General features: G+C 72.3%; 52 protein-coding genes and 1 tRNA gene (1 of these 53 only partly in view). 19 read left to right on the top strand and 34 right to left on the bottom strand.

What is annotated here, in order from left to right:
• The 5 genes from AB0E85_RS29515 to AB0E85_RS29495 all read right to left on the bottom strand — a co-directional run.
• Positions 1–32, bottom strand: partial view of an ATP-binding cassette domain-containing protein gene (locus tag AB0E85_RS29515; protein WP_361933315.1) — the start only. It extends 919 nt beyond the left edge of the window; 32 of the gene's 951 nt are visible here — the first part of the coding sequence; the start codon lies at positions 30–32; the stop codon falls past the left edge of the window.
• A gap of 73 nt (positions 33–105) precedes the next feature.
• Entirely contained in the window at positions 106–747 is a 642-nt protein-coding gene (locus AB0E85_RS29510) for a PadR family transcriptional regulator (protein ID WP_361933312.1), read from the bottom strand.
• A gap of 10 nt (positions 748–757) precedes the next feature.
• Positions 758–1309 (bottom strand): DinB family protein, encoded by a 552-nt coding sequence (locus AB0E85_RS29505; RefSeq protein WP_361933309.1) that lies wholly within the window; start codon positions 1307–1309, stop codon positions 758–760.
• Positions 1310–1432: 123 nt separating this feature from the next.
• Positions 1433–2896, bottom strand: a complete 1464-nt coding sequence (locus tag AB0E85_RS29500) for an aldehyde dehydrogenase family protein (RefSeq protein WP_361933306.1) — start codon at positions 2894–2896, stop codon at positions 1433–1435.
• Positions 2897–2992: 96 nt separating this feature from the next.
• Positions 2993–3817, bottom strand: coding sequence for a helix-turn-helix transcriptional regulator (locus AB0E85_RS29495; RefSeq protein ID WP_361933331.1), 825 nt, complete (start codon positions 3815–3817; stop codon positions 2993–2995).
• 343 nt (positions 3818–4160) lie between these two features.
• Between AB0E85_RS29495 and AB0E85_RS29490 the strand changes: the two genes are divergently transcribed.
• Positions 4161–4676 (top strand): ATP-binding protein, encoded by a 516-nt coding sequence (locus AB0E85_RS29490; protein WP_361933303.1) that lies wholly within the window; start codon positions 4161–4163, stop codon positions 4674–4676.
• Positions 4677–4766: 90 nt separating this feature from the next.
• Here the strand turns inward: AB0E85_RS29490 and AB0E85_RS29485 are convergent, their stop codons facing one another.
• From AB0E85_RS29485 to rpmG, 5 genes are all read right to left on the bottom strand, one after another.
• Positions 4767–4985, bottom strand: coding sequence for a DUF397 domain-containing protein (locus tag AB0E85_RS29485; protein WP_045296613.1), 219 nt, complete (start codon positions 4983–4985; stop codon positions 4767–4769).
• Positions 4986–6189: 1204 nt separating this feature from the next.
• Positions 6190–6426 (bottom strand): 30S ribosomal protein S18, encoded by a 237-nt coding sequence (gene rpsR, locus AB0E85_RS29480; RefSeq protein WP_359632336.1) that lies wholly within the window; start codon positions 6424–6426, stop codon positions 6190–6192.
• Positions 6427–6432: 6 nt separating this feature from the next.
• Positions 6433–7644, bottom strand: coding sequence for a GTP-binding protein (locus AB0E85_RS29475; protein ID WP_361933300.1), 1212 nt, complete (start codon positions 7642–7644; stop codon positions 6433–6435).
• 3 nt (positions 7645–7647) lie between these two features.
• Positions 7648–7896, bottom strand: a complete 249-nt coding sequence (locus AB0E85_RS29470; protein WP_033310254.1) for a type B 50S ribosomal protein L31 — start codon at positions 7894–7896, stop codon at positions 7648–7650.
• A 2-nt stretch (positions 7897–7898) separates the two neighbouring features.
• Positions 7899–8063 carry a 50S ribosomal protein L33 gene (rpmG, locus tag AB0E85_RS29465; RefSeq protein ID WP_033310252.1) on the bottom strand — a complete coding sequence of 55 codons (165 nt, stop codon included), beginning with the start codon at positions 8061–8063 and terminating at the stop codon, positions 7899–7901.
• 65 nt (positions 8064–8128) lie between these two features.
• Here rpmG and rpmB point away from each other — a divergent pair, with 65 nt between their 5' ends.
• The 4 genes from rpmB (at position 8129) to AB0E85_RS29445 (ending at position 10365) form a co-directional block, all read left to right on the top strand.
• The gene (gene rpmB / locus AB0E85_RS29460) at positions 8129–8365 is read left to right on the top strand and encodes a 50S ribosomal protein L28 (protein WP_361933297.1); all 237 of its coding nucleotides are present in this window, start codon (positions 8129–8131) and stop codon (positions 8363–8365) included.
• Positions 8365–8670, top strand: coding sequence for a 30S ribosomal protein S14 (rpsN, locus tag AB0E85_RS29455; RefSeq protein WP_062928325.1), 306 nt, complete (start codon positions 8365–8367; stop codon positions 8668–8670). Before rpmB ends, rpsN begins: the two co-directional genes overlap by 1 nt.
• Positions 8671–8793: 123 nt before the next feature.
• Positions 8794–9306 (top strand): hypothetical protein, encoded by a 513-nt coding sequence (locus AB0E85_RS29450; RefSeq protein WP_361933294.1) that lies wholly within the window; start codon positions 8794–8796, stop codon positions 9304–9306.
• Between the two features lie 519 nt (positions 9307–9825).
• Positions 9826–10365, top strand: a complete 540-nt coding sequence (locus tag AB0E85_RS29445) for a DUF4232 domain-containing protein (protein WP_361933291.1) — start codon at positions 9826–9828, stop codon at positions 10363–10365.
• Between the two features lie 22 nt (positions 10366–10387).
• On the opposite strand, the gene AB0E85_RS29440 is transcribed toward AB0E85_RS29445, so the two are convergent.
• Positions 10388–11500, bottom strand: coding sequence for a DUF2786 domain-containing protein (locus AB0E85_RS29440; protein WP_361933289.1), 1113 nt, complete (start codon positions 11498–11500; stop codon positions 10388–10390).
• Positions 11501–11585: 85 nt separating this feature from the next.
• On the opposite strand from AB0E85_RS29440, the gene AB0E85_RS29435 reads away from it, so the two are divergent.
• Together AB0E85_RS29435 and AB0E85_RS29430 are read left to right on the top strand one after the other, a co-directional pair.
• Positions 11586–12323, top strand: coding sequence for a Clp protease N-terminal domain-containing protein (locus AB0E85_RS29435; protein WP_361933286.1), 738 nt, complete (start codon positions 11586–11588; stop codon positions 12321–12323).
• A 62-nt stretch (positions 12324–12385) separates the two neighbouring features.
• Entirely contained in the window at positions 12386–14149 is a 1764-nt protein-coding gene (locus AB0E85_RS29430) for a bifunctional 3'-5' exonuclease/DNA polymerase (protein ID WP_361933283.1), read from the top strand.
• Here AB0E85_RS29430 and AB0E85_RS29425 read toward each other — a convergent pair.
• Complete coding sequence (locus tag AB0E85_RS29425) at positions 14109–17216, bottom strand: BTAD domain-containing putative transcriptional regulator (RefSeq protein ID WP_361933281.1); 3108 nt, start codon at positions 17214–17216, stop codon at positions 14109–14111. The two genes, AB0E85_RS29430 and AB0E85_RS29425, sit on opposite strands and share 41 nt — an antisense overlap.
• Before the next feature lie 338 nt (positions 17217–17554).
• Positions 17555–18448 carry a glycosyltransferase gene (locus AB0E85_RS29420; RefSeq protein ID WP_361933278.1) on the bottom strand — a complete coding sequence of 298 codons (894 nt, stop codon included), beginning with the start codon at positions 18446–18448 and terminating at the stop codon, positions 17555–17557.
• Positions 18449–18666: 218 nt separating this feature from the next.
• On the opposite strand from AB0E85_RS29420, the gene AB0E85_RS29415 reads away from it, so the two are divergent.
• On the top strand, positions 18667–19548 hold the full coding sequence (locus AB0E85_RS29415; RefSeq protein WP_361933276.1) for an AraC family transcriptional regulator: 882 nt from the start codon (positions 18667–18669) through the stop codon (positions 19546–19548).
• A gap of 136 nt (positions 19549–19684) precedes the next feature.
• On the opposite strand, the gene AB0E85_RS29410 is transcribed toward AB0E85_RS29415, so the two are convergent.
• Positions 19685–20350, bottom strand: a complete 666-nt coding sequence (locus tag AB0E85_RS29410; RefSeq protein WP_361933329.1) for a response regulator transcription factor — start codon at positions 20348–20350, stop codon at positions 19685–19687.
• 24 nt (positions 20351–20374) lie between these two features.
• A complete protein-coding gene (locus AB0E85_RS29405) occupies positions 20375–21646 on the bottom strand; it encodes a sensor domain-containing protein (RefSeq protein ID WP_361933273.1) in 1272 nt (423 codons plus the stop codon).
• 252 nt (positions 21647–21898) lie between these two features.
• Here AB0E85_RS29405 and AB0E85_RS29400 point away from each other — a divergent pair, with 252 nt between their 5' ends.
• From AB0E85_RS29400 to AB0E85_RS29355, 10 genes are all read left to right on the top strand, one after another.
• Entirely contained in the window at positions 21899–22657 is a 759-nt protein-coding gene (locus AB0E85_RS29400) for an ABC transporter ATP-binding protein (RefSeq protein WP_361933271.1), read from the top strand.
• Positions 22651–25152 (top strand): FtsX-like permease family protein, encoded by a 2502-nt coding sequence (locus AB0E85_RS29395; RefSeq protein WP_361933268.1) that lies wholly within the window; start codon positions 22651–22653, stop codon positions 25150–25152. The genes AB0E85_RS29400 and AB0E85_RS29395 overlap by 7 nt, the downstream gene beginning before the upstream one ends.
• 586 nt (positions 25153–25738) lie before the next feature.
• Positions 25739–26011, top strand: coding sequence for a hypothetical protein (locus AB0E85_RS29390; RefSeq protein WP_361933265.1), 273 nt, complete (start codon positions 25739–25741; stop codon positions 26009–26011).
• The gene (locus AB0E85_RS29385; RefSeq protein ID WP_361933263.1) at positions 26008–26400 is read left to right on the top strand and encodes a PIN domain-containing protein; all 393 of its coding nucleotides are present in this window, start codon (positions 26008–26010) and stop codon (positions 26398–26400) included. Before AB0E85_RS29390 ends, AB0E85_RS29385 begins: the two co-directional genes overlap by 4 nt.
• Positions 26401–27216: 816 nt before the next feature.
• Positions 27217–27639: a WXG100 family type VII secretion target gene (locus AB0E85_RS29380; protein WP_361933260.1), complete on the top strand. Its 423-nt coding sequence runs from the start codon at positions 27217–27219 to the stop codon at positions 27637–27639.
• Between the two features lie 55 nt (positions 27640–27694).
• Entirely contained in the window at positions 27695–28009 is a 315-nt protein-coding gene (locus AB0E85_RS29375; RefSeq protein WP_361933257.1) for a WXG100 family type VII secretion target, read from the top strand.
• On the top strand, positions 28009–29748 hold the full coding sequence (locus tag AB0E85_RS29370; protein WP_361933254.1) for an RNase A-like domain-containing protein: 1740 nt from the start codon (positions 28009–28011) through the stop codon (positions 29746–29748). The genes AB0E85_RS29375 and AB0E85_RS29370 overlap by 1 nt, the downstream gene beginning before the upstream one ends.
• Positions 29749–29782: 34 nt before the next feature.
• The gene (locus AB0E85_RS29365; protein WP_361933251.1) at positions 29783–30343 is read left to right on the top strand and encodes a hypothetical protein; all 561 of its coding nucleotides are present in this window, start codon (positions 29783–29785) and stop codon (positions 30341–30343) included.
• Between the two features lie 47 nt (positions 30344–30390).
• The gene (locus AB0E85_RS29360; RefSeq protein ID WP_361933248.1) at positions 30391–30690 is read left to right on the top strand and encodes an RNase A-like domain-containing protein; all 300 of its coding nucleotides are present in this window, start codon (positions 30391–30393) and stop codon (positions 30688–30690) included.
• 13 nt (positions 30691–30703) lie between these two features.
• Positions 30704–31360, top strand: coding sequence for a contact-dependent growth inhibition system immunity protein (locus AB0E85_RS29355; protein ID WP_361933245.1), 657 nt, complete (start codon positions 30704–30706; stop codon positions 31358–31360).
• Here AB0E85_RS29355 and AB0E85_RS29350 read toward each other — a convergent pair.
• From AB0E85_RS29350 to bldG, 12 genes are all read right to left on the bottom strand, one after another.
• Positions 31327–31614, bottom strand: a complete 288-nt coding sequence (locus AB0E85_RS29350) for a hypothetical protein (protein WP_361933242.1) — start codon at positions 31612–31614, stop codon at positions 31327–31329. The genes AB0E85_RS29355 and AB0E85_RS29350 overlap by 34 nt on opposite strands.
• A 687-nt stretch (positions 31615–32301) precedes the next feature.
• Positions 32302–32375: transfer RNA gene (locus tag AB0E85_RS29345), tRNA-Thr, on the bottom strand.
• A 107-nt stretch (positions 32376–32482) separates the two neighbouring features.
• Positions 32483–34105: an alpha/beta hydrolase gene (locus AB0E85_RS29340; protein ID WP_361933239.1), complete on the bottom strand. Its 1623-nt coding sequence runs from the start codon at positions 34103–34105 to the stop codon at positions 32483–32485.
• A 108-nt stretch (positions 34106–34213) separates the two neighbouring features.
• On the bottom strand, positions 34214–35419 hold the full coding sequence (locus AB0E85_RS29335; protein ID WP_361933236.1) for a DNA polymerase III subunit delta': 1206 nt from the start codon (positions 35417–35419) through the stop codon (positions 34214–34216).
• Positions 35420–35607: 188 nt separating this feature from the next.
• Entirely contained in the window at positions 35608–38931 is a 3324-nt protein-coding gene (tmk, locus tag AB0E85_RS29330) for a dTMP kinase (RefSeq protein WP_361933232.1), read from the bottom strand.
• Between the two features lie 153 nt (positions 38932–39084).
• On the bottom strand, positions 39085–41913 hold the full coding sequence (gene topA / locus AB0E85_RS29325) for a type I DNA topoisomerase (protein WP_361933229.1): 2829 nt from the start codon (positions 41911–41913) through the stop codon (positions 39085–39087).
• A 246-nt stretch (positions 41914–42159) separates the two neighbouring features.
• Positions 42160–42357, bottom strand: a complete 198-nt coding sequence (locus tag AB0E85_RS29320) for a hypothetical protein (RefSeq protein WP_361933227.1) — start codon at positions 42355–42357, stop codon at positions 42160–42162.
• 222 nt (positions 42358–42579) lie between these two features.
• Positions 42580–44118: a methyltransferase gene (locus AB0E85_RS29315; RefSeq protein WP_361933224.1), complete on the bottom strand. Its 1539-nt coding sequence runs from the start codon at positions 44116–44118 to the stop codon at positions 42580–42582.
• A 139-nt stretch (positions 44119–44257) separates the two neighbouring features.
• Positions 44258–44848, bottom strand: coding sequence for a small secreted protein (locus AB0E85_RS29310; RefSeq protein WP_361933221.1), 591 nt, complete (start codon positions 44846–44848; stop codon positions 44258–44260).
• Positions 44849–45040: 192 nt separating this feature from the next.
• Positions 45041–47446: a sodium-translocating pyrophosphatase gene (locus AB0E85_RS29305; RefSeq protein WP_361933219.1), complete on the bottom strand. Its 2406-nt coding sequence runs from the start codon at positions 47444–47446 to the stop codon at positions 45041–45043.
• Between the two features lie 274 nt (positions 47447–47720).
• Positions 47721–48158 (bottom strand): ATP-binding protein, encoded by a 438-nt coding sequence (locus AB0E85_RS29300; RefSeq protein WP_361933216.1) that lies wholly within the window; start codon positions 48156–48158, stop codon positions 47721–47723.
• 122 nt (positions 48159–48280) lie between these two features.
• Entirely contained in the window at positions 48281–48622 is a 342-nt protein-coding gene (gene bldG, locus AB0E85_RS29295) for an anti-sigma factor antagonist BldG (protein ID WP_003991900.1), read from the bottom strand.
• Positions 48623–48700: 78 nt separating this feature from the next.
• Between bldG and AB0E85_RS29290 the strand changes: the two genes are divergently transcribed.
• On the top strand, positions 48701–51229 hold the full coding sequence (locus AB0E85_RS29290) for a DEAD/DEAH box helicase (protein WP_361933214.1): 2529 nt from the start codon (positions 48701–48703) through the stop codon (positions 51227–51229).
• Here the strand turns inward: AB0E85_RS29290 and AB0E85_RS29285 are convergent.
• The 7 genes from AB0E85_RS29285 to ssd form a co-directional block, all read right to left on the bottom strand.
• Positions 51120–51536, bottom strand: a complete 417-nt coding sequence (locus AB0E85_RS29285) for an Rv3654c family TadE-like protein (protein WP_361933326.1) — start codon at positions 51534–51536, stop codon at positions 51120–51122. The two genes, AB0E85_RS29290 and AB0E85_RS29285, sit on opposite strands and share 110 nt — an antisense overlap.
• Positions 51537–51907: 371 nt before the next feature.
• On the bottom strand, positions 51908–52267 hold the full coding sequence (locus AB0E85_RS29280; RefSeq protein ID WP_361933212.1) for a TadE family type IV pilus minor pilin: 360 nt from the start codon (positions 52265–52267) through the stop codon (positions 51908–51910).
• Positions 52254–52463 (bottom strand): DUF4244 domain-containing protein, encoded by a 210-nt coding sequence (locus AB0E85_RS29275; protein ID WP_361933323.1) that lies wholly within the window; start codon positions 52461–52463, stop codon positions 52254–52256. The genes AB0E85_RS29280 and AB0E85_RS29275 overlap by 14 nt, the downstream gene beginning before the upstream one ends.
• A 76-nt stretch (positions 52464–52539) precedes the next feature.
• Positions 52540–53334, bottom strand: coding sequence for a type II secretion system F family protein (locus AB0E85_RS29270; protein ID WP_361933210.1), 795 nt, complete (start codon positions 53332–53334; stop codon positions 52540–52542).
• Entirely contained in the window at positions 53331–54203 is an 873-nt protein-coding gene (locus AB0E85_RS29265; RefSeq protein WP_361933207.1) for a type II secretion system F family protein, read from the bottom strand. The genes AB0E85_RS29270 and AB0E85_RS29265 overlap by 4 nt, the downstream gene beginning before the upstream one ends.
• Positions 54187–55413 carry a TadA family conjugal transfer-associated ATPase gene (locus AB0E85_RS29260; protein WP_361933204.1) on the bottom strand — a complete coding sequence of 409 codons (1227 nt, stop codon included), beginning with the start codon at positions 55411–55413 and terminating at the stop codon, positions 54187–54189. Before AB0E85_RS29260 ends, AB0E85_RS29265 begins: the two co-directional genes overlap by 17 nt.
• On the bottom strand, positions 55410–56522 hold the full coding sequence (ssd, locus tag AB0E85_RS29255) for a septum site-determining protein Ssd (RefSeq protein ID WP_361933321.1): 1113 nt from the start codon (positions 56520–56522) through the stop codon (positions 55410–55412). Before ssd ends, AB0E85_RS29260 begins: the two co-directional genes overlap by 4 nt.
• Positions 56523–56898 lie beyond the last annotated feature (376 nt).

The raw sequence follows: 56898 nt of genomic DNA, 5'->3' as shown, positions 1-56898 counted from the left end.
GCGCCTTCGACGGTGATCGCCGCGTCGGCCACTGAGCCTCCCCATCTAGTCAAACTTGACTACAGGCTCGAAGGTATCCCCGCCCGAACCATTCGTCAAACTTGATTAGTCGTCGTCCCCGGGATGCCGCTCCCCGGTCGCGTAGGGGTTCTCCTCGCCCGGGGCCAGCACCCCGACGAACGGGTCGCCCTCGTCGGCGAACGTGTAGGCGCCGCCCTCGATGCGCTCGATGAGACCGCGGGTCCACTCGGCCTCGGAGTCGGCCGTGTGGACCCACATGTTCATGATCTCGCCGATGTGCCCGAGCTGCCCGGGTCCCTCCTCGGGCACGTAGTGCTCCAGGACGGAGGCCCGCCACTGCTCGATCCGCAGGGTCCGCTCCTTCAGCAGCGCGACCGCCTCGGCCCGCGGCAGGTCGACGACGAAGCCGACGGCCGCCGTCTTCACGTCCGCGCGCTGGTCGTAGGTGACCAGCGCCTCCCGCAGCAGCCGGAAGTACTCCTCGCGGCCCTGCCCGGTGATCTCGTACTCCGTGCGCGGCGGACCGCCGGCCGTGGACGGGGCGATCTCGTGCGCGTGCAGCAGCCCTTGCTTCGCCATCTGCTTCAGCGCGTGGTAGATCGAGCCGGGCTTGGCGGTGGACCACTCGTGCGCGCCCCAGTACTCCAGGTCGTTGCGCACCTGGTAGCCGTGGGCCCGCCCGTGCATGCGGACCGCGCCGAGCACGAGGAGGCGGATCGTTGACATGCGGCCAAGGCTATGCCTCGGCCACCACCCGCTGCTCCTCGGCCACCAACTCGAAGGCCGTCCTGCCGTCGAGGGACTCGCGGATGACGTCGGCGTGACCGGCGTGCCGGGCCGTCTCGCGGATGAGGTGCAGGCAGAGCCAGCGGTGCGAGACCCGGCCGTCCGGCGGGAACCAGGGCTGCGCCGGCAGCGCGAAGGTGTCGTCGAGGCTCGGCACCGAGCGGATGTACGCCTCCGTCTCGGCGGCGACCTTCTCCCAGTGGGCCAGCTGCGACTCGACCGTCTCGCCCTCGACCAGCCGGAAGCACTCGTGCCAGTTGCTCTGGTCCCGCACGACGGCCGGCGGCTCGCCCTTGGCCAGGGACACCCACATCTGCTCGACTTCGGCGACGTGCTTGACCAGCCCGGCGAGGGACAGCTCACTGGCGCTGGGGCGGGACCCCGCCTGTTCGTCCGTCAGCCCGAGCACCGCCCGGCGGACACCGCCGCGCTGCTCGGCGATGAAGGCCAGGAGCGCCCCGCGCTCGTCGCCGTGTGCCTCCGCCGGAACGTGAGTGACCATGACCGCCGCCCTTCGCCAGGTCCGGGGGCCTCTCCCCCTGACACCGACCAAGCTATCGGCCCTTGCGGTCAGGTTCTGTCCGCAAGGGCCCGGGCGCCGGAAGGTCCGGAAGCTACCGAAGGTCTAGAACGGGAAACCGCTCCGGCCGTGCTGCACCGAGATCCACTTGGTCGTGGTGAACGAGTCCAGCATCGTGTCGCCGTTGAGCCGGCCGATGCCCGAGTGCTTCTCACCGCCGAACGGGACGATCGGCTCGTCGTGCACGGTGCCGTCGTTCACGTGGAACATGCCCGTGTCGATCTGCTTGGCGAAGTTCACGCCGCGCTCGATGTTCCCGGTGTGGACGGCACCGCTCAGGCCGTACGGGGTGTCGTTGACGAGGCGTACGGCCTCGGCCTCGCCGTCGAACGGGACGAGGAACGCGACCGGCCCGAAGACCTCCTGCCTGAGCAGCGCCGAGTCGGCGGGGAGGCCCGTCAGCACGGACGGCTCGACGAGGTTGTCGGTCCGTCCGCCGCGCACCAGGGCCGTGGCGCCCTCGGCGAGGGCCTGCTCGACCACACCGGAGACGGCGTCCGCCTGCGAGGAGTTGATGACCGGGCCGATCACGGTCTGCGGGTCGCGCGGGTCGCCCGCCTTGAGGGTCTTGACCTTGGCGACGAACTTCTCGGTGAACTCGTCCGCGACCGAACGGTCGACGAGGACGCGGTTGGCGGCCATGCAGACCTGGCCCTGGTGGACGTACCGGCTGAAGACCGCCGCGTCGACCGCGTAGTCGATGTCGGCGTCGTCGAGGACGACCAGCGCGCTGTTGCCGCCCAGTTCGAGGACGGAGCGCTTGAACTGCCGGGCGCAGACGGTCGCCACGTGCCGGCCGACGGCGTCGGAGCCGGTGAAGGAGATGACCTTGGGGACCGGGTGCTCCAGGAAGGCGTCGCCGATCTCGGCGATGTCGGTGATGAGCACGTTCAGCAGTCCGCCGGGCAGCCCCGCGTCCTCGAAGATCTTCGCGACCAGGGAGCCGCCGACGATCGGCGTGTTCTGGTGGGGCTTGAGCACCACGGCGTTGCCGAGCGCCAGCGCCGGGGCGACGGACTTGATCGACAGCAGGAAGGGGAAGTTGAAGGGGCTGATCACGCCCACGACCCCGACCGGCACGCGGTAGACGCGGTTCTCCTTGCCGTCCACCGGCGAGGGGATGATCCGCCCCTCGGGCGCCAGGGCCAGGTGGACCGCCTCGCGCAGGAACTCCTTGGCGAGGTGCAGCTCGAACGCGGCCTTCAGACGGGTCCCGCCGAGCTCGGCGATGATGGCCTCGGAGATCTCGGCCTCGCGCTCCTCGATCAGGCGCAGCGCCTTCTCGAAGACCGCCCGGCGGGCGTAGGGGTTGGTCGCGGCCCACTGCTTCTGGGCGCGGGCCGCCGCCCGGTACGCCTGATCGACCTCCTCGACCGTGGCTATGGTGATCGACGCCAGCTTCTCGTCGTCGTACGGGTTGAAGTCGATGATGTCCCAGGAGCCGGTACCCGGGCGCCACTCACCGTCGATGTACTGCTGTGCAAGGTCGGTGAAGTAGGACGACGACATGTGTGATCCCTCGATCCCTGGCAGACCTCTGATCGCGCCTTCACGATCTGATCACACGTCATCGTACTTGTGTTTCAGGCGAGTTGGAGGAGTACTTCAGGAGAGCTGGAGCAGGCCCCGTAGAAGGTCCCGGCTCTCCGACGGGCCCGGGCTGTCGCTCTGGAGCTCCTTGAGCGCCTTCTCGTACTGGGCGACGTCCTCGGCCTTGTCCAGGTACAGCGCGCTGGTGAGCTGCTCCAGGTAGACGACGTCCGAGAGGTCGGACTCCGGGAAGCTGAGGATCGTGAACGCGCCACTTTCGCCGGAGTGGCCGCCGAGGCTGAACGGCACCACCTGGAGCCGTACGTTGGGCCGCTCGGAGATGTCGATGAGGTGCTGGAGCTGACCCCGCATCACCGCGCGGTCGCCGTACGGGCGGCGCAGGGCGGCCTCGTCCAGGATGATGTGGAAGTCGGGCGCGCGCTCGTCGACGAGGTGCTTCTGGCGCTCCAGCCGCAGCGCCACGCGGCGCTCGACGTCGGCCTCGCTCGCGCCCTGCATGCCGCGCCGGACCACCGCGTGGGCGTAGGCCTCGGTCTGGAGCAGACCGTGCACGAACTGCACCTCGTACGCCCGGATCAGCGAGGCGGCGCCCTCCAGGCCCACGTAGGTCGGGAACCAGCTGGGCAGCACGTCCGAGTAACTGTGCCACCAGCCCGCGACGTTGGCCTCTTTGGCCAGGGACAGCAGGGAGGCGCGCTCCTGCTCGTCCGTGATGCCGTACAGGGTCAGCAGGTCCTCGACGTCTCTGGTCTTGAAGCTCACCCGGCCCAACTCCATCCGGCTGATCTTCGACTCGGAGGCGCGGATCGAGTAGCCCGCCGCCTCGCGCGTGATGCCCCGCGCCTCACGCAGTCGCCTGAGTTGTGATCCGAGCAGCATGCGCCGCACCACCGATCCCGGCTCTCCCGCGCTCACGTTCGCCAGCCTCCCCAACGTCTTCAGGGGCCGCAGTCTGCCACTAAAACACTCCGAGCAGTACTCGTCCGGTTACGGAAACGGAATCGAGACGGTCGACGCTCGCGCGCGGGAGCAAGAAGAAGGCAAGCGAACGGCCAAAGAGAGTCGCGAAGGTGACGGAAAAATTGGCCAACAAGCGGTACGGGACGGCTTATTCCGGTCACCTGCACGTGCATCTGCCCTTGCATCTGCTGTACGCATCCGAAACCATGGTCCCGCACCACCGCCGCATCGCACCGACCGCGAATTCCCGGGAGTGCCTCGCATGGGGACGAATGGATCGACCATGCTCGAGCCGTTACGGCAGGGCCTTCCGCCGCTTGATCCCGCGGCCGTGTCCGACGCCGCCTCCTGTGCTCTGCCCGCCCGCTACGAAGCGGTGCGCGAGGCACGGCAGTTCACCCGCAGAACCCTCGACCAGTGGGACATGGGCGACCGGTTCGACGACGTCTGCCTGGTGGTCTCGGAACTCGTCACCAACGCCCTGCGGCACGGGCTGCCGGCGAACGGCGGGTGCGCGGGCGGCCGTGAACCTCCCGTGCGGCTGCACCTGATGCGGTGGACCGAGCGGCTGGTGTGCGCGGTGCGCGACCCCAGTCACGACAGTCCGGTGACCCGGGAGACCGACGACTTCTCCGCCGAGTCGGGCCGCGGGCTGTTCCTCGTCGACTCCTTCAGCGACAGCTGGGGCTGGCATCCGCTCGCGGGCGCGCTCGACGGCAAGGTGGTCTGGGCGCTGTTCCGGCTGCCGCGGACCGGTTCGCGGCCGAACGGGACATGAGAAACCGCGGCGCTTCCTCGCGTCGCGGTTCTACGCGCGTTACCGCGCATTGAGTGCCGATTGCCCCGTTTGGGCGGGGCTGCCGGATCGTCAGCCGCCCACCAGGTGGTCGAACTCGCCGTCCTTCACACCCAGCAGCATGGCCTCGATCTCCGCACGGGTGTAGACCAGGGCGGGGCCGTCGGGGAAGCGTGAGTTGCGGACGGCGACATCCCCGCCCGGCAGCCGGGCGAACTCCACGCACGAGCCCTGCGAGTTGCTGTGCCGGCTCTTCTGCCAGGCCACACCGTGCAGCCCGGCGGCCGCCATACCGTTGTACACGTCGTGGTCCACAGGTCGCTCCCCGGTGGTGCACTGGCTGGTGTGGCCATTGATGCAGTGGTCAACTGACCCGGATCATAGCTCTGTTCATGTGCAGATGCATGGGCAGATGCACGTGCACGCGGGGTGGTCCCGCGGTTACAGCTTTGACGACCGCTCTACCGAAGTTCTTGACTGTTTGACGGCTTGGCCGCACCTCCCGTTCCCCGAGGGCTGCGACGAAGTCGGTGGGTTCGGCGGAGGTCCGGTGGAGGCGGAGCATCCACTCGGCGACGGAACGAGGGTCCCGGCGGGTGCCGTACCGAAGAAGCGGGAGCTGAGGCGCGGGGCCCCGGGGCCGTCGTTCGACCGGCCGACCCGCATCCGGAAGACGGTCGCCGCCTGCGGGGACGGGGAGAAATGGGCCGGTCGCAGCAGGCCGGGGTCGTCCCTGTGCCGGTGCGCCCATCGGACGATCGCCGGACCCCGACCCGGCTTCCCACCCTCGTGAAGCTGCGCGCCCCACTGCGGCCGACGGCCTCCGGGCGCCCGCCTGGGCCCGGCGTCCGGCCCGGTCCGGGGCGCCCGGGGCGGGCTGCGGGGCCGCTGCGCCGACGGGGTCGGCGCACCGTGCGCCGGAGGGTCGCCGTCCGTCAAGCGTGGGGAACCTCACCCGGGCACGCGTGCGGACGCGTCGGCCACGGCCCGCCGAGCCGGGACGTCCCTCTCGGTGCCGTCGACGTCCCGTTCGATCCCGGACGCCGGATGCGGGCCCTGACCGCGGGTGAGCCGACGGCACGAGCCGGGGTTCCCCACCGGGGACGCTTACGCCTGATCACGATCCTGCGCAGGGGCCGCGGCGGGCCGGACCGGGCGACAGCCGCCAGCGGTGGCCTCGGCACCTAGCCTGGTGCCGGCCACCGGTCGCGGGCACCGGCACTCAGGTCCGCAGCCGTCTCCGGGACCGTCACGGCATCGGCGGGGGTGCCCATCCGCCACGCGTGCGCGCACGTCGGCCGCGGCCGACTGAACGAGACCGCCCTGCCGGGGGCCACCCGGCACCCCGCCCCGCCCCGCCCCGCCCCGGCGACGCGTCGCCGGGCCCGGCACCGGTGGACTGAGAACCCCAGCCAGTGACGCACCCGGGCACGCCCGCCCCCGGCCGGCCGAGCCCGGCGGCCGTCACGCGCCAGGGTCGCCGGGCCGGAGGGGGTCAGCGGGTGGTGGAGTACGGGAGCAGTGCCATCTCGCGGGCGTTCTTGATGGCCCTGGCCAGCCGGCGTTGTTGCTGGGACGACACCCGGGTGACACGGCGGCTGCGGATCTTGCCGCGGTCGGAGATGAACTTCCGCAGCAGGTCGGTGTCCTTGTAGTCGATGTAGGTGATGCCGGCCTGGTCGAGGGGGTTGGGCCGGTTCTTGGCGGGCTTGCGCTCGGGCTTGCGCGGCATGGGGGGTCAGACCTCCAGGAGGGTGTCGAAGGCGTGCGGCAGCCGCTGCCAGGCGTCGGGCCCGGCGGCGTACTCGGCGTCGGTCAGCAGGCAGGACTCCAGCAGCCGCTCCAGGCCGTCCCGGTCGAGGCCGGGCGAGGTGAAGACGAGGTGCTGGCAGCGGTCGCCGTGCTCGGGGTGCCAGTCCAGCGCGGCGGCGGCCCGGCGCACCGGCGGGACCATGTCCCAGGCCGCGTCCGGCAGGGAGGCCAGCCACGGTCCCGTGCTCTCCACGCACAGGGCCCCGCCCGCCGCGTCCCAGTGGAACAGCGTGTCCGGCTTGTCGGCGAGCCAGAACCGGCCCCGGCTGCGGGCAGCCGCACAGGTCAGGTCCTCCAGCGCCGCGTACAACCGCTCCGGGTGGAAGGGGCGCCGCATGCTCCAGACCAGGGTGGAGACGCCGTGCGCGTCGGCCTCGGCGGGGAGCAGGGCACAGGCCGGGTGCTGGGCGGCGGCGGCCGCCTCGACGTCGAAGCCGGCCAGGGCGGCCTGGGCCAAGGAGGAGAGCGCAGGCCGGCGCGGGGTCGGCACGGTCAGTCCGTCGCCGGACGGTTCGGCCGCTTCGGACGGGAGGGCCTGCCCGATGCGCACCTGTCGGGCCGTCGGGTGCAACTGTGCGAGCAGCTCGCGGTCCTCCTCGTCTGCCTCCGGGGATTCGGCGATGGCCAGAACGGGGGCGTACTCCAGCTGGCGCGCGAAGGTGTCGGCGACCGTGCGCTGGTCGGTGGCCGCGGCGGCGAGACCGCCGTCGGCCAGGTCGTCGCCGTTGCCGAGGTAGGGCAGGACCAGGGCCGGGTCCACGGCGGTGATCACGCCGGTGACGGTGAGACCGCCGGCCGTGACAACCTCGGCCATGGCCTTGGGCTCGACGGAGTCCCACAGCTCGACGACGGCGAGCCGGGTACCGCCGGCGTCCCGGAGCCGCTCCAGCTCCGGCACCAGGTCCTCGCGCAGGGCACAGCAGGCACAGTCGTTGACGAGCGGCGCCTCCCCCGCGTCGAGGATGCCGGAGGCGTCCCTGATGGTCCGTACGACCGTGCCCGCGGCGGCCGTCGCGAGGTCGTGGTGGAGGACGACGCTGCCGGGCACGTCGGCGAGCAGGCGCGCGACGGCCGCCCTGCGGGCATCGGCGTGCAGGCCGCCGACGATCACGACGGGGAGCCCAGGAGGGGCAGCCATGGGTCAGCCCTTCTTTCCGTACCGGCGCTCGAAGCGCTCCACGCGGCCGGCGGTGTCCAGGACGCGGGCGGTGCCGGTGTAGAAGGGGTGGCTGACGTCGGAGATCTCGACGTCCACGACCGGGTAGGTCCGGCCGTCCTCCCACTCGATCGTCTTCTCGCTCGTCATGGTCGAGCGGGTGAGGAAGGCGTAGTTCGCGGCACGGTCACGGAAGACGACGGGGCCGTACGCCGGGTGGATTCCCTCGCGCATGGTCAGCGCTCCTCTCGGAATTCGACGTGGCGGCCGGCGACCGGATCGAACTTGCGCAGGGTCAGTCGGTCCGGGTCGTTGCGGCGGTTCTTGCGGGTCACGTAGGTGAAGCCGGTCCCGGCGGTGGACCGGAGCTTGATGACCGGACGGAGTTCGTTGCGTGCCATGCCGCTATGCTACTGAAAATGAATTCCATTTACATCACCTGAGACAGAGAGGTACGTCACCACCCATGTCCGCGCACTGCATGCTGACCGGCACACAGCCGGGCTTCGGCAACCGCATCTCGCACTCGCACCGGCGCACGTCGCGCCGGTTCGACCCCAACATCCAGTCCAAGCGCTACTGGCTGCCGAGCGAGGGCCGTTACGTCCGGCTCCGGCTCAGCACCAAGGGGATCAAGACCGTCGACACGATCGGGATCGAGGCGGCCGTCGCCCGGATCCGCGCCCGGGGAGTGAGGATCTGATGGCCAAGAAGAGCAAGATCGCGAAGAACGACCGACGGCAGGAGGTCGTCGCGCGGTACGCCGCCCGGCGGGCCGAGCTGAAGGAGATCATCCGCAGGCCGTCGTCGACGGAGGCCGAACGGCTCGCCGCCCAGGCGGAGCTGCGCAGGCAGCCGCGGGACGCGAGCGCCACGCGGGTGCGCAACCGCGACCAGGTGGACGGCCGGCCGCGCGGCTACTTCCGGGCGTTCGGGCTGTCCCGGGTGAGTCTGCGGGAGCAGGCGCACGCGGGGTATCTGCCCGGGGTGCGCAAGTCGTCCTGGTAAGAGGCGTTCCGGAAGGCCCTTGACGGGCCCTGGTAGCTTGCTGCGATCGTTCCGGCCAGGAGGCCGGCCGGTGCCGTCCGGGCCGGTCGGCCGGCTACAGCTTGGGGGCTTGCAGTGACTTCGGTGATCTTCTCGCGTCGCTCCGGCGCCGTGCGCGTCGCGGCGGCGGCCGCGGGGCTGGCGGGCGTGCTCGTGCTCAGTGCGTGCAGCGGCGACGGCGGCTCGGAGGACAACTCGGCGTCCGGCCCGTCCCCCTCGGACTCGGCGTCCGCGGCGCCGGGCGGGGGCTCCGGCTCCGGTTCCGGCTCCGAGGGGTCGGCCGGCGGTGAGCTCGCGGGCAGCTGGCTCGCGACGACCGGCGGCAAGGCCGTGGCCCTGGTGATCACCGGCAAGCAGGCCGCGCTGTTCGCCACCGGAGGGAGCGTGTGCAGCGGCACCGCGGGCGAGGAGTCCGGGATGCGGATGATCCGCCTGAAGTGCACGGACGGCTCCAAGGACCGGGCGACCGGCATGGTCGACTCCGTGAACAAGAGCAGCCTGAAGGTCACCTGGGAGGGCGGCCTCGGCGCGGAGACGTACACGAAGGCCGAGGGCGGCAAGCTCCCCACGGGCTTCCCGACGGCGGGCCTCGGCTGACACCGGCACCCGCGGGGACGCGCCACGGATCTCCTGCGGGGGCCGTGGCCCGTCCGGCGTTCGGGGCGGTGGCAGGGCGGGTGCCGGACGATCGGCCGGGTGCCGGATGATCGTCCGTGCGCCGAAAGAGGCACGGGCCGTGTGGCGGCGAGCGCATGCGCCTTCCGGCGGGCCTCGGGGCGTCGCAGCGGACAGGTGCGGGAGAAGCGGCCAGGGCCTGCGCCCGTCCGTGGCGATCCCCCGGGCATCGCCACGGACGTCCGCCGGAGAAGCGGCCGAGGCCTGCTCCCGGCCGGCAGGTCCGGCACATCGCCACGGACGTCCGCCCGAAACAGCCGAGGCCTGCTCCCGGCCGGCAGGTCCGGCACATCGCAATCGGCCTGTGCCGAAGGGGCGGTGACGGCCGGTGGACGTCCGGCGTTCGGGGGAATCGCAGGGGGTGCGTGCCCGTGCGGGACCCGCGTGCGTGATGATCCAGGGGCCCGAAGCCGCTTCCGTACGACACGCCCAGAGGACCCCATGCGCACCTTCCCCCTCGCCCTGGCCGCAGCCCTCGCCACGACGCTCCTGCTGACCGGCTGCGACGACGACAAGACCGGTGGTGACGACGTCAAGAACGCGGACCGGAAGAGCGGTTCGGCCTGCGCGCTCGGCGACATGGGCGTGGAGGTCGGTGCGGGCGCCGCCCCGGCCGCCGGGGACACCGGCACCGTCACCGTCACGCTCACCAACAAGGCTGCGCAGTGCGCGCTGAAGGGCTTCCCCGGCGTGGACCTGCTGGCCGAGGACACCACGACGTCCGTCTCCCCGGACGAGGGCGCGAAGGCCCAGTCGCTCACGCTCGGAGAGGGCGGCACCACGTCCTTCACGATCACCTATGTCCGGGGCGAGGCGGGCTCCGAGAAGAGCCTCAAGGTGCACAAGGCGTCCTTCACCCTGCCCGGCGACAGCAAGGCCGCACACGACCTGACGTGGTCGTACGGCGAGGTCGCGCGGAAGGCGGCGGGGAGCGGCGCGGCGCAGGCCTCCGTGAGCGGCTTCGAGACCTCGGGCGACTGACGGGAGAGCGGCGCGGCCGGCGTCAGCGCAGCGGCGGCCGGTGCCGGACCTGGGCACGGTCCGCCGCCTGCGCGCCCTCCGTCCAGCCCGCCGCGTCGCGTACCCCGCGCAGCCGGGTCGTGGTCGTCTCCGGGAACATCCGGTCCAGCCGCCCCGTCACGGCGACCTCGCGGGAGGCGAGGACGGGCAGCAGGTCGTCGGTCACCTGCGTCTCGGCGGCGGCTGTGAGCCGGGTGCCGACGCGGTGGGCGTAGGCCGCCAGGAAGGACTGCCGGAACGTCTTGGTGCGCTTGCGGCCGCCCGCCCGCTGGGCGGCCTCGGCCCTGGTCATCGCGGTCGTGGCCTGGACGAGGATCGAGGTGTAGAGGAGTTCGACCGCCTCCAGGTCGGCTTCGAAGCCGACCACGGTGGAGAAGCCCAGAGGCTCGTTCCACACCGCCCGGCAGTGGTTGGCGCCCGCGACGGCGTCCAGCAGCACCGCCTTGGCCTGCTCGTACGGCGGCTCGACCCCGATCCGGCAGGCCCCGGGCGCGTCCGGCGACGGCGCCCGCGCCGCGAGCAGCGCCTCGTCGACGCTGTGCCGGGCCATCAGCTCCTGCGCCTTGGCGCTGAGCGCCTCGGCCTCCTCCGGGAACCCGGTGGCCTCCGCCTTGGCGAGCAGCGCGCGGATACGGGTGAGCATGCGGGACTCGGTCCCCGCCCCTCCGGGTGCCCGCCCGGGCGTCTCGTCGAGGGCCTCCAGCGCCGGCAGCCGCAGCAGCAGGCGGTACAGCTCCAGTACGGCGGTGGCGTGTGAGAAGCGGTCGGTGCGGGGCGGGGGGTCGTCGGGGAGCTCCGCGAGCTGGGCGTTCCAGCGGCGGCCCCGGGGCCCGTCGCCGGGGGCCTGTGCGCGGATCAGCGCGGCCACCAGCAGCACGTGCAGGTCGTCCAGCTCGCGCCGCACGAGACGCACCACATCGGCCGGCTGCCAGCCCCGCCGCCAGGCTCCGGCCACGAACTCGTGCCCGCGCCAGGCGAGTTCGGCGTCGGCCGCCGGGTCGGAGGCGAGCAGGGAGGCGCCGGCGTCGAGGGCCGTCTCGCCGGTCTCGTAGAGGGCCGACGCGAACGCGCGATCGACGGTGCTGGACGTACTCACGGGCCGATGGTGCCATGCCACCCCTCTCCGCACGGGTGTCAACTCTCGGTTGACAGTCGCAGGGGGCGCAACCTACGGTTGACACATGACGCATTCTGACACCACGTCATCCATCCGTCTCGACGACCTCATCGCGGCCATCAAGAAGGTCCACCCCGAGCCGCTGGACCAGCTCCAGGACGCGGTGATCGCCGCGGACCACCTGGGCGACGTCGCCGACCACCTGATCGGCCACTTCGTCGACCAGGCCCGGCGGTCCGGCGCGTCCTGGACGGACATCGGCAAGAGCATGGGCGTCACCCGGCAGGCCGCGCAGAAGCGGTTCGTGCCGAAGGAGTCCAACGACCTCGACCCGAGCCAGGGCTTCGACCGGTACACGCCCCGCGCCCGCAACACGGTGATGGCCGCGCACAACGCGTCCAAGGCCGCCCGCAACGCCGAGGGCCTGCCCGAGCACCTCGTCCTCGGTCTGCTCGCCGAGCCGGACGGCCTCGCCGCGAAGGCGATCACCCAGCAGGGCGTCCCGCTCGACGCGGTCCGCGAGGCGGCGACAGCGGCCCTTCCGCCCGCCCTCGACGAGGTCCCGGAGCTCGTGCCGTACGGCCAGGCGGCCAAGAAGGTCCTGGAGCTCACCTTCCGCGAGGCCCTGCGCCTGGGCCACAACTACATCGGCACCGAGCACATCCTGCTCGCCCTGCTGGAGCACGAGAACGGCCGGGGCGTCCTCAGCGGCCTGGGCATCGACAAGGAGCGGGCCGAGCAGTACGTCCTGACGGTGCTGGAGAAGATCATGCTGGCGCAGAAGGAGACGGACCAGGCCTGACGAGGCCTTCCACGTACGGCGGGCCGGGGGGCGTTGTCAGACCCCCCTGTCACACTCGCGGCATGGCCGACCGGTGGGCGCTCGCTCCGGCCGAGGACGGTGGCGTGGACGTCGCCCCCCTCGGTCAGGACGGGCTGCCCTCCGGCCCGGTGCGCCGGGAGGCGGACGCCGCCGAGGCCGTCCGGAGCCGTCCCGGCGTCACGCGGTGGGTGTGGCGGTCCACCGCCGAGGTCTACCCGCGCCTGCTCGCCGCGGGGGTGCGAGCAGAGCGGTGCTACGACATCGAGGCCGCCGAGACCCTCCTCCTCGGCCACGAGGGTCGCTACGGGGAACCCCGCTCGGCCGCGGCCGCCCTGGCCCGGCTGCGCGGCGGCCCCGTGCCGCCCGATCCCCCGCAGCGCTCCGCCGAACCGGGCTCGCAGTCCTCGCTGTTCGAGCCGCAGGGCGTCCCCCTGCCCCTGCCGGACCTCCTCGCCGTCTACGCCGAGCAGCACAGGCGGCACGAGCGGGCCGAGCACCCCGACCGGATGCGGCTGCTGACGGCCGTCGAGTCGGCGGGCATGCTGGTGGCCGCCGAGATGAACCGCGCCGGGCTGCCCTGGAGCGCCGAGGTGCACCGCGCCGTGCTGCACGACCTGCTGGGCGACCGGTACGCGGGCGGCGGCGAGCCACGCCGCCTGGCCGAGCTGGCCGACGAGGTGTCCGCGGCGTTCGGCCGCCGGGTCCGCCCCGACCTGCCCGCCGACGTGGTCAAGGCCTTCGCCCAGGCCGGGATCAAGGTCTCCTCGACCCGCCGCTGGGAGATCGAGACCGTCGACCACCCCGCCGTGAAGCCCCTGATCGAGTACAAGAAGCTGTACCGCATCTGGGTCGCCCACGGCTGGTCCTGGCTCCAGGACTGGGTGCGCGAGGGGCGGTTCCGACCCGAGTTCCTCGCGGGCGGGACGGTGACGGGGCGCTGGGTGACCAACGGCGGGGGCGGGCTCCAGATCCCCAAGGTGATCCGGCGGGCCGTGGTCGCCGACCCCGGCTGGCGGCTCGTCGTCGCCGACGCCGACCAGATGGAGCCGCGCGTCCTCGCCGCGATCTCCCGCGACCCGGGCCTGATGGAGGTGGCCGGCCGGGAGACCGACCTGTACCAGTCCGTCTCCGACCGCGCCTTCTCCGGCGACCGCTCCCAGGCCAAACTCGCCGTGCTCGGCGCGGTCTACGGCCAGACCTCCGGGGACGGCCTGAAGAACCTCGCCGCGCTCAGACGCCGCTTCCCCAGGGCGGTGGCCTACGTCGACGACGCGGCCCGGGCCGGTGAGGAGGGCCGGCTCGTGCGGACCTGGCTCGGCCGGACCTGCCCGCCCGCGGTCCGGGGCACGGACGACGCCACGGAGGAGGCCGGCATCCCCACGGCTGCCGTCGGCTCCGGACCCGGCTCCGGACCCGGCTCCGGCTCCGGCTCCGGCTCCGGCTCTGGCTCTGGCTCCGGGGAGGACGAGCAGCCGGACGGTGGGCAGTGGGTGCCCGGTTACGCCTCCACCAACGCCCGTGCCCGCGGCCGTTTCGCCCGCAACTTCGTCGTCCAGGGCAGCGCCGCCGACTGGGCGTTGCTGCTGCTCGCCGCGCTGCGCAAGGCCTGCGCGGAGCTGTCGGCCGAGCTGGTCTTCTTCCAGCACGACGAGGTGATCGTGCACTGCCCCCAGGAGGAGACGGAGACGGTCGTGGCGGCGATCCGCGAGGCGGCGGCCCTGGCCGGACGGCTGACCTTCGGGGAGACGCCCGTGCGGTTCCCGTTCACGACGGCGGTGGTGGAGTGCTACGCGGACGCCAAGTAGCCGGACCGGGCGGGGCGTCGTCGAGGCCGCCGCGTGACCGGCCGGCGGGAGCGAGCAACGCGCGTAGCTCTGTGACGACCGTCTGCTCGTCCGTTCCCTCCAGGGCCGCGAGAGCCGAGTCCCACGCCGCGCGCGCAGCGCCGATCTGCCCCCGCTCCCGCAGCAGCAGCCCGTGCTGGTGGCGGGCGAGACCGCCGGTGTAGCGGTCGGCGCGGGCCTCGGCCAGGCCGAGCAGTTCGGCGCACTCCCGGGCGGCCCGCCCGCCGCGGCCCAGCAGCCGCAGGGCACGGACCAGACCGAGCCGGGCCTGGGACTCACCGTGCCAGTCGCCGTGGCCGCCGAGGATGCGCAGACTCTCCTCGAAGTGCGGCAGGGCGGACGCCGGCTGACCGAGCCGCAGATGCGCGTATCCGATGTTGCAGTGCGCGGAGTGCCGCACGATCACGGCGCCGATCTCGTCCCCGAGGGCGAGCGAACGCCGGTGCTGCTCGATGGCGGCCCGCGGGTCGGTGTGCTCGACGAGGTTGCCGAGGTGGCTGTGGGTGACGGCCTCGCCGTACGGGTCGTTCAGCTGCCGTGCGTACCGCAGGCTCCGTGCCAGTGCCTCACCCGCCTCGGTGCGCCGGCCGAGCCCGTCCAGCAGCAGGCCGCGGTTGTTGAGGCAGCGGCGGATCCAGGAGGGGTGGTCCAGCCGCCGCCAGATGGCGAGTGCCCGGTCGTTGAGCGCGAGGGCGTCGTTGTGCCGGCCGGTCAGGAAGTGCAGCCCGGCGAGGTCGGCCAGCGCGTACGCCTCCGCCTCCGCGTCACCGAGCCGGCGGGCCACCCGGAGGCCGGCCTGCCCGAGCACCTCCATCTCGGCGACGCGCCCGCGGCGATGCGCGTAGGGAAAGATCAGCCGGACGAGCGTGCCGACCAGTCCGGCCCGCTGCCCGGACGGGTCCTCCGCGTACCGCTCGACCAGGGTGACGACGTTCTCCAGCTCCCTGTCCGCCCAGGCGAAGGCGGCCCCGGGGCCGGCGAAGGGGGCGACGGTGCCGACGTGGGCCGTGTGGCCGCTCGGCTGGGACGGGGTGGGCCGGCGGCGGTCGTCCAGGTCGAGACCTGGTTGCACGATCGCGGCGAGGACGCGTTCGGCGACGGCCGCGTACCAGTGCAGCGCCGCGCCGGCGATGTCGGTGTCGGGGTCGGCGTCGGGGTCGGGGTCGGCGTGTGTGCCGGCATGGGCGGTGTCCCGCTCTCCGGCCCGCTCTCCGGCCCGCTCTCCGGCCCGTTCGCGGGCGAAGTCGCGCACCAGGTCGTGCGGTGCGTAGCGGCCGTACGCCGACTCCTCCAGCAGGGCCACGTCGAGGAGACGTTCCAGAGCGGCCTCGGCGCGGGGTTCCCCGGTGCCGGTGAGGCGGGCGAGCAGCGGGGCGCCGTACGTGGGCAGGCCGAGCGCGCCGATGCGGCACAGGATGCGGGCCGCGTCCCGGTCGGTCTCCCGCTCGGAGGCGGCGAGGGCGTCGTGCGCGGCGGCCAGGGAGCGGCGGACACTCAGGTCGTCGTACTCCAGGTGCTGCAAGCGGCTGTCCGCGGCGGCGAGTTGCCCGGCCAGGGTGCAGGGTGTCAGCGCCGGACGGGCGGCGAGCCGCGCGGCGACGATCCGCAGGGCCAGCGGGAGCCTGCCCGTGAGCTCGACGAGGAGCCGGGCGGCGTCCGGACCGTGCAGGCCGTCGCGGCCCGAGGCCCTGCGCAGGAGTTCGGCGCTCTCCTCGTCCGACAGGGGGGCGAGCGGGAACCTGGCCGCGCCGTCGAGGGCGGTCAGCGGCGAACGGCTGGTGACGATCACCCCGCACCCGGCGCCTCCCGGCAGCAGCGGCCGTACCTGCGCGGCACTCGCGGCGTCGTCCAGCACCAGGAGCGTGCGCGTCGGTGCGAGCAGCGAACGCAGCAACGCGGCGGCTGCGGCCGGCTGTTCCGGGATGCGGCAGGGTTCGGTACCGAGGTCACGCAGCAGGGCGGTGACCGCCTGAGCAGCGGTGAGCGGGGCCATGCCCGGGGTGGCACCGTGCAGGTCGAGGTGGATCTGCCCATCGGGGAAACGTTCCGTCAGCTGATGGGCGACGTGCAGGGCGAGCGCGCTCTTGCCGACGCCGGCCATGCCGCTGATGACGGCGGTGGGATGCGGGCCGGGTGCCGTGAGCGCGCGGCGCAGGGCCTCACGCAGGGGGGCCCGGCCGACGAAATGGGTGGGTGGAGGCGGCAGTTGGGCCGGGGAGGGCACGGGCCGGTCCGGTTCATCCGGCTCCCCCGCGCCCCCGCCCCCCGTGATGCCCCGCAGCACCTCGACATGCGCCTCCCGCACCCCCGGCCCCGGCTCGATGCCGAGCTGGCCGACGAGGCGGGTGCGCAGGTCCCGGTGGACGGCCAGGGCCTCGGCCTGACGGCCGGTGCGGTGCAGGGCGAGCATCAACTGCCGGTAGAACACCTCCCGCAGCGGATACTCACCCGTCAGCGCCGCCAACTCCGGCACCAGCTCGTGGAGTCGTGGGCCTCCCAGCGCCAGCTCGGCGTCGTGGCGCCACTCCAGGAGCAGCAGCCGGGCCTCGCACAGCCGCTGGGCGAAGGCGTACCCGCCCACCTCGGGCGGCAGTCCGGCGAGCGGCGCACCCCGCCACAGGGCGAGCGCGTCCGCGCACACCTGCACGACCCGCTCCCAGTCCCGGCCCGTGTGCGCGGCACGCGCCTCGGCGACGTGGGCGTCGAAGAGGTGGACGTCCAGCTCGCCTTCCTCGATCCGCAGCACGTACCCGGACGGCACGGTGCGCAGCCGTTCCGGATCGTCGAGCAGCCGCCGCAACCGGGCGATGTGGTTGTGCAGCGAGGCCTGGGCGGACACGGGGGCCGCCTCGCCCCACAGCGCGTCCTTGAGCGACTCGACGGAGACGGCCCGCCCGGCGTCGAGGAGCAGCGCGGTCAGCAGCACGCGGGACTTGGGGCCCGCGACGGCCCGGGCCGTACCCCGGGCGACGCCCCGGGCGTCGTAGAACAGCACCGGCGGCCCCAGCAGCCCGAACCGCATCGTCATGCCACTACCCCCGTGCACCCCGCCCTGACGAGCTCCCAGCCCCGGGCGGCTGATCTACGCCACCTCGGCCTTCGCCTGTTCCGCCGGAAACCGCCGCCGTCCACGCCGTCGTCGGCCCCGGTCCGGCGACTTCCGGCCGGCCGGCAGACGACGCAACGGCGAACCGTTGGCCACATGTTAGCGATCCGTTGGCAAAGCCTGATGTGATCACTACATCGGATCTGGCCCGGCGGTGCGCGCGGCTGGACGCGCAACTCGGGGGAGTGTCGCCGCCGCGGCCGGGTCCGGGTCCCGGTCGGCGGAGGTGAACGGCCGGGGCCCACTCAACCTCTCCGGCGTCAGATGACGGGCGGCCGCCCCAGCCGGGTGAGCCGCCACACCGTCCGCCACCGCATGGGCCGCCGCTCCCCCGCCGGCTCCCGTACGCCTTCCACGAATCCGCCGAACCACGCGCGCAGCCCGGCGCCCGACCGGTTCCGGGCGAGGGTGAGCAGCACCCACACCCCCAGGTGGACGGGGATGAGCGGGAGCGGCAGCCGGCGGCGGGCCAGCCAGACCCGGTTGCGTGCGTTCACCCGGTAGTAGATGGCGTGCCGGGCGGGCGAGGTCTTCGGATGCCGGAGCAACAGCTCCGGCGCGTACAGGATCCGCCAGCCGGCGTCCGCCGCGCGCCATGCGAGGTCGGTCTCCTCGTGCGCGAAGAAGAACTCGGCGGGCCAGTCGCCGACCTCGTCGAGCATCGTCATCCGCAGGGCGTGCCCGCCGCCGAGGAAGCCGGTGACGTAACCGCCCCGGAGAGGGTCCGAGTTGCCGACGCGGGGCACGTGCCGCTGCTGCGTCTCACCGAGCTCGTCGGCGATGCGGAAGCCGACGATGCCGAGCCGCTCGTCGGCGGCGTACAGATCCCGTACGCGGCGCAGCACATCGGGGTCGACGAGCAGACCGTCGTCGTCCAGGTCCACCACGACGTCGATGTCACCGAACTCCCGCAGCCGGGCGAGGGCCGCGTTGCGCCCGCCGGGGCAGCCGAGGTTCTCGTCGAGCTCGACGGCGGTGACCTCGCCGGGCAGCGACAGCCGCCGGGCGAACTCGGGCAGCGGGCAGCCGTTGCCGACGACGACGATCCGCTCGGGCGGTACGTCCTGCTTGGCCACGGACTCCAGCAGGGCGTCGACCTCCGCGGGCCGGTTGCCCATCGTCACCACGGCGACGGCGATGCGGGGCGCCCCCATGTCCTCACCTCGTCCCGGTCGGCAGCTGACGGACTGACCGGCGATGCTAGCCGTTCACGGTGAGGACCCTTCGCGGACGCCTGCCGGACGGCGGTGCGCCTACGCCGTTCGGCGCAGGCGGCAGCCGGGCGGCACCCGACCGGAGCGGGCACAGGATGTCGGGTGCGGCGGGGCCCGCGCTGCCTAGCGTGAAAGCACGAAAAGGAAGGAGACCGGACGTGCTGGACCGGCTCAACCAGGCGATGGACCGGATCGAACGGAACCTCGGCGGCACCGTCGACGTGGCGGACCTGGCGCGTACGGTGTGCACCTCGGAGTACCACCTGCGCCGCATGTTCTCCGCCCTGGCCGGCATGCCCCTGTCGGAGTACGTCCGCCGCCGCCGGTTGACGGTGGCGGGCGCGGAGGTGCTGGCGGGGGACGCGACGCTCCTGGAGATCGCGGTCCGCTACGGCTACGGCTCCGGCGAGGCGTTCGCCCGGGCGTTCCGCACGATGCACGGCGTGGGTCCGGGCGAGGCCCGGCGCACCGGTGCCGTGCTCGTCTCCCAGCCCCGGTTGGCCTTCCGCCTCACCGTCGAAGGGAACAGCAGCATGCATTACCGCGTCGTCGACCGCCCGGCCTTCACCGTCACGGGATTCAAGACCCGGATCCCCCTGATCCACTCCGGTCCGAACCAGGCGATCATCGATTTCGTCCGCGGGCTCGACAAGTCCGCGGTGGGCCGGCTGGAGGAGCTGTCCGGCCAGGAACCGCGGGGCCTCGTCGCGGTCTGCGACGACCTGGACCCGAGCCGGGCGGAGGGCACGGAACTCGACTACTACCACGCCGTGATCACCGACGCCCCGGCCTCGCCCCCGGCCCCCGAAGGCACCACCGGCCTGCCGGTCCCGGCCGGCACCTGGGCGGTCTTCACCACGTCGGGCCCGGTCCCCCGGGCCGTCCAGGAACTCTGGCGCGACGTGTTCACCGAGTGGTTCCCGTCCAACCCCTACCGCACCCGCCCCGGCCCGGAGATCCTCCGCACCCGCCTGTCACCCGACGGCACGGAGGCGGACGCCGAACTGTGGCTCCCGGTGGAGCGGGAGACCACCGGCTGAGACCCGCGCGAACCCCGGGCCGGCTCCCGTCCGGCCCGGGGGGCGGGTGGAGCACCTGCGCCCGTGAGGACGCCCTGCTGGCGGTCTGGGGCCGAACCCCGTCCGGCCGCGCCACCGACCTGTCCGGTCAGCACACCTAGGCTGTCTCCACCCCGGGCCGGCCGCGCAGATACGCGAGGACCGCGAGGACCCGGCGGTTGGTCGTGTCGTCGAGGGAGAGGTCGAGCTTGGTGAGGATGGACCCGAAGTGCTTGCTGACGGTGCCCTCGCTCACCACCATGGCCGCGGCGATCGACGCGTTGGACTTGCCCTCCGCCATCAGCGCGAGCACCTCCTGCTCCCGTGCGGTGAGCCGGGCCAGCGGGTCGCGCCGGTGCCTGATCAGCTGGCGCACCACCTCGGGGTCGACGACGGTGCCGCCCTCCGCGACCCGGTGCACCGCGTCGACGAACTCCTCGACGTGGCCGATCCGTTCCTTGAGGAGATAGCCCACCCCGGTGCCGTCGGAGGAATCGAGCAGGTCCTCGGCGTAGGACCGCTGGATGTACTGGCTGAGGACCAGGATCGGCAGTCCGGGCCGGCGGCGGCGCAGGGCGATGGCGGCACGCAGTCCCTCGTCGGAGAAGCCCGGCGGCATCCGTACGTCGGTCACCACGATGTCGGGTTCGTGCGCGGCGACCGCCTCGGTGAGTTCGTCCGCGTTACCCACCGCTGCGACCACCTGGTGCCCGAAGCGCTCCATGAGGCCGACGAGTCCTTCGCGGAGCAGGACACTGTCCTCGGCCAGCACGATGCGCAGCATCAGTTCCTCAATCACGCGGTCGTATCAGGGGGTTGAGCAGGGTACCAGCAGGCGGAACACCGTGGGCCCGCCGACCGGACTGGACACCAGCAGGCGGCCGTCGAGGACCGAGACGCGATCGGCGACGCCCTGGAGGCCCGTCCCCCGCTCGGTGTCCGCGCCCCCGTGACCGTCGTCCTCGACCTCCACGGCCAGCTGCCCGTTCTCCAGGCCGCCCCGCACCACGGCCCAGCTCGCGCCGCTGTGCTTGGCGACGTTGGCGAGGGCCTCGCTGACCGCGAAGTACACGGCCGTCTCGATCGCCTCCGGGGGCCGGACCGGCAGGTCGAGGTGCACGTCGACGGGGATCGTCGAGCGGTCCGCGAGATCCTCCACGGCCGCCACCAGGCCCCGGTCGGTGAGGACTTGGGGGTGGATGCCGCGGATCAGCTCCCTGATCTCGACCAGCGCGGTGGCCGCCTCGCCCTGCGCCTTGGCGAGCAGCGGGCCGAGCGGACCGTCCGCCGCGTCGAGGCGGGCCAGGCCGAGCGTCATGGACAGGGCGACGAGCCGCTGCTGCGCCCCGTCGTGCAGATCGCGCTCGATGCGGCGCCGCTCCGCCTCGAAGGCGTCCACGAGACGGACCCGGGAGCGGCCCAGCTCCTTGATCTTCGAGTTCAGTTCGCCGGTCGGCGAGGCCAGCAGGAAGCGGGTCAGGGCGGCCCGGCCCGCGGCGATCGCGCCGAGCGGGTAGGCGAAGACGGGCATCAGCAGCAGCCCGGCGAGCGCCGCGGCGAGCGCCCCGGGCCGGCTGTCCACGATCCACATCTTGAGGACCCGCGCCTCCTCGCCGTCGACCGCCAGCATCACCGGCGTCGCGAGCAGCCCGCCGCACACGAGCAGGACCGAACCCACGACCAGTGCTTCGAGGGGCCACAGCAGGAAGCCGAAGAGCACCGCGTAGCCCAGCTCGCGCCAGGTGGCGCGTTCCTGGAGCCGGGTGCGCAGCCAGGCGGTGAGGCCGGTGCGGTCGGGTTCGCGGTGCGGATCGGTGAGCGGCTCGCTGTCGATCAGACGCATCCGGCTGCGCTCGACCGAGGCCAGCGGCACCCCCGTGAGGACGAGGACGAGCAGCAGTGGCAGGCCGACGACGACCACGGTGAGCACGCTGCCCGCGACGGCGAGCAGCACCAGCGTGAGCAGCGTGACCAGGCCGAGGACCGCGCTGCTGAGCAGGTACAGCGCAGCGCGCCAGGGCCAGCCGCTGCGTAGGTAGCGGCGCAGGTGGAGCCGGGTCCAGATCGTCGGGGGGTGCATGCACCGCACGTTATGAGACCTTTCCGGCCCGGACCACCCAGCTGGCTCCACCATCGGGGCGGGCGCAGGCTGCCGGCCGGGACCGGGCCCGGCTGCGATGTGCCGGAGCGCATCGCGCGGTCTGCGGACTTGCGTCCCGCCTTATCCGCGCCGGGTGCAGCCATCGCGCACAGGAGGGTGGAGCTACCTCCACCCCCAAGACTCCGTCCCGCTGCGATGTCACCGTCGAGCGGGCCCGATTGAGTGGACACCATGAATCAAGCAGCCGTCCGGCTCCGCTCCGTGACCCGGTCCTACGGGACCGGCGACAACGCGGTCACCGCCCTCGACCAGGTCAGTCTCGACATCCCGCGGGGTACCTTCACCGCCGTCATGGGCCCCTCGGGCTCCGGCAAGTCGACCCTGTTGCAGTGCACGGCGGGGCTCGACCGGCCGACCGGGGGCCAGGTCTTCCTCGGGGAGACCGATCTGACCCGGCTGAGCGAGAAGAAGCTGACGCTGCTGCGCCGGCGGCGCATCGGGTTCGTCTTCCAGGCCTTCAACCTGCTGCCCGCGCTGACCGCCGAGCAGAACGTCGGGCTGCCGCTGCGGCTCGCGGGCCGCCGCCCCAGGCGGTCCGAGGTCCTGAACGTCCTGGAGCAGGTCGGCCTGCGCGAGCGTGCCGGGCACCGGCCCAGCGAGATGTCGGGCGGCCAGCAGCAGCGCGTGGCGCTCGCCCGCGCCCTGGTCACCAAGCCGGAGGTACTGTTCGGCGACGAGCCGACGGGCGCCCTGGACTCCACCACCAGCCGCGAGGTGCTGACGCTGCTGCGGACGATGGTCGACCGCGGCCAGACGGTGATCATGGTGACGCACGACCCGGTCGCCGCCTCCTACGCGGACCGGGTGCTCTTCCTCGCCGACGGCACGGTCCAGGGCGAGCTGTACGCGCCGACGGCCGAGCAGGTCGCCCAGCGGATGACCGCCCTGAGCGCCGTCCCGTCGAAGGCCTCGGCGGTGGCGTCGTGCTGAGTCTCGCGCTGCGCGGGATGCGCACCCGCTGGGTCACGTTCGTCGGTTCGTTCGTCGCGCTCGCGCTCGGGGTCGGCCTCATCGCCACCACGGGCCTCGCGCTCGCGGCGACGTTCGACGCGCCGGAACGGGGCACCGAACGGTTCGCCGAGGCACGGGTCGTGGTGCAGGGCACGGACGAGGTGAAGGCCGACACCCCGATCGGCGTGCGGACGTCGACGCTGACCAACCCCCGTGCCGTTCCGGAGGAACTGGCCGCCGAGCTTGCCACGGTGGGCCCCGTCGCCGAGGACCGTACGTTCCCGGTCTCGGTGCCGGACGCGGACCGGCGGATCGGCGCGGACACCGCGCTCGTGGGCCACTCCTGGGCCGTCGCGGCGGCCACGCCGTACCGTCTCACCTCCGGACGCGCCCCCACGTCGCCCGGCGAAGTCGTCGTCACGACCGGGCCCGGCGCGCAGGTGCGCGCCGGGGACCGGATCCAGGTCGTCACGCCCGAGGGCGCTGGCACCCGCACCGTGGTCGGCACGGTGCCTGCGGCCGGCTTCGAGTCGGCGGTGTTCTTCACCGCCGCCGAGGCCGCGCGCCTCTCCCCGCGCATCGACCGGGTGACCGTGGACGCCGACCCGGCCGCCGTCCGCACGGCGCTCGGCACCGACTCAGGCCTGACCGTCCTCGCCGGCGACGACCGGCGGCGCGCCGACCCCGACCCGGACCGCGACAAGGAGGCCCTGGTCTCCGTGAACGCCCTGCTCGGCACGGCGGCCGGCATCACCGCGTTCGTGTCGGTGTTCGTGGTCGCCTCGACGTTCACCTTCGCGGTGGCGCAGCGCAGGCGGGAGTTCGGACTGCTGCGGATGGCGGGCGCGACACCCGGCCAGGTGCGGCGCATGGTCTACGCGGAGGCCCTGGTGATCGGGGTGCTCGCCTCGAGCGCGGGGTGCCGGCTGGGCCGATGGGCCGCGCCGCGGCTCGCCTCGTGGATGTCGGGAGAGGGCCTCGCCCCGACCTGGTTCCGGATCGGTGAGCAGGCCTGGCCGCTCCATGTCGCCTTCTGGACCGGCCTGACGGTGGCCCTGTGCGGCGTCGTCGTGGCGTCCTTCCGCGCGGGCCGGACCGGCCCGACGGCCGCGCTGCGGGAGTCCGCCGTCGACAGCGGCACCATGCCGGTCAGCCGCCTCCTGGTGGCCGCCGCCGTGCTGCTCACCGGCCTCGGCCTGCTCGTCATGGCGCTGGTCGACAACCCCGGCGACGTGCTGAAGCGCAAGACGTACATCACCCAGCCGATGTTGCTCATCGTGGCGATGGCCCTGCTCGCACCGCTGCTGGTGCGGCCGCTGACCCGGCTGCTGACCTGGCTGCCCGCCCGGCTGCCGGGCGCCGTGGGCATGCTGGCGCGGGAGAACGCGGCGGCGGGGGTGCGCCGGACGGCGGCCGTGGCCGCGCCGGTCATCATCACCGTGGCGCTCGCCTGCTCCCTGATGGGCACGACCGCCACCATCAACGAGGCCAAGGCCACCGAGGCCCGCACCCAGACGCGCGCCGACTACGTGGTCTCGTCGGGCGACGCCGGCCGGGCGCTGCCCGCCGGGTTCGTCCGGGCGGCCCGTGACGTTCCCGGCGTCACGGTCAGCACGTCCCGCTCGACCGGCGTGACCGTCCTGGAGGAGGGCACCGCCCTCGTCCGCTCCGAGGCCCGCGCCGTCGACAGCGGCACGGAGCTTCGCAAGGTGTCCCACCTCCCCGTCGTGGCAGGGAAACTGGCCGACCTGGACGACGACAGCATCGTCGTCAACGAGGAATGGCTGACCACCCGCGTCGGCGACCGGGTGCCCGTCTGGCTGGGCGACGGCCGCAAGGTGAACCTCAGGATCGCCGCGGTCCTCGGGGTCGGTACCGGCGACAACGGCGTGTACCTCTCCGCGCGCAACGCCGCCGGCGCGGGCGTCGACCGCGTCGACATCAAGGTCGCCGCCGACGCGGACCGGGCCGCCGTCGACCGGCGGCTGCGCGCGGCGGGCGAGGCGAGCGGCGTCGAGGTGCTCGGCGCCGGGCAGTGGATCGACGAGCACTACCCGCGCTCCAGCGAGTCCGCCCGGCTCGGCCTGCTGATGATCCTGGCCATCGCCCTGGTCTACACGGGCATCGCGCTGGCCAACACGCTGGTCATGGCCACCACGGACCGGGTCCGCGACCTCGCCGCGCTGCGCCTGACGGGCGCGACGAAGACCCAGGTGCTGCGCCTGGTCGCCGTCGAGTCGGTGATGGTCGTGGTGGTCGGCGCGGTGCTCGGCGCAGCCGTCTCGACGGTGAACCTGCTCGGCGTCCGCACCGCCCTCGGCCTGCTCGACGTGCGCTCCGCGATCGTCGTGCCCTGGCCCACGGTGGGTGCGGTGATCGCCGCGAGCGCCGTCCTCGCGGTCCTCGCGGCCACCCTGCCCGCGTCGTTCGCCCTGCGCACCCGGCCGGTGGAGCTGGCGGGCATGCGCGAGTAGTCCCGCCGCAGACGCGCCGGCCGATCCACCGATCCCTACGAGCCCGAGAGGCACAGAAGTGGACGAGTGAGACCGCGGCACCCGGGTCGGTGTTCAGAGCGTTCCTGCGCAGTCCCCGGCAGGTCGATGCCATGGCTCCCAGTTCGCGCCGGCCGGCCACCGAGGTGGCCCTGCCCCTGCCCGAGTCCGGCGACCCCGTGGTCGTCGAACTCGGGCCCGGCACCGGGGCGTTCACCGGATTGATCCAGGAACTCCTCGGCGGCCGCGGCCATCACCTGGCCGTGGAGATCAACCCCCGGCTCGCGTCGTCGCTCGCCGAGCGCTTCCCGCGCGTGCCGGTCCTCAACGACGAGGCGGCCGCGCTGCCGCGGCTGCTCGCCGAGTGCGGGCTGGACGCGGCGGACGCCGTCATCAGCGGGCGGTCCTGGGCCGGTCTGGACCCTACGACGCAGCGCACGACGCTCGACGACGTATCTGTCGTCCGCCCGGCGCTTCCGAACACCAAAACTCCAGGTCACGAGCGTGTGACCCTGGGGTTCCAGTGGAGTCGCCGTCGAAATAACAACAATCTTGTTAAACTGGCTCCATGGCCACCACCCCCGCTCCCGGCGAAGGCCCCGTCCGCCCGGTCTCCGTCTCCCTCCATGAAGGCACCATCGCGGCACTCAAGGCGCGCACCGGCAAGCGCGGCATGTCCGCGTACGTCGAAGCCCTCATCCAGCGCCAACTGGAGCGCGACCGGCTGCGGGAACTCATCGAGGACGCCGAAGCCGAGCACGGCCCTCTTGACCAGGCAGCGGTCGAGGCGAAGCGGGCGGCCCTGCGTGGCGATACGGCGGGTTCGGCGGACGCTGCGTGAGCGGCACCCTCGTCCTGGACTGCGAAGGCCTGTCCCAGCTCGTACGACGCACACCCGAGCTCACCGAATGGCTCGCCGCCGCCGAAGCCGAGGACATCCGTGTCCTCACCAGCTCCGTCACCCTCGTCGAAGCCCGCGACCCCAAGACCAGCCAGGCCCGTTTCGACTATGCCGTCTCGCGCCTCAACATCGTCACGCCCACCGAAGCCATCGCCCGCCACGCGAGCAAGCTGCTCGCCGCAGCCGGCCTGCACGGTCACAAGTACGCCATCGACGCGATCGTGGCCGCCACTGCGACAGCCTCCCCCTCCCCCGTGACCGTCCTGACCTCGGACCCCGAGGACCTCATGACGCTGTGCGGCCCCGTCGTCCGTGTGGTCAGGATCTGACGCGGTGCGATCCGGGCTCCAGCAAGGTTGAGAACGGTCTGCACCAGGGCACGGCCCAGCTGGGCATCCGGACGCCCGAGCGGCTCTGACCGGTTCGAGATCAGGGCTGAGGGAGTCCCTTGCCGGAAGACCAGTTAGTGCTTCCCCTCGTTGAGCTGGAGCTCCTCGCCCGGAGCTCCAACGCATCACCTCGGCCATCTGATCCCCCCTCTCGCTTGCCCCGGCTCAGGTCGCCTGCCCTCGTCGTCAGACCCCGGCCTGCGCATCGCGATTCACAGGTCACCAGCTTGGTCTCCCACCCCAACCAAACAGCATGAACAGCAAGAAACCCCAGGTCACAACCATGTGACCTGGGGTTTCGCCGGAGCCGCCTTCGGGATTCGAACCCGAGACCTACGCATTACGAGACCATGAGCGATCATGTTGTCTGGTGCCCCGTCGTGCTGCGTAGTGACGTTCCGCCTGATCAGAAGATGTGCGGCAGGTTGCCCTGTGCCACCCCGTGGTGCACGGTCCAAAGGCGTCTGTCCACCGGCTGTCCACCGGTGGAGCTGCCAGCCGCCCACCGGCGCGACCTCAGTTGAGCTGGCTGCGCCAGGTCTCCCCGCTCGAAGCGACGAGCACCGGTCGCTGTCGGACCTCTACAAGTGCACCGGGCGCGCAGCCAGATGGATGGGTAGATCACCCGAGGTGTCGTGCCTGCCCGTCGGCTGCCCTCCCCCGGACCCGCCGCCGGGCGTCGGCAGAGCGCAAAGTTAGGATCACCGCACACACGCGGTTTGCCATGCCGAAGTCACGGGGGCGGGGGTACGAAGCATGGGTCTACGTGGAGCAGGCGCCGGCCAGGAGGGCGGCGTCGATCTGAAGGTGTCGAGCCAGGACCTCACCAAACTGGCTGATGACCTCGACGACATGCAAAATCACCTGGACAAGCAGGTCAGGCGGATGGACACGATCGTCGACCGCATCGAAGCGGGTTGGCAAGGACCAGCGGCGACGGCGTACCGCGAGTTCCACCGGGCGGCGGCCGAGGACGCCGTGCGCATCCGTGAAGTGATCCGGCACCTCGAGCAGGCCGTACGCCTGAGCCGGGACGGCTTCACGGAACAGGAACTGGATGTGATGGCCCAACTGCGGAGTATCCCGGTGGACATCGACAGCGAGGTCAACAAGTTGTCGACACCCAACCCGGAGACGACCGGGCCCGCCCATCCGCGCAGCAGCCTCGACTCTTTCTGACGGCCTCTCCTGCACCCTGCAGCAACCGCGATGACACCCTACGAAACGGGGAACCATGCCGACCGGGAGCACGGACGACGATCACATAACCGTCTCCTTCGCCACCCTCCGCGAGCTCGCAGCCGACCTGGAGGACATCCTCAAAAAGCTCAACGGCAGTCTGGACGACCTCCACGACCGGGTTGTGCCGGTCGTGCTGTCCTGGGAGGGGGAGGCCCGCGAGGTCTTCGTCGACAAACTCGACGAGTGGGACCGCTCGGCCCAGGACCTCCAGGCGGCCCAGAAGTGGCTCCACGAGTGCGCGACCACGAGCCACATCAACTATGCGGCAGCGCACCAGGCCGTGCTGCGCGGCTGGGGGACCGGCTGATGGGGACACCACCGCCGGGCCAGAACGGCACCATCGACGTCAAACCGACCGACCTCCACCGCGTCTCCGGCGGTGTGGCGAGCCAGCAGACCGTGATGGACAGAGGTGCCAAGACCCTGCTCGACGACCTGCACAAGTACCCGGACGCCGGCGGTTACGGGACCTCGCCCCAGGCGTTCGCGACGTCGTACGTCAAGGTGGGCAATCGCTTCCTCGAGGTATGGGCCAAGAGCGTCGTCAGCATTGGGGGTGCGGCGGTCGGCTTCACCGCGACCGCCAACGCCTATGCGAAGGCGGAGGCGGCCAACGACCCCAAGGGGAAGGCGAAGCCGGTCGTCCAGCCGTTGCCGCAGGTCATCGAGAAGCCGCCCGCCTACGGCTCCGTGCCGAATCTGAAGTGGGGCGACGACGACGGCGGCGACGACTTCGTCCGCAGGCTCCTCGAGTGGGTGCCCGAGCCGGTCCGGGACGTACTGAGGCCGGTGGTGAAGCACGCCTACCGGATGGGCAAGGTCGCCGACGTCTACCCGTATCCGCAGCAGCACTACCTGAACGCGCTGTCCAAGGCGTGGATGGCGACGACCACCTCGCTCTCCATGGCGGAGAGCGGGCTGACCGGGAACGTCAGCAGCATCACGCAGCAGACCAACAGCGAGTGGCACGACGCGATGCGCCAGTTCTGCAGTTCGCTGTGGGGCACGACGGCGTGGGGCCACCAGAACCGCGAGAACTACAACTGGAGACACGACAGTTCCTCCTCGCAGACCGCCACCCACCCCGTGATGACCGTGCTGTTCGACACGGCTCAGAAAGTCAGCGACCTCCTCTACGGGTTCGCAGAAGCGGCCGTCTACCTCAATCGCGAGGTGTGGGACGTCTACATCGAGGCCGTACGCGACGCGATCCCCAAGGTCGAGGTCAACCTCAAGGACGGCGTCGGCATGGACGACGTCAAAGGTCTGGTCAAAGGCGTGGTCAAAGGTGTCGGCAAGGGCGCGAGCCAGTTGGGCCTGGGCATCGTGCTGAACATGGACACCGCCAAGTTGAACTTGATCGTCACCACATACAACCGACGAGTCGACGCGCTCGTTCCCCAACTCGATGCGCTCATGGCCCCCTTGGACGAGGCGCACCGGAGCGCTCCGAGATTCGAAGCCCAGGAGGCGCGTGCGGAAGGCTTCGGCATGCGGGCCCTGGAGGAGTTCAAGGACTCGCAGGTCTGGCTGAAGGTCGACTCGGCCGGCAAGTACGACCTCAACCTCGCCGCCAACGAGTACATGGCGGACGGCCACACCCTTGACAAGCACGTCGGCAAGACGGACGAGCAGCTCGCGCAGCGCCTGCGCGACCAGCAGGCGAACGGCCCGACGCAGGCCTGGCCGTACGGCAAGCCGAAGATCGGAGCCTCTTCGGCCTTCCCGAACTACCAGCGGGCGGAGGAACTGACCGAGTACAACCTCAACCAGAACAAGGCCGCCATCGATGCGTGGATCAAGGGCCCGCCCCCACCGGCTGACGGCGAGGTCGAGCCGTTCTACTCGACGGCGCCCAACGGCGAGACCAGTGGCCGCAGCGTGAGCAAGCAGCCGACGGACCCCAACGATCCGCTGTCCGGTTACAAGCAGGGCGGCCTGAACGCCAAGGGGTCCGACGTGAATGGCATCGACACGCGCATCAGGTATGACAGCAGTCGCACCCCGCCGTTCACCGTCATGACGTCGATGCCCTACAAGCCCTAGCCCCGCCAAGCCGACCGAGAAAGGCCAGCACCACATGTCCGTCGACCAGGCCTCCTGGGAAGCCGCGGTACGCCACCTGTACGAGGACGCGTACCCGTACGACGCCACGGGCCCGCGCCGCCACGAGGACTGGGTGTTCGATGTCCTCGCGCTGATGGCGCGGGTCCCGGACCCACGGGGCTGGACCGGTCTCGACGACGCGGCCCAGAGCCCGGAGCGCGAGGCTTCCCCTACGTACCCCTTCGTCGTCCACCCCCCGGAGTACGTCGCGCCGCGTCTTCAGGAGATCGACCGGAACAGCGCCGAGAACCTGCTCCTGGCCATCACGGACGACAGGTGCACCCTGTCCAACCTGAGGCGCTTCACGGAGAGCGAGGAGGAATTGCGGGAGATGGCGCGCACGATCCTGGCGCGTTACGGAGACGGGGCCAGCTATCACACCAACATCAAGATGCCCGGTCATGTGCGCGGCACGCTCGACTTCACGTCGTCGAGCTGGGCGTATAGCCCGCTCAGCGTCTACACGGAGGACTGTGGCCTGATCGTCGTCTCGGACACCGAGGTCGGCATGTTCTGGAACTTCTCCGACCTCTGAGCCGCACGCATACAGCTCCCGACCAGATACTTCGAGAGGATGCCCTCGTGCTGACCCGCTCCGCCTCCTATCCCGACCGGGAGACCGCCCAATGGGCCACCCAGCAGGTCGTGACCACCAACGAGCAGGTCATCCACCGCTGGCTCGCCCAGGGCACCCGGGCCCGCCTCACCATCGAAGCCGCCTGGCCATCCCGCGAGGAGCCCGTGGGCCGGGTCCAGCTGGAGGGCGACCTGCTGGCCGGGCGGGGGCCCGTCGATGTCCGCGCGGCGCGCCTTGTGCTGCGCCGCGAGCCTTCGAGCCCGCACGGCTTCGTCGTCCACACGACCGTCCCGTTCTACCTGTAGGGGCCGCACGCACATGTCCATGAAGCCCCTGGAACACGACCGCCGGTACGGCGAGCTGGACCAGGTGATGCGCGCGTACCTGGGGCAGTCGGCCGACGACACCCCGGAGCGGCGCAGCCGCGCGCTGGACGCATACCTCCGTCACACCTGGCACACCCGCCCCTGGGCCATCGCGGAGGCGGAGCGCCAGCTGCGCGAGTACAGCCGCAACCCGCCAGGCCGCATCCGGCACAGGCTGGGCGAGTTCTACGCGATCCCGGACACCGGGATGGTTGAGTCGGAGATCGGCGACTGGCTGATGACGCTGGCTGACCACCTGAAAAAGAGCGTCGAGGAAGGCGACGTCCCGGAACCGTCGTCCCCACAGACTCACTGGGAGTGGCACGCACGCTTCCCGGAAACCACGCAACTGCTTGGCGGCTGGTTCTCGCAGGACATCGTCGACGAGTTCGCCAACCACGACGCCGCCGTTGCCGACTACGCAGCCACGACCGAGCCCCAACTGGTCGCACGCCTCGTGGGCGAACTCCACGAGTTGCTCGCCCTCTCCCTGGACGAGGGGGACTACGCCTTGGCAGCCGCCGAACTCGGCATGGAGGTCGGCCCGCCCGAGCCGTTCTCCTACGGCGCCTGGTTTCAGTCGGTGGCAGCGACGCTTGCCGACGGCTGATCCGGGCTTGAGGACACCCTCCGTTTTCTGACGAAGCCCCCGGGCCAGCGAACTGGCGTTGTCAGGCTGATGGCTATTGTCCGGCCCTGGATGAAACGACCGGCGCCTTTGCCGCTCCGGTCGGCCTTGGACGTCGAGGTCGTCACGAACAGGCCGGTGTCGTGGACCCTGACGCGCTTGATGAGCTGGTCCGGGAGCTCCATCTCGCGGTGCAGCTTGCTGTAGGCGAGGGCCGCCTGGTGGTTCCACTTCATTCCGCCCTACGGGGCCAACACACGACGCCTGATCTTCGCCAGTCAGGCGAGAAAACGAGCCCAATCAACTCGTCGAGGAGCCCGACGGGGATCTCGACTTCCTCAGCGCTCAGGCCATCAGCCGCGACGGCCGCCCGGATTCCGGCAGCCAGGTCCCACGGCCTGAGCTGCCGACCGGCCCTCTTCGTTCAGGCTCGCGTACTGTCGGTCTGCGAGGCGGTCATCATCAAGCGTCCCAGGATCCGGGTCGGCGCGTGCATCTTGCGTTCGTCCAAGCGGACCGGGCTCACCGAGTGCACGAACGCCGAGCCTTCGATGCGTCCCGATCGGCTACTGCGTGCGCTCACGCCAATCATCGCCAGGCCCCCTGCCGAACATGATGCCCATCGCCCCATCGGAGACCGGCGGATTTCGCCCATCGCCCAGGAGCAGCACGAGTCCCCTGGTGGAGCGTCACGCACAGCTGTCCACCGGTTGTCCACCGGGCCCCTTTGCGGCAGCATGATCCACCCCCTGCGTGCGCGTAAAGAGCCAGGTCAAGGGGTTAGATCGTCAATCTCTTCACAGAAACCGAACCTCCGACCTACGCAACGATGCACAGACAGACGGTGCCCGATTCGCCGAGATCCCAAGGTCACCCGAAGCAAGAAACCCCAGGTCAAAGGCCCGACCTGGGGTTCACCATAGAGCCGCCTTCGGGATTCGAACCCGAGACCTACGCATTACGAGTGCGTTGCTCTGGCCATCTGAGCTAAGGCGGCGCGCTGTCCGCACTATGGTGCGATCAGCAACGACGGTAAGTCTACACAGTTTCCGAGGGTGCTCCGCACCAGCCCCGGAGGCAGGCCCTCCGGGGCCGGGGGCAGGGCTATGAGCAGCGCTTTCCGTCCGTGGGCGGGGTGCCGCGCAGCAGGTAGGCGTTGATCGTCCGGTCGATGCAGGAGCTGCCGCGGCCGTAGGCCGTGTGGCCGTCGCCCTCGTAGGTGAGCAGGCGGGCCGAGGAGAGCTGGCCGGCCAGGGCCTGCGCCCAGCGGTACGGGGTCGCCGGGTCCCGGGTCGTGCCGACCACGACGATGGGCGCCGCGCCCTTCGCCTCGATGCGGTGCGGCTCGCCCGTGGCGTGCACCGGCCAGTACGCGCAGTTCAGGGCCGCCCACGCCAGGCCCTCACCGAAGACCGGCGAGGCCTTCTTGAACTCGGACAGCGCCCCGCGCACCTCTTCGGGGGTGTCGAAGGAGGGCGGCAGGTCCAGGCAGTTCACCGCCGCGTTGGCGAACATCAGGTTGCTGTAGGCGCCGTCGGCGTCCCGCTCGTAGTAGCCGTCGGAGAGGACCAGGAGTCCGGAGCCGTCGTTCTCCTTCATGGCCGACGTCAGGGCCTCGCGCAGCTGCTCCCACGAGCCCTCGTCGTACATGGCCGCGATCACACCGGTCGTGGCGAGGGACTCGGTGAGTCTGCGGCCGTCGCCGTCGGCGGTGGGGACGGGCCGCGTGTCGAGCTTCTCGAAGAACGCCTTGAGGTTCTCGCCGACCCGCTCGGGCGGGGTGCCCTTGCCGCCCAGCGGGCAGTCGGGCTGCCGTACGCAGTCCTTCGCGAAGGACCGGAACGCCGTGTCGAAGCCCGCCGTCTGCTCCAGGTTCAGCCGCCTGGCCGGCAGCGACGGGTCCATCGCGCCGTCCAGCACCAGCCGGCCCGCCCGGTCCGGGAAGAGCCCGGCGTACGTCGCCCCGAGGAAGGTGCCGTAGGAGGCGCCGACGAAGTTCAGCTTCTCGTCGCCGAGCACCGCCCGCACGATGTCCATGTCCCGGGCCGCCTCCACGGTGGACACGTGGCGCAGCAGCCGGGGCGCGTCCGCGCCACAGCCCTCGGCGAACGTCCGGTACGCCGCGACGAGCCCGTCCGCCTCCTTCCCGTCGTCGGGTGTGGCGTCCGTCTGCGTGTACCTGTCCATGCCGGGCCCGTCCAGACACTCGACGGGTTCGCTGCGGGCCACGCCGCGCGGGTCGACCGCCACCATGTCGTAGCGGGCCCGCACCTCGGCCGGGTAGCCGATGCCCGCGTACGCCTGGACGTAGCCGACCGCCGAGCCGCCCGGCCCGCCCGGGTTCACGAGCAGCGAGCCCAGCCGCTTGCCCGGGCCGGTCGCCTTCTTGCGGGTGAGGGCGAGCCGGACGTCGCCGGAGGACGGCTCGGCGTAGTCGAGCGGTGCCTTGAGGGTGGCGCACTCGAAGCCGGGGACACCGCAGCCGCGCCAGGCCGGCTTCTGCGCGTAGTACGACGAGAGCGCCGCGGGCGTGGCCTGCGGCAGCGCGACCAGTGCCGCCTCCGCCGCCGCGGAGGCGCCGGACGTCGTCGCGCTGCCGGAGGAGCAGGCGGAGACGAGCAGCGCGGCCGTGGCGAGGAGACCTGCGGCGGTCTTGGCCCGGTTTCGTGTCCTGCGGTGGAGACCACCGGAGCCGGAGGCGGAGCGGGGGGTGCGCCGTGTGTACATCCAGCGAGCGTAACTCTGGGCGACGGAATGAGTGCCGTGCGTGCGTGTCGTGCCTCGTACGAGTTACCGCGTCAACCGCACGTCCGGCCCCGGCGCCCCGCCGGGGCCTCAGCCCGCTCTGAGCGCCATCGTCATCGCCTCCACCGCGAGCAGCGGCGCCACATTGCGGTCGAGGGCGTCGCGACAGACGGCGATCGCCTCGATGCGGCGCAGGGTGGACTCCGGGGAGCTGCCCCGGGCGAGGCGCTCCAGGGCGTCCTCGGCATCCGCGTTGGCGATGGCCACGCGCGAGCCGAGCTGGAGGGCGAGGACGTCGCGGTAGAAGGCCGTGAGGTCGGTCAGGGCGAGGTCGAGGCTGTCACGCTGCGTGCGCGTTCTGCGGCGCTTCTGCTTGTCCTCCAGGTCTTTCATCACGCCCGCGGTGCCCCGGGGCATGCGGCCGCCCTGGGCGGCGCCGAGCGCGGCCTTCAGCTCCTCGGTCTCCTTGACGTCCATCTCCTCGGCGAGCTGCTTGGCGTCCTCGGCGGCCGCGTCGACGAGCTCCTGGGCGGCCTTGAGCGCGCCGCCGATCTCCTCGACGCGCAGCGGCAGCCTGAGCACGGCGGCACGGCGGGCGCGCGCGGCCGGGTCGGTGGCCAGGCGGCGGGCCCGGTCGACATGGCCCTGGGTCGCCCGGGCCGCGGCGGCGGCCACGTCCGGCTCGATCCCCTCGCGGCGGACGAGCATGTCGGCGATGGCGTCGACCCTGGGGGTGCTCAGGTTCAGGTGGCGGCAGCGGGAGCGGATCGTCGGCAGGACGTCCTCGATGGAGGGGGCGCACAGCAGCCACACCGTGCGCGGGGCGGGCTCCTCCACCGCCTTGAGGACGGCGTTGGCCGACTTCTCGTTCAGCCGCTCGGCGTCCTCGACGAGGATGATCTGCCAGCGGCCGGTCGCGGGCGAGGTGAACGACTTGCGGACGGTGTCCCGCATGTCCTCGGCGAGGATCTGGCTGCCGACGGCGGCGACGGAGGTGACGTCGGCGTGCGTGCCGATCAGTGCCGTGTGGCAGCCGTCGCAGAAGCCGCAGCCCGGGGAGCCGCCGAGGGCGCGGTCGGGGCTGACGCACTGGAGCGCCGCCGCGAACGCGCGCGCCGCCTGGTTGCGCCCGGCGCCGGGCGGGCCCGTGAACAGCCACGCGTGGGTCATCTTCGACGCCTCGGGCGGCGGGGTGCCGGTGGTGGCGGCGGTGACCAGGGCGTCGGCGTCCCGGGCGGCAGCGGCCAGCTGCTCGCTCACCCTCTCCTGCCCGACGAGGTCGTCCCACACGGTCATGGGTCACGCCGCCCTTCCGTCACGTGCTGCGTTGCGGGATCCATTGTGAGGGCGACCACTGACAACGCCTGCCGCCCCCTCCCGGCTCGCAGTGCGGGGGCCGGGCTCCCGCGGCGGTCCCCGGAGGCGTCAGCGCCCCGCCCGCACCTGCGGGAAGCCGGGCCTCCCCCGGCGGTCCGCCGGAGGCGTCAGCGCCCCCGGCCGCCCCTGCCCCGCCGTCCGCGCCTGTCGTCCGGCTCGTCGTCGTGCGGCCCGAGCAGCTCGTCCGCCAGCGAGGGCAGGTCGTCCAGCGGCGTCTCCTCGGCCCAGTCGGACCGGCGGCGGCGCGGCGTCCCGTCGGCGTCGACCTGGGGCATCTCCCGCGTACGGTCCTCGGTGCCGTCGGGCCGGGGGGCGGGGTCGTCCTTCCGGAAGTACCCGGGCGGAACCCGGTCCGCCGGTCCGTCCCCGCGCACCGGCGGGAGGACGGCCGTCTCCTCGGCGTCATCCGTGCGGACCGGCGGGAGGACGGCCGTCTCCTCGGCGTCCCCCGGGCGGACCGGAGGCAACACCGCCGTCTCGTCGGCCGCTCCGGAGGCGTCCCGGTCACGCACCGGAGGCAGCACCTCGGTCTCGTCCCCGGCGCGAGACGGGACCGCGCGAGACGGGACCGGCGGCAGGACCTCCGTCTGCTCCCCGGTCGCCGGCGGCATCGGCAGCTCCGCCGTCACCTCGGCCTCGGACTCTGCGGAGGACCGGCCCTGGTCGTCGTCGCGCACCGGACGCAGCACGGTCGTGTCGTCCCCCGCACCGCCCGGTGTCACCACCGGGGTGGGCACGGTCGCCGCGTCCTGTCCCGCCTGCGGGCCGGAGGTGCGCTCCGGCGCGGGGCTCTTGGACATGGAGATCTTCGGCCCGGCCTCGGCCGCGGCGGCAGCCGCCTCCGCGAGCCGGCGGGCCTCCTCGGCCCGCAGCAGCGCCGCCTCGGCCTTGCGCTGCTTCTCCAGGCGGAGCGCCTCGGCCTCGGCACGCAGCCGCGCCTCCTCCTCGGCCTGCTTGCGGCGCCGTTCCTCATCGGCCTTGCGGCGGGCCTCCTCCTCGGCGCGGGCCTTCTCCTCCGCGAGGAGCCGGGCCCGCTCCTCCTCGGCCTTCCTGCGCGCTTCCTCGGCCCGGCGACGGGCCTCCTCCGCCTGCCGTTCGGCCTCGCGGCGCTGCGCCTCCTCCAGCTCGCGGCGCTTGCGCTCCTCCTCCTCGGCGCGCAGCTTGGCGAGCTGCTCCTGGCGCTCGCGCTCCAGGCGCTCCTCCTCGGCCTTGCGGGCGGCCTCTTCCTCGGCCTTGCGGCGGGCCTCCTCCTCGGCCTTCTTCCGCGCCTCCTCCTGGGCCTTGATCTCGGCCTCGGACAGCGGCAGCACCTGGTCGAGCCGGTGCCGGATGACCGTCGTGACGGCCTCGGGCTCCTGGCCGGCGTCCACCACCAGGTACCGTCCGGCGTCGGCGGCGGCCAGGGTGAGGAAACCGGCCCGCACGCGCGCGTGGAACTCGGCGGGCTCCGACTCCAGCCGGTCCGGCGCCTCGGTGAACCGCTCGCGCGCGGTCTCCGGGGCGACGTCCAGCAGCACGGTCAGGTGCGGCACCAGCCCGTTCGTCGCCCAGCGGTTGATCCGGGCGATCTCGGTCGGCGAGAGGTCACGGCCGGCGCCCTGGTAGGCGACGGAGGAGTCGATGTACCGGTCGGAGATGACGACCGCGCCACGCTCCAGGGCGGGCCGTACGACGGTGTCGATGTGCTCGGCACGGTCGGCCGCGTACAGCAGCGCCTCCGCGCGGTGCGACAGGCCCGCGCTCGACACGTCCAGCAGGATCGACCGCAGCCGCTTGCCCACCGGCGTCGCCCCCGGCTCGCGCGTCAGCACGACCTCGTGGCCCTTGGCGCGGATCCACTCGGCGAGCGCCTCGGCCTGCGTCGACTTGCCGGCCCCGTCGCCGCCCTCCAGGGCGATGAAGAAGCCGGAGGCCGCGGCCCCCTGCTGGGGGTCGTCGCCGCCGAGCAGCGCGTCCTTCAGGTCCTGTCGCAGCGGCACACCGGAGCGGTCGTCGACCTTGGCCAGCACCAGCGCGGCTACCGGCAGCAGCAGGGCGCCTGTCAGCATCAGCGTGAAGGCCGCGCCGCCGTGCGCGAAGACGAACTTGCCGCTCTCCAGCCGGTGCGGCCCGATCGCCGCCGCAACCAGGGGGGCGATCACCGCGCCGAGCGCCACGCAGACCCGCACGACCGCGTGCAGGTGCTCCGTCGTGCGGGAACGGCGGTGTTCCTCGGTCTCCTGGTCGAGCAGGGTGTGCCCGATGTTGGCGGACAGGCCCGCGCCGACGCCGGCCAGCGCGAAGATCAGCAGCACGGTGGTGACGTCCGGCACCAGCCCGGCGGCCAGCAGGGCGACGCCGGTGAAGGCGATCGTCAGCGCGAGCAGCCGGCGGCGCGACAGGGCGGGCACGAGAGCGGGCGCCGTACGGATGCCGACGACCACGCCGCCGGTCAGCGCGCCCACGAACAGGCCGTAGAGGACCGGGCCGCCGCCCAGGTCCTTGGCGTGCAGCACGGCGACGGCGACGGCGGCCGACACCGCGGCGGCGACGGCCGCGCAGGACAGGACGAGCAGCGGCATCGCGCCGGTGCGGCCCTTGTCGGAGCCGGTGCCGGTCTTCGGGCGGCGCAGCCCCTCCAGCGGCGACCGCGCGCGCGGCGTGCGTGTGCCGGGCAGCTCCAGGAAGGTCAGCACGGACAGCGACGCGGCGAACAGGCCGGCGGCCACATAGGAGGCCAGGGCCGCCTGGTGCTGGCCGAACCAGTCGATGCCGGCGCCCAGCAGGTTGTTGAACAGGGCCGCGACGACCAGTGCGACGGCCGCGAGGGGGATCGCCACGAAGCCGGTGCGCAGCGACAGGCGGCGCAGGGCGTCCATGTGGTCGGGCAGCGGCCGGACCGTCGCGCCCTCCGGCGGCGGGGCGGGGAGCAGCGAGGGGGCCGCGCTCTCGCGGCACACCGTCCAGAACCGCTCGGCGACTCCCATCACGAAGGCGGTGACGAGCAGGACGGCCAGTGCGTTCTCGGCCGTCCAGTCGATCCACAGGGGCGCGACGATGAGCAGCGCGGCGCGCAGGCCGTCGGCGCCCACCATGGTCCAGCGGCGGTCGAGCGGGCCGTCCTGCGAGGTGAGCGCGGTGAGCGGGCCCAGCAGTACGGCGCCGAACAGCAGCGTCGCGAGGATCCGCACCCCGAAAACGGTCGCCACTGCGAACGCCACGCCCCGGTAGCCGCCCCCGAACGAGCCCTCGGCGACGGCCGCCTGGAGGGCCAGGAGGACCAGTACGAGAAGGGCGAGGGTGTCCCCCACGCCACCCACGAGCTGTGCGCTCCACAACCGCTTCAGCTGCGGTCGTCGCAGCAGGGCGCGGACGGCACGCTCGCGGGAGTCCGCGACCAGGGCGTCGTCGGGGGCGGGCTGAGGGGCCGTTGGGTGGTCGGCTCGCGTCATGCGTTCAGCCTATCGGGAGCCACCGACACCCTGGGGGGCGCGGCATGGCATGCGCACGCCCCGACACCGATATGTTGCCGGGGCGTTCGCTTTCCGAACCCCGGGCGAAGATCCGGACGCGGAGGTCCGGCTTCGCTCAGGACTCGAACGGGCTCAGTCCTCCGCGGACTTGGCGGCGGTCGCCGTCTTGGCGGCCGTCTTCTTCGCGGTGGTCTTCTTCGCCGTCGTCTTCTTCGCGGTCGTGGTCTTCTTCGCCGCGGTCTTCTTGGCCGTCGTCGTCTTCTTCGCCGGCGCCTTCTTGGCCGCCTTCTTGGCGGTCTTCTTCGCCGGCCCCTTGGCGCGCTTCTCGGCGAGCAGCTCGTAACCGCGCTCCGGGGTGATGTCCTCGACACTGTCGCCGGAGCGCAGGGTCGCGTTGGTCTCCCCGTCGGTGACGTACGGGCCGAAGCGGCCGTCCTTGACCACGACCGGCTTCTCGCTGACCGGGTCGGTGCCCAGCTCCTTCAGCGGCGGCTTGGCGGCCGCCCGGCCACGCTGCTTGGGCTGGGCGTAGATCGCCAGTGCCTCCTCCAGCGTGATCGTGAAGAGCTGCTCCTCGGCCTGGAGCGAACGCGAGTCCGTGCCCTTCTTCAGGTAGGGGCCGTAGCGGCCGTTCTGGGCGGTGATCTCCTGGCCCTCGGCGTCGGCGCCGACGACACGCGGCAGCGACATCAGCTTGAGGGCCTCGTCGAGGGTCACCGTGTCGAGGGACATCGTCTTGAACAGGGACGCCGTGCGCGGCTTGACCGCGTTCTTGCCCGTCTTCGGCGTGCCCTCGGGGAGGACCTCCGTGACGTACGGGCCGTAGCGGCCGTCCTTGGCGACGATGGTGTGCCCGGTGGCCGGGTCCGTGCCCAGCTCGTAGTCGCCGCTCGGCTTGGCGAGCAGCTCCTCCGCGAGGTCGACGGTCAGCTCGTCGGGCGCCAGGTCGTCGGGGATGTCGGCGCGCTGGTGCTGCTCGGTGTCCTTCTCGCCGCGCTCGATGTACGGACCGTAGCGGCCGACCCGCAGCACGATGTCGTTGCCCACCGGGAACGACGACACCTCGCGCGCGTCGATCGCGCCCAGGTCCGTCACCAGCTCCTTGAGGCCGCCGAGGTGGTCCCCGTCGCCGTTGCCGGCGTCGGCCGCGCCACCGCTGACCGTGCCCTCGCCGAAGTAGAACCGCTTCAGCCACGGCACGGACTGCGCCTCACCGCGGGCGATGCGGTCGAGGTCGTCCTCCATCTTGGCGGTGAAGTCGTAGTCGACGAGCCGCCCGAAGTGCTTCTCCAGGAGGTTGACCACGGCGAAGGACAGGAAGGACGGCACCAGGGCCGTGCCCTTCTTGAACACGTAGCCGCGGTCCAGGATCGTGCCGATGATCGACGCGTACGTCGACGGGCGGCCGATCTCGCGCTCTTCCAGCTCCTTGACCAGGGAGGCCTCGGTGTAGCGGGCCGGGGGCTTGGTGGCGTGCCCGTCGACCGTGATCTCCTCGGCACTCAGGGCGTCGCCCTCGGAGACCTGGGGGAGCCGGCGCTCGCGGTCGTCCAGCTCCGCGTTCGGGTCGTCGGCGCCCTCCACGTAGGCCTTCAGGAAGCCGTGGAAGGTGATCGTCTTGCCGGACGCGCTGAACTCGACGTCCCGGCCGTCGGCCGCCGTGCCGCCGATCTTCACCGTGACGCTGTTGCCGGTCGCGTCCTTCATCTGGGAGGCGACGGTCCGCTTCCAGATCAGCTCGTAGAGCTTGAACTGGTCACCGGTCAGTCCGGTCTCGGCGGGAGTGCGGAAACGATCACCCGAGGGGCGGATCGCCTCGTGGGCCTCCTGCGCGTTCTTGACCTTCCCGGCGTACGTCCTCGGCTGCGGCGGCAGGTAGTCGGCGCCGTACAGCTGCGTGACCTGGGCGCGGGCGGCGGCGACCGCCGTGTCGCTCAGGGTCGTGGAGTCCGTACGCATGTAGGTGATGTAGCCGTTCTCGTACAGCTTCTGCGCGACCTGCATCGTGGCCTTCGCGCCGAAGCCGAGCTTGCGGCTGGCCTCCTGCTGCATCGTCGTCGTACGGAACGGGGCGTACGGCGAGCGGCGGTACGGCTTGGACTCGACCGAGCGGACGGCGAACCGTGTCTGCTCCAGGGCGGCGGCCAGGGCGCGGGCGTTCGCCTCGTCGAGGTGGAGGGTGTTCGCGCTCTTCAGTTGTCCCAGGGAGTCGAAGTCGCGGCCCTGCGCGACCCGCCTGCCGTCGACGGTCTGCAGGCGCGCGACCAGCGACGACGGGTCCGACGAGTCTCCCGCGCGGCCGGTCGCGAAGGTGCCCGTCAGGTCCCAGTACTCAGCCGAACGAAAGGCGATGCGCTCGCGTTCCCGCTCCACCACGAGTCGGGTGGCGACGGACTGGACGCGGCCCGCGGACAGCCGCGGCATGACCTTCTTCCACAGGACCGGCGAGACCTCGTAGCCGTAGAGGCGGTCGAGGATGCGGCGGGTCTCCTGGGCGTCGACGAGCTTCTGGTTGAGCTGGCGCGGGTTGGCCACGGCGGCCTGGATCGCGGCCTTGGTGATCTCGTGGAAGACCATCCGCTTGACCGGGACCTTGGGCTTCAGCACTTCCTGGAGGTGCCAGGCGATGGCCTCGCCCTCGCGGTCCTCATCGGTGGCGAGGAAGAGTTCGTCGGACTCCTTCAGCAGGTCCTTGAGCTTCTTGACCTGCGCCTTCTTGTCGGCGTTGACCACATAGATCGGCTGGAAGTCATGTTCGACGTCCACACCGAGGCGGCGGACCTCGCCGGTGTACTTCTCGGGCACCTCGGCGGCGCCGTTGGGAAGGTCGCGGATGTGCCCGACGCTCGCCTCGACGATGTAGCCGGGGCCGAGATAGCCCTTGATCGTCTTCGCCTTGGCAGGCGACTCGACGATGACGAGTCGGCGGCCGCCCTTCGCGGTCTCGCTGGTCGGGGACAACTTCGCTCTTCTCTCCGGTCGACGCTGGGGCCTCCCCGGAGTCGCTCACCGGGGCTGGGTACGAGGTGACGCTGCGGAGTGTGACGGTACATCCCGCCCCCGTGTCAAACGGGAAAAGCCCGCAACGGCCACTCGAACGGTAACCCGACTACCACCAATCCTGCCGCCCGGCGTTGCGGGAGCCGGCCCGCCCCCGCACGCGGTGCGACGCCCCGGTCACCCACGGGCACGCCGCCGGAGGGGGCCTCAGAGGCGCGTGAAGCACCAAGTTCCGGCCGCCACGGCGAGCACCGCGACGAGGCCCGCCAAGGTCGCCGACGCGACCGGCCTCACGCCCTCGGCAACGGGCCGGTCGTGACGCACACGCGTCACCGTCCACGCCAGCAGCCCGCCTCCGAACAGGGAGAACACCGCTCCCGCGAAGATCGCCGGTGCACTGTCCATGACCCGCCGCGCCCCTTTTCCCCTGTCCGCGCATCCCCAGCCCCGGGAGGCTGACACGCGCGGGCGGCGGGCAGGCGAACCCGAGGTGAACGCCGGGGCGACACGCTGGCGGATCAAGATCGTCCGGTTCCTCGCGAACGGTCTCGGACGAGGTGTTCAAATCGACTCGAATTTGTTGGCGAGCCGCTGTGAAGCCTCCCGGGGCCGCCCCCGGCAGTCCGCTCAGCGAACCGGCTCCAGGAACCCTTGTTCGACCAGCAGCCGGATCTGGGCCGGTGTGCGGTCGCGCAGCAGCACCGGGTCCTCTCCGATCAGCTGGGCGATGGCGTCGAGGATGCGGCCCGCACTCATCGTGCCGTCGCACACGCCGGCGAAGCCCGCACCGACCGTGTCCACCCGGGTCGCCCGGCGCATGCCGCGGTTCTGGCGCAGCACGACGTGCTCGGGGTCCTCCGCGCCGGGCAGCCCGACCTGCTCCTGCACGACCTCCGCGGCGAGCCGGAAATGCCCTTCGAGCAGCGCGGCGTCGTCGTGGCCGCGCAGGTGGTCCAGCCGCTCGAAGTGGGCCCGGATCGTGTCGCCGAGCGGCTGCTCGACCGGGTGCGGCCACTCCTCCACCGTGAGCGAGGGCACGGCCGCACTCGTCCTGCGCAGGGTGATCCAGCCGAAGCCGACGGCCTTCACCTTGCGCGCCTCGAACTCGTCGAGCCATGCGTCGTACCGCGCCTGGTACTCCGCCGCGTCGCCCTGGTGGTCGCCCGCGTCACGCAGCCACAGCTCGGCGTACTGGTTGACGTCCTGCACCTCGCGCTGCACGATCCACGCGTCGCAGCCACGGGGCACCCATGACCTGAGCCTGTCCTGCCAGTCCTCCCCTTCCACGTGCTGCCAGTTCGCGAGGAACTGGGCGAACCCGCCCTCGTTCAGTCGCTCGCCCGCTTGCTGAACGAGCGTGCGGCACAGATCGTCCCCGCCCATCCCGCCGTCGCGGTAGGTGAGCCGGGCGCCTGGCGAGATCACGAAGGGCGGGTTGGAGACGATCAGGTCGTACGTCTCGTCGCTCCGCACGGGCCCGAAGAGGGAGCCCTCGCGCAGGTCGGCGGGCGCGGTGCCGGACAGCGCGAGCGTGAGGGCGGTGATGTGCAGGGCACGCGGGTTGAGGTCGGTGGCCACCACGCGTGTGGCGTGCTGCGCGGCGTGCAGGGCCTGGATGCCGGAGCCGGTGCCGAGGTCGAGCGCGGCGGCGACGGGCCTGCGGACGGTGATGCCTGCGAGGGTCATCGAGGCGCCGCCGACTCCGAGGACGACGCCCTCCTCCCGCCGGCCGATCCCACCGGCGCCGCCGACCGCACAGCCGAGGTCCGACACGATGAACCAGTCCTCGCCGCCGGGCCCGCCGTAGGGCCGGACGTCCACCGTCGCGGCGAGTTCGTCCCCGCCGGCCCGGGCCAGCCAGCCGCTCTCCAGGCAGGCGTCCACGGGCAGCACCTCCGCGACGCGCGCGTGCGGGACGGGCTGCTGGAGCAGGAACAGCCGGACGAGCATCTCCAGGGGCGTGTCCCCGCGGGTCGCCCGGAGCGCGGGCACGGTCTCGCTGCGGGCCAGCGCCGCGTACGCGGGGGCGCCGAGCAGTTCGAGCAGCCCGTCGGCGGTGAAGGAGGCCGCGAGCAGGGCGTCTCGGAGCCGGGCGGCGGCTTCGGGGCGGTCGGAGGCGGGCAGCGGGGGCAGGGGTGACTGGCTGGCGTTACTCACGCCTCCCATTGTGGCCGCCGGTGCGGGTGCCGCACGTGCCCGTGCGGAGATGGGAGCGCCTTCCCGCCGCACGGCACATCAGACACCGGCGGTCACCTACGACTCACCTGTGTCGCCCGCGTCACCGGGCTGCCCGCCGCTCGGGGACTCAGCTCTGCGTGGCCCCCGCGGACGCCGTGGCCGCCTTGCAGCTGGACTGCTTGGCCATCGCCTGGCCGACCTCGCCCTCCTCCAGGTTCCTGAGGGCGTCGTTCCCGCTCTGGCTCAGCTTGTCCAGCTCGGTGGCGATGTCCTTCAGGCCGTCGGCGAACTTGCCCTGGTCCTTGGTGTCGAGCCCGTCGACCTGCTTCTTCAGCGAGGCGTACGCGGCGGAGATCGAGTTGAGCTCCTTGACCGCGTCCTGCTGCTTCTTCTCGCCGTTCTCGACGTCCGGGGCCCCGGCCTTGTTCACGGCGGTCCCGATCGCCTTGTAGGCGTCGGACATGTCCTGGAAGGCCTGTGCGTCGGTCTTCTGGACGTCCTTCGGCGTGCTGTTGTCGGAGGTTTCCTTCTGGATCGCGGCATTGGCCGACTCGATCTTCTTGGCCTGCGGCTGTACGGCGTCACAGACCTGCTTGGCCCAGTTGTCCAGCTTCTCGTTGCTGTCGTCGCCGCCGCAGCCCGACAGCGCCAGTACCAGTACCGCACCGCCGGACAGTGCGGCCGCGAGCTTCTTGTTCACCGGTTTGGTCCCTTCCATGGCTCTCGGCCCCGGAACATACACGCCAGATGCACGGCAACCGCACGCCAGACGTCTATTAAGACCGTTTTGTAACCTTTTGCACCAAGCGAGATAAGGCTCACGCGTGATCGTGTACCCACATGGTGCGGGCGGGTGACGCGTCAACGCGCGCCGCCCGCCCGCACCTTGAGCCGGGACCGGGAAACCTCCCTACGAAACCACCGCCGGATCGGCCGACTTGGGTGCCGACCCGGCGTTGTCTTCGTCACCCATGGCGATACCGCGCCGCTTTGACACGTACACCGCCCCTGCGATCACGAGGAACGCGAGGACGGCGATCAGAATCCGTACTCCGATGCTCTTGTCGGGACCGTAGGAGAACTTGATCACCGCCGGCGCGATGAGCAGCGACACCAGGTTCATGACCTTCAGCAGCGGGTTGATCGCGGGACCGGCGGTGTCCTTGAAGGGGTCGCCGACGGTGTCTCCGATCACGGTCGCCGCGTGGGCCTCACCGCCCTTGCCGCCGTGGTGGCCGTCCTCGACGAGTTTCTTGGCGTTGTCCCACGCCCCACCGGAGTTGGCGAGGAACACCGCCATCAGCGTGCCCGCGCCGATCGCGCCCGCGAGGAACGCGCCGAGCGCCCCGACGCCGAGCGTGAACCCGATGAAGATGGGCGCCATCACCGCCAGCAGACCGGGGGTGGCGAGCTCGCGCAGGGCGTCCTTGGTGCAGATGTCGACGACCTTGCCGTACTCCGGCTTCTCGCTGTAGTCCATGATCCCGGGCTTCTCGCGGAACTGCCGCCGCACCTCGTAGACCACGGAACCCGCCGACCGCGACACGGCGTTGATCGCCAGCCCCGAGAAGAGGAAGACGACCGCCGCGCCGGCGACGAGACCGACGAGGTTGTTGGGCTGCGAGATGTCCATCATCAGACTCATCGGGGCGCCCTCCCCGCTGAGTTTCTCGCCGACGTCCCGCGCGCCGGTGAAGATCGCGTCGCGGTAGGACCCGAACAGCGCCGCCGCCGCGAGCACGGCCGTGGCGATCGCGATGCCCTTGGTGATCGCCTTGGTGGTGTTGCCGACCGCGTCCAGGTTGGTGAGCACCTGCGCGCCCGCGCCCTCGACGTCGCCGGACATCTCCGCGATGCCCTGCGCGTTGTCGGAGACCGGCCCGAAGGTGTCCATCGCGACGATCACACCGACCGTGGTGAGCAGGCCGGTGCCGGCCAGCGCCACCGCGAACAGCGCCAGCATGATCGACGTACCCCCGAGCAGGAACGCCCCGTACACGCCGAGCCCGATCAACAGGGCGGTGTAGACGGCCGATTCGAGACCGACGGAGATACCGGCGAGGACGACGGTGGCCGGGCCGGTGAGCGAGGTCTTGCCGATGTCCCGGACGGGCCTGCGGGTGGTCTCGGTGAAGTAGCCGGTCAGTTGCTGGATCAGGGCGGCGAGGACGATGCCGATGGCCACCGCGACGAGCGCGAGGACCCGCGGGTCGCCGTCCTTGCCCAGGATCGCGGTGTCGGTGACCCCGTCGAGCTCGGAGTACTTCCCCGGCAGGTAGACGAAGACGGCCACCGCCACCAGCACCAGCGAGATCACCGCGGAGATGAAGAACCCGCGGTTGATGGCGCTCATGCCGCTGCGGTCGGCGCGCCGGGGCGCGACCGCGAAGATGCCGATCATGGCGGTGATCACGCCGATCGCCGGCACGAGCAGCGGGAAGCCGAGCCCGGCGTCGCCGAAGGCCGCCGAGCCGAGGATCAGCGCGGCGACCAGGGTGACCGCGTACGACTCGAAGAGGTCGGCCGCCATGCCCGCGCAGTCTCCGACGTTGTCGCCCACGTTGTCGGCGATGGTCGCGGCATTGCGCGGGTCGTCCTCCGGAATGCCCTGTTCGACCTTGCCGACCAGGTCGGCGCCGACGTCGGCCGCCTTGGTGAAGATGCCACCACCGACACGCATGAACATCGCGATCAGCGCGGCCCCGAGACCGAAACCCTCGAGCACCTTCGGCGCGTCGGCCGCGTAGACCAGCACCACGCAGGAGGCACCGAGCAGGCCGAGGCCCACCGTGAACATGCCGACCACGCCGCCCGTGCGAAAGGCGATCTTCATCGCCTTGTGCGAAACGGCGGTCAGATCCTTTTCCGGCTCGCCTTCCGCCGGGGTGGCTTCACGCGCCGCCGCGGCGACACGCACATTGCTGCGTACGGCGAGCCACATGCCGATATAGCCGGTGGCCGCCGAGAACGCCGCTCCGATCAGAAAGAACACCGAACGTCCGGCACGCTGACTCCAGTCGTCCGCGGGCAGCAGCATGAGCAGGAAGAACACGACCACGGCGAATACGCCGAGCGTGCGCAGCTGACGTGCCAGATAGGCGTTGGCGCCTTCCTGGACCGCTGCCGCGATCTCCTTCATGCGCTCGGTGCCCTCGCCGGCCGCGAGTACCTGGCGTACCAGGACTCCCGCGACCGCCAGTGCCGCCAGTGCGACGACCGCGATGACCACGATGAGGACGCGGTTGCCATCGGTCAGCACGGCGGCCGCGAGGTCGGTGGGATGGCCCGACTGTTGTGAGAGGGAAAGCCCCGCCATTCGTCCTCCTTGACGCTTGGGCTGAGCTCAAGATGTGGACGGGATTGTAGGTACCGGAACCTGATCAAAACAGAGCGCGATAAGCGGAATTAGACTTCCGAGGTAATGCCCTGAAAGCATTCCGAGGCTGCCGGAGAGCGCGCGAATGATCGTGAACGAATTCACGCGATGAACGGCACAGGAACTACTGTAAAGGCGAGCACTGACACCCGCACATGACGAAGGGCCCCACGGGTGGTGGGGCCCTTCGGACGAACAGTGTGCGGTGGCGGGGTCAGACCAGGATCGTCGGCGGCGGCGTGGTCGGCCAGGTCATCTTGATCAGCCCGCCGTGCTCTCCCGCGCTGACCTCGACGTCGTCGACGAGACCGCTGATGACCGCGAGGCCCATCTCGTCCTCCTCGGCCTCACCGTCGGGATCGCCGGGACCGGCGCCGGCAGCGCCCTCGCCGGACACCGCGTGCGGGGCCTCGTCGCCGACCTCGATGGAGAACTGCTTCTCCTCCTCGATCAGCAGCACCTTCACCGGTGCCGAGATCCCGCCGATCTGGTGCAGTCCGACGGCCCGGCTGCACGCCTCGCCGACGGCGAGCCTGACCTCGTCGAGGACGGCCTCGTCCACTCCGGCCCTGCGCGCCACCGCTGCCGCCACCAGCCGGGCGGTCCTGACGTGCTCGGGCAGCGCGCTGAAGCGGAGCTCAACGGTGGCCATGCATCCCCCTCGCAACTTCGGGCGTGCTGTCGGGAGGCTCCGGGCCGCCGAAAGCCCGGGCCCCCTCGGTCTTCACTTCGGCCGAACGACGGCCGGCCCGGGCGCGGGGCCCGGGTCCGGCGTCAGTCGGTGGCCGCAACCGCTTCCTCGACCGAGGTGTGAATCGGGAACACCTTGGTGAGGCCGGTGATACGGAAAATCTTCAGGATGCGCTCCTGGTTGCAGACCAGGCGCAGGGAGCCCTCATGGGCACGCACGCGCTTCAGGCCGCCGACCAGTACGCCGAGCCCGGTGGAGTCGAGGAAGTCCACGCCCTCCATGTCGACGACAAGGTGGAAACTGCCGTCGTTCACCAGCTCGACCAACTGCTCGCGCAGCTTGGGCGCGGTATATACGTCGATTTCGCCACCGACCCTGACGATCGTGCGATCGCCCATGGTTTCGGTCGACAGGGACAGGTCCACGGATCCTCCAGCACCTTGCTATCGAGCGGTCGCCCTAGGGGCATTCGGCTTCAGCCCCTGGACGCTTCGCCAGCCGCGATGGCATTCAATCACTTACCGGCAGGCGTGCACGACGCCTTGGCTCCATTGTCCGTCACGCCAGTGACACACTCGGTGCCGATGGCCAAGAATCACCGATCCGATCGAACCCGGACGGACCCTGCCCCCCGACCCGCGCCGGGCGCGGTCCTGGACCGGCTCGCGTCCGGTCCGGGCAGGGCTGCGCGCATTACTCATACGGAGCACTTGCCCCCACGTGAGGGTCGGCATGCCGTCTGGCCGGACCGGATCCGCGCGGAGGTCGTCGCGGCCGTGCGTGCCGCGGGCATCGAGCATCCCTGGGCCCACCAGGCGCGTGCGGCGGAGCACGCCCTGGACGGCGATTCGGTCGTCGTCGCCACCGGTACGGCCTCCGGCAAGTCCCTGGCCTACCTCGTGCCGGTCCTGTCCGCCCTGGTGGAGGGCGCACAGGCTCCGAACGGCCGCGGCGCGACCACCCTCTACCTGGCTCCCACCAAGGCACTCGCGGCGGACCAGTGCCGTTCCGTGAAGGAACTTTCACATCCCCTGGGCCATTCCGTTCGCGCGGCCGTGTACGACGGCGATACTCCGTTCGAGGAACGCGAGTGGATCCGCCAGTACGGCAACTACGTCCTGACCAACCCGGACATGCTGCACCGCGGCATCCTGCCGTCCCACCCCCGCTGGTCCTCCTTCCTGAAGTCGCTGAAGTACGTCGTCATCGACGAGTGCCACACCTACCGGGGTGTCTTCGGCTCGCACGTCGCCCAGGTGCTGCGCAGGCTGCGCCGGCTGTGCGCCCGCTACGGCGCGTCGCCCGTGTTCCTGCTGGCCTCCGCGACCGCCGCCGAGCCCGCGGTGGCAGCCCGCCGCCTGACCGGTGTGCCGGTGCTGGAAGTGGCCGACGACGCCTCCCCCCGCGGTGAACTGGTCTTCGCCCTCTGGGAGCCGCCGCTGACCGAGCTGCACGGCGAGAAGGGCGCTCCCGTCCGCCGCACGGCCACCGCCGAGGCCGCGGACCTGCTGACCGACCTCACCGTGCAGGGCGTGCGCTCGGTGGCCTTCGTCCGCTCCCGGCGCGGCGCCGAGCTGATCTCGGTCATCTCCCAGGAGCGTCTGGGCGAAGTCGACCGTTCGCTGGCCGGGCGTGTCGCGGCGTACCGGGGCGGCTACCTCCCCGAGGAGCGCCGCGCTCTCGAACAGGCCCTCCATTCGGGTGAACTCCTGGGCCTCGCGGCGACGAACGCCCTGGAACTCGGCATCGACATCTCCGGCCTCGACGCGGTCGTCATCGCCGGCTACCCGGGCACCCGCGCCTCCCTGTGGCAGCAGGCCGGCCGGGCCGGACGGTCCGGGCAGGGCGCCTTGGCCGTCCTGGTCGCCCGCGACGACCCGCTGGACACCTTCCTCGTCCACCATCCCGAGGCCCTGTTCGACCAGCCCGTCGAATCGACCGTCCTCGACCCCGACAACCCCTACGTGCTGGCCCCGCACCTGTGCGCGGCCGCCGCGGAGCTGCCCCTGACGGACGAGGACCTCGACCTGTTCGGCCCGGCAGGCGCAGGCCTCCTGCCGCAGCTGGAGGCCGCGAAGCTGCTGCGCCGCCGCACCCGGGCCTGGCACTGGACCCGCCGCGAGCGCGCCGCCGACCTGACCGACATCCGCGGTGAGGGCGGACGCCCGGTCCAGGTCGTCGAGACCGGCACGGGCCGGCTGCTCGGCACGGTCGACGCGGGCGCCGCGCACTCGACGGTGCATGAGGGGGCGGTCCACCTCCACCAGGGCCGCACGTACCTCGTTCGGTCGCTGGACCTGGAGGACTCCGTCGCCCTCGTCGAGGAGGCCGCCCCGCCCTACTCCACGGTCGCCCGCGACACGACGTCGATCTCCGTCCTGGAGACGGACGTCGAGATCCCGTGGGGCGACGGCCGACTCTGCTACGGCTCCGTCGAGGTCACCAACCAGGTCGTCTCCTACCTCCGCAGACGGCTCATCACCGGTGAAGTGCTCGGTGAGACCAAACTCGACCTCCCTCCCCGTACGCTGCGCACCCGCGCCGTGTGGTGGACCGTCACCGAGGACCAGCTGGACCGGGCCCGGATCGACCCCGAGATCCTCGGCGGCTCCCTGCACGCCGCCGAACACGCGTCGATCGGCCTGCTGCCCCTCTTCGCGACCTGCGACCGCTGGGACATCGGCGGCGTGTCGATCCCGCTCCACCCCGACACGCTCCTGCCCACGGTCTTCGTCTACGACGGCCATCCGGGTGGCGCGGGTTTCGCGGAGCGTGCCTTCCACACCGCCCGCACCTGGCTGACCGCCACCCGGCAAGCCATCGCCTCCTGCGAGTGCGACGCCGGCTGCCCGTCCTGCATCCAGTCCCCCAAGTGCGGCAACGGCAACGACCCGCTGCACAAGAGGGGGGCCGTGCGGCTCCTCACGGTGCTGCTGGAGGGGGCTCCCGAGGAGAAGGAGACGACGGACGAGGCAACGGAGCAGGCTCCGGGAGATCCGGCAGACCCGTCGGAGGCCCCGCCCGGGCCCTGACCTCCGCCGTGAAGGGCCCGCGGCCCGATGCCGCCGTGACGTCCGAGATCTCCCCGGCGACCTCGCACCGCACGAGCCGCACACCCTGTGCCCGGGCCACGCGGCCGGCCCGGTCACAGGCGGCCGTGCCACCGTCGGCCCAGTGGTCCGCCGCGGCGAGCGCCGCGAGATCCGCACCGCCCGCCGCACGATGGCGGATAACGACGGCCTGCCCGAGTGCGAGCACGACGCCGAACACCACGCACAGGACGGCGATCGCCCCGACACTCCAGACGCTGGCGGACCCTCGGTCCGGGCCGACGCTCAGAACGCCGGTGACTCTCCGGCCCGGGCCGACACCCCGAACGCCGGTGAGTCCCCGGCCCGAGCCGACACCCCGAACACCGGTGAGTCCCCGGCCCGAGCCGGCACCCTGAACGCCGGTGGGTCCCCGGCCCGAGCCGGCACCACGAGCGCCGGTGAACCTCCCGCCCGAGCCGACACCCCGAAGGCCGGTGAACCTCCCGCCCGAGCCGACACCCCCAACGCCGGTGAGTCCCCGGCCCGGGCCGACACCCCGAAGGCCGGTGAACCTCCCGCCCGAGCCGACACCCCCAACGCCGGTGAGTCCCCGGCCCGGGCCGACACCCCGGTCGGCGGCCGATGCCCGGTCCCGCTCGGCATTCCTTCGGTGCCGTCTCACGGGCCCACCGCCTCCTCCGCCGACGCCACGGCCTCCTCGCGCACGGCGAAGGACAGACCACGCAGCACCGGCGGCTCCGCCACGACGACCACCCGGACGTGCTCCGCCTCCCGCCTGACGGTCACCTTCGCGCCCGGCGGCGCCGCCTCACGGGCCAGCTTCACGACCACCCCGGGCGGGTCCTGCCGGGCCGCCGCACGCGCACCCGTCCGCGCCGCGTCCACGCACTGGATCTGCGCGGCCACGACCAGCAGCCCCCACACCAGCGCCATCGCGAACATCACCAGAACGGGCAGCACCACGGCCGACTCCGCCGTCACGAACCCCCGGTCCGCGCCCCGCTCACATCCGCGCATTGAGGGCGTCCTTCACGATGCTCTGCAGCTCCGCGCTGACCGGGCCACTCGTGACGACCTTGTAGAGCACCACCGCGAACGCCACCGCCGCGACGATTCCCATCGCGTACTCGGAGGTCACCATCCCCGCGTCCCTCCGCGCCGCACGCATCCCGCACACCAGGGCACGCAGTCGTGCCCGCACCGCCTGATACATCTCAACCCCCGTGGGAAAGAGTCCGAATACCTGCTTCTCACTGCTCACTGCTCACTGCTTCCGGTCGGTCGCCGCGTCATCCACCACCCCCTCCGAGCACCCCGCCCGCGAGCCCGATCACGATGGGCAGCACGCCGACCGCGATGAACGCGGGCAGGAAGCACAGCCCGACCGGCGCACTGACCGTCACGCCCGCCCGCCGGGCCCGGGCCGTCGCGGCACGGCCCCAGTCGGCCCGGGCCTCCGCGGCGAGCCGCGCGACCGGTACCGCGGCGGGCAGTCCGGACACATCGGCCCGTTCCAGCAGCCGGGCCAGACCTCCGGCGCCCGGGACGGCACCCAACGTCCGCCAGGCCGAGCCCGGTTCGCCGCCCAGCCGTACCTCCGCGGAACCCCGGGCGAGGGCATCGCCGACAGGGCCGCCCAGGGCCTCACCCACCGCCTGCGCGGCGACCACCGGGCCGGCACCCGCCGCGATGCAGGCCGCCAGCAAGTCGGCAGCCAGGGGCAGTTGACGCGCGGCCTCGGCGAGGTCGGGTGCCCGAGGGTCCGCGCCGGCCGTCTCCTTCCGGAGCCGCCACCGCCACAAGGCCACCGCGCCCACCAGGCCCACCACGACGCCGGTGAGGCCTCCGGCAAGCACCCATCCGGCGCAGGCCACGCCCACAGGGGCCGGCCACGTCCGCACGGCCCGGCGCCATGCCCGCCGTGGGACGGGAACAGCCGCTCCCCGGGCCCTCGACAGACCGGCCAGCCGCCGGCGCGTCCTCCGGCGACGTCGCGCCTCCACCAGCCACCTCGCCAGCCATCCGCAGGCCAGCACGATCCCCACGGCCGCCCCCAGCCTGTGGACAACTTCTCCGCCGCTCATGCCGCCGCCTCCGCGCCCCGCACGATCCGCTGCACCCACCACAGCCCCAGGCCCTCCAGCACCCCGCCGGCCGCCAGGCAGCCCAGCCCCGCCCCGGTGTGCAACAGGACGTGCAGGGGATCGGCCCCGAGGGCGGTGCCGATGAGCAGCCCCAGAGCCGGCAGCCCGGCGAGCATCACCGCCGTGGCCCGGGCGCCCGCCAACTGGGCCCGCAGGTCGGACCGCTGATCCCGCTCGGCGCGCAGAGCGGCGGCCAGCCGGTCGAGTCCGGCGGCGAGCCCGGCACCCTGGTCCACGGCGACCCTCCAGCACGCCGCCAGTCCCAGCAGGCCCTCGGCACCCGGTTGCCGGGCCGCCGTAGCGAGCGCGTCCGGCACGTCACCGCCGAACCGCGCCGCCGCCAGCACCGTCGCCTGCGCGTCGGCGAGCCCGCCGCAGTCCCGCGCGGCCCGCAACAGAGCCTCACCCGGCTGGCGTCCGGCCCGCACCTCGCCGGCGAGCGCTCCGCACAACGCGACCACGGCGTCGGCGCGGCGCTCCCGGTCCCGCCGCGCCCGGCCGGCCAGCCGGACGCGCCGCAGCAACGGCACCGCGGCCGCCCCCAGGACGGCCGGCAGCACCGACGCCCCGAGCACCGCCAGGACCAGCCCGGCCACCGGTGACCACCACTCGGGCCGCAGCCGCCCACGAACGTGCCGCAGTTCGCGGGCCATCCGCCGCCACCCGGGCGGCCCGCTCCCCGGCGCTTCGCCGTTCGCGAGCAGCAGCCGCGTCCGTCGCGCTGCCTCCTGGCGCTCACCCAGCAGCCAGACCGCAGCCCCCACGCACGCCAGAGCCGCACCCATCGACATCTCAGACACCCCCGTCATGACTCGCCCCCTCCGCCGCGGCCTCAACCGGCCCGCTCCCCCTCGCGCCGCCCCGAAACAGCGTCCGCAGCCGCTCCCACCCCCGCTCACGCACGAACGCCTCCGCTTCCCACCGCAGCGCCGGTACCGTCCGCACCAGGCCCGACGGGTCCCGCTCCAGCACATGCACCTCGGCGATGCGCCGCCGCCCGGTCCGATCCCGCACCAGGTGCAGCACCACGGAGAGGGCGGCCGCCAACTGGCTGTGCAGCGCGGCCCGGTCGAGCCCGGCAGCCGTGCCGAGCGCCTCCAGCCGGGCCGGCACATCGGCGGCGGCGTTGGCGTGCACGGTTCCGCAGCCGCCCTCGTGGCCGGTGTTCAACGCGGCAAGGAGATGCACCACTTCGGGCCCGCGCACCTCGCCCACGACCAGTCGGTCCGGCCGCATCCGCAGGGCCTGGCGCACCAGGTCCTCCAGGGTGACGAGGCCGGCGCCCTCCTGGTTGGCGGGTCTGGTCTCCAGCCGCACGACGTGCGGATGGTCGGGCCGCAGTTCCGCCGAGTCCTCGGCGAGGACGATCCGCTCGTCCGGTCCCACCAGCCCCAACAAAGCGCTCAGCAAAGTGGTCTTTCCGGTGCCGGTGCCGCCGCTGACGAGGAAGGACAGCCGGGCGTCGAGCAGGGCGCGCAGCAGCCGGTCCCCGCCCGGCGGCACCGTGCCCGCCGCGACCAGCTCGCCGAGCGTGAAGGCACGCGGCCGTACGACCCGCAGTGACAGGCAGGCGCAGCCCACCGCCACCGGTGGCAGCACCGCGTGCAGCCGGGTCCCGTCGGGCAGCCGGGCGTCGGCCCAGGGCCGGGCGTCGTCCAGGCGGCGCCCGGCCACCGCTGCGAGGCGCTGGGCGAGCCGTCGTACGGCCGCCGCGTCCGCGAAGCGCACCGGTGTCAGCTCCAGTCCCCCGCCCCGGTCCACCCAGACCCGGTCGGGGGCCGACACCAGCACGTCCGTCACCGACGGATCGGCGAGGAGCGGCTCCAGCGGCCCGCTGCCGACCAGCTCGGACCGCAACTGTGCGGCTGCTCCCAGGACTTCGGCGTCACCGAGGACCCGACCCTGCTCCCGCAGAGCCTGCGCCACGCGCGCGGGAGTCGGATCGGCCCCGCTCTCGGCCAGCCACCGCCGCACTCCGTCGAGCAGCGCCGCGCCTTCGACTCCGGCCAGGGTGCTCATGCCGTACCCGCCTCGACGAGCGCCCGCTCCCAGAACTCCTTGCAGAACCGGGCGAGCGGTCCGCGGGGAGCGGCGCCCGGTGGCGCCGTGGCGTCGTCCGGGCGCGACAGACCCGGCTCGGCCGGTACCTCGCCGACCAGGGGCAGTCCGAGCAGCCGGGCCACCTCACGGTCGTCGAGTCCGGGTGGGTAGGGCCCGCGGACGGCGACCCGCAGGTCCCGCAGGACCATGCCGACCGCGGAGGCCACCCGGCCTGCGGCCGCGACGGCCCGCAGCTCTGCGGGCACCACCAGCACGCCGACGTCGAGCTGGGTGAGGACCTCGGCGACGCCGTCGTCGATCCGGCGCGGCAGGTCGACCACGACCGTGCCGCCCCGGCGCCGGGCCGCCGCGAGCACGGCCCGCACCGCCTGCGGCGGGACCGCGATCCGGTCGCCGCGGTCCCAGCTGAGCACGCGCAGCGCGTGCAGTTCGGGCAGCGACTCCTCCAGGGCGCACCCGCCGACCCGGCCGCGCGAGGAGGCGAACGCGGGCCAGCGCAGCCCTTCGGCCGTCTCACCGCCGAGGAGTACGTCGAGTCCGCCACCCAGCGGATCGGCGTCCACGAGGAGGGTGCGCAGTCCCTCCCGCGCGGAGGTGACGGCGAGGGCACACGCGAGCGTGGATGCTCCGGCCCCGCCCCGGCCGCCGATGACGCCCACGGTGAGAGCGGGCCGGCCGACGCCCTCGGCCACGTCGGCGATGCGGTCGACCAGCCACTGCTCGCCGTCGGGCAGCATCAGGACGTGCTCGGCGCCGATCTCGACGGCCCGCCGCCACACCCCGGAGTCGTCCTGGTCCCGGCCGACGAGCACCACACCCCTTCTGCGCACGGCCCCGCGCACCCGCCGCGCGGCGTCGTCGCCGACCAGGACGAGCGGTGCGGCCTCCCAACTGCCCCTGCGCTCGGGCACCCCGTGGTGCACCTCGGGTGTGGCGCCCGCCGCCGCGCACAGGCGCAGCAGGTCGTCGAGGAGTTCGGTGTCCTCGGTGACGATCAGCGGTCCGCCCTGCCGCCCTCCGGCGCCCGGCGGCGGGTCGTGTGTGACGGTTCCGGCCACGGCTTCCATCCCCCTTCGCTGCATGGCTCGCGCGGCCCCTGTGACCCCGCGATTCCCAAACGTGGGAAGAACCGGCAAGCGGCCTCCCTGTGAACGGCCGACAGAAACCGGCCAAACGCCCCCGGGTACTCGGAACCGGCCATGAACTCGCCGCGAGCGGGACGCGCTGGAATCACGGTGCAGCGATCCCGGAAATCGTGTGGATCTTGGTGGATAACTGTGGACGCCCGGGGGGTTGTGAATATCGCCGTCACCCATACCGGTGAGCCGCTCCGGCCCCCTGCGCGGCTCCCACAGAGCAGCCCGACAGTTACCCAGCGTTACTAATCATGGTCATGCCAAGACTGGCGCCAGAGTCGCTCCGGAGTGGCATCCAGGCCGCGAG

This window comes from Streptomyces sp. NPDC029044 (assembly GCF_040637495.1).
Lineage (GTDB): Bacteria > Actinomycetota > Actinomycetes > Streptomycetales > Streptomycetaceae > Streptomyces.
This window is presented reverse-complemented; position numbering and strand designations above follow the sequence as displayed.

Bases quoted from the DNA above. Each gene is read 5' to 3' on its own strand.
- rpsN (WP_062928325.1), top strand. From the start codon at position 8,365: ATGGCCAAGAAGAGCAAGATCGCGAAGAACGACCGACGGCAGGAGGTC.
- AB0E85_RS29275 (WP_361933323.1), bottom strand. From the start codon at position 52,463: ATGTATCAGGCGGTGCGGGCACGACTGCGTGCCCTGGTGTGCGGGATG.
- AB0E85_RS29260 (WP_361933204.1), bottom strand. From the start codon at position 55,413: ATGAGCACCCTGGCCGGAGTCGAAGGCGCGGCGCTGCTCGACGGAGTG.
- AB0E85_RS29365 (WP_361933251.1), top strand. From the start codon at position 29,783: ATGTCCGTCGACCAGGCCTCCTGGGAAGCCGCGGTACGCCACCTGTAC.
- ssd (WP_361933321.1), bottom strand. From the start codon at position 56,522: ATGGAAGCCGTGGCCGGAACCGTCACACACGACCCGCCGCCGGGCGCC.
- AB0E85_RS29270 (WP_361933210.1), bottom strand. From the start codon at position 53,334: ATGAGCGGCGGAGAAGTTGTCCACAGGCTGGGGGCGGCCGTGGGGATC.
- AB0E85_RS29280 (WP_361933212.1), bottom strand. From the start codon at position 52,267: ATGCGCGGATGTGAGCGGGGCGCGGACCGGGGGTTCGTGACGGCGGAG.
- AB0E85_RS29410 (WP_361933329.1), bottom strand. From the start codon at position 20,350: ATGCTGCGCATCGTGCTGGCCGAGGACAGTGTCCTGCTCCGCGAAGGA.
- AB0E85_RS29370 (WP_361933254.1), top strand. From the start codon at position 28,009: ATGGGGACACCACCGCCGGGCCAGAACGGCACCATCGACGTCAAACCG.
- AB0E85_RS29435 (WP_361933286.1), top strand. From the start codon at position 11,586: ATGACGCATTCTGACACCACGTCATCCATCCGTCTCGACGACCTCATC.
- AB0E85_RS29355 (WP_361933245.1), top strand. From the start codon at position 30,704: ATGTCCATGAAGCCCCTGGAACACGACCGCCGGTACGGCGAGCTGGAC.
- AB0E85_RS29430 (WP_361933283.1), top strand. From the start codon at position 12,386: ATGGCCGACCGGTGGGCGCTCGCTCCGGCCGAGGACGGTGGCGTGGAC.
- AB0E85_RS29425 (WP_361933281.1), bottom strand. From the start codon at position 17,216: ATGACGATGCGGTTCGGGCTGCTGGGGCCGCCGGTGCTGTTCTACGAC.
- AB0E85_RS29475 (WP_361933300.1), bottom strand. From the start codon at position 7,644: ATGGCTGCCCCTCCTGGGCTCCCCGTCGTGATCGTCGGCGGCCTGCAC.
- rpmB (WP_361933297.1), top strand. From the start codon at position 8,129: ATGTCCGCGCACTGCATGCTGACCGGCACACAGCCGGGCTTCGGCAAC.
- AB0E85_RS29315 (WP_361933224.1), bottom strand. From the start codon at position 44,118: ATGGGAGGCGTGAGTAACGCCAGCCAGTCACCCCTGCCCCCGCTGCCC.
- AB0E85_RS29300 (WP_361933216.1), bottom strand. From the start codon at position 48,158: ATGGCCACCGTTGAGCTCCGCTTCAGCGCGCTGCCCGAGCACGTCAGG.
- AB0E85_RS29290 (WP_361933214.1), top strand. From the start codon at position 48,701: ATGGCATTCAATCACTTACCGGCAGGCGTGCACGACGCCTTGGCTCCA.
- AB0E85_RS29445 (WP_361933291.1), top strand. From the start codon at position 9,826: ATGCGCACCTTCCCCCTCGCCCTGGCCGCAGCCCTCGCCACGACGCTC.
- AB0E85_RS29490 (WP_361933303.1), top strand. From the start codon at position 4,161: ATGGGGACGAATGGATCGACCATGCTCGAGCCGTTACGGCAGGGCCTT.
- AB0E85_RS29495 (WP_361933331.1), bottom strand. From the start codon at position 3,817: ATGCTGCTCGGATCACAACTCAGGCGACTGCGTGAGGCGCGGGGCATC.
- AB0E85_RS29380 (WP_361933260.1), top strand. From the start codon at position 27,217: ATGGGTCTACGTGGAGCAGGCGCCGGCCAGGAGGGCGGCGTCGATCTG.
- AB0E85_RS29335 (WP_361933236.1), bottom strand. From the start codon at position 35,419: ATGACCGTGTGGGACGACCTCGTCGGGCAGGAGAGGGTGAGCGAGCAG.
- AB0E85_RS29470 (WP_033310254.1), bottom strand. From the start codon at position 7,896: ATGCGCGAGGGAATCCACCCGGCGTACGGCCCCGTCGTCTTCCGTGAC.
- AB0E85_RS29390 (WP_361933265.1), top strand. From the start codon at position 25,739: ATGGCCACCACCCCCGCTCCCGGCGAAGGCCCCGTCCGCCCGGTCTCC.
- AB0E85_RS29400 (WP_361933271.1), top strand. From the start codon at position 21,899: ATGAATCAAGCAGCCGTCCGGCTCCGCTCCGTGACCCGGTCCTACGGG.
- AB0E85_RS29265 (WP_361933207.1), bottom strand. From the start codon at position 54,203: ATGACGGGGGTGTCTGAGATGTCGATGGGTGCGGCTCTGGCGTGCGTG.
- AB0E85_RS29510 (WP_361933312.1), bottom strand. From the start codon at position 747: ATGTCAACGATCCGCCTCCTCGTGCTCGGCGCGGTCCGCATGCACGGG.
- AB0E85_RS29500 (WP_361933306.1), bottom strand. From the start codon at position 2,896: ATGTCGTCGTCCTACTTCACCGACCTTGCACAGCAGTACATCGACGGT.
- AB0E85_RS29485 (WP_045296613.1), bottom strand. From the start codon at position 4,985: ATGGCGGCCGCCGGGCTGCACGGTGTGGCCTGGCAGAAGAGCCGGCAC.
- AB0E85_RS29375 (WP_361933257.1), top strand. From the start codon at position 27,695: ATGCCGACCGGGAGCACGGACGACGATCACATAACCGTCTCCTTCGCC.
- AB0E85_RS29320 (WP_361933227.1), bottom strand. From the start codon at position 42,357: ATGGACAGTGCACCGGCGATCTTCGCGGGAGCGGTGTTCTCCCTGTTC.
- AB0E85_RS29405 (WP_361933273.1), bottom strand. From the start codon at position 21,646: ATGCACCCCCCGACGATCTGGACCCGGCTCCACCTGCGCCGCTACCTA.
- AB0E85_RS29340 (WP_361933239.1), bottom strand. From the start codon at position 34,105: ATGTACACACGGCGCACCCCCCGCTCCGCCTCCGGCTCCGGTGGTCTC.
- AB0E85_RS29505 (WP_361933309.1), bottom strand. From the start codon at position 1,309: ATGGTCACTCACGTTCCGGCGGAGGCACACGGCGACGAGCGCGGGGCG.
- rpmG (WP_033310252.1), bottom strand. From the start codon at position 8,063: ATGGCACGCAACGAACTCCGTCCGGTCATCAAGCTCCGGTCCACCGCC.
- AB0E85_RS29305 (WP_361933219.1), bottom strand. From the start codon at position 47,446: ATGGCGGGGCTTTCCCTCTCACAACAGTCGGGCCATCCCACCGACCTC.
- AB0E85_RS29420 (WP_361933278.1), bottom strand. From the start codon at position 18,448: ATGGGGGCGCCCCGCATCGCCGTCGCCGTGGTGACGATGGGCAACCGG.
- rpsR (WP_359632336.1), bottom strand. From the start codon at position 6,426: ATGCCGCGCAAGCCCGAGCGCAAGCCCGCCAAGAACCGGCCCAACCCC.
- tmk (WP_361933232.1), bottom strand. From the start codon at position 38,931: ATGACGCGAGCCGACCACCCAACGGCCCCTCAGCCCGCCCCCGACGAC.
- AB0E85_RS29310 (WP_361933221.1), bottom strand. From the start codon at position 44,848: ATGGAAGGGACCAAACCGGTGAACAAGAAGCTCGCGGCCGCACTGTCC.
- AB0E85_RS29350 (WP_361933242.1), bottom strand. From the start codon at position 31,614: ATGAAGTGGAACCACCAGGCGGCCCTCGCCTACAGCAAGCTGCACCGC.